Source organism: Streptomyces sp. NPDC007162 (assembly GCF_040634175.1).
GTDB lineage: Bacteria > Actinomycetota > Actinomycetes > Streptomycetales > Streptomycetaceae > Streptomyces.
Map to the genome: position 1 here is coordinate 1 of NZ_JBEYFC010000006.1, position 52,144 is coordinate 52,144.

The 52,144-nt window shown below is 71.2% G+C and carries 51 protein-coding genes and 3 pseudogenes; 32 read left to right on the forward strand and 22 right to left on the reverse strand.

Annotated features, from left to right (window positions below; translation table 11 throughout):
• Positions 1–152 precede the first annotated feature (152 nt).
• Positions 153–527, reverse strand: coding sequence for a hypothetical protein (locus ABZ646_RS01380; RefSeq protein WP_360511733.1), 375 nt, complete (start codon positions 525–527; stop codon positions 153–155).
• 579 nt (positions 528–1,106) lie between these two features.
• Here ABZ646_RS01380 and ABZ646_RS01385 point away from each other — a divergent pair.
• The 13 genes and pseudogenes from ABZ646_RS01385 to ABZ646_RS01445 form a co-directional block, all read left to right on the forward strand.
• A complete protein-coding gene (locus ABZ646_RS01385; RefSeq protein ID WP_360511735.1) occupies positions 1,107–1,451 on the forward strand; it encodes a MerR family transcriptional regulator in 345 nt (114 codons plus the stop codon).
• Positions 1,452–1,762: 311 nt separating this feature from the next.
• A complete protein-coding gene (locus ABZ646_RS01390; RefSeq protein ID WP_360511737.1) occupies positions 1,763–2,602 on the forward strand; it encodes a tryptophan 2,3-dioxygenase family protein in 840 nt (279 codons plus the stop codon).
• The gene (kynU, locus tag ABZ646_RS01395; protein WP_360511739.1) at positions 2,595–3,818 is read left to right on the forward strand and encodes a kynureninase; all 1,224 of its coding nucleotides are present in this window, start codon (positions 2,595–2,597) and stop codon (positions 3,816–3,818) included. Before ABZ646_RS01390 ends, kynU begins: the two co-directional genes overlap by 8 nt.
• A 202-nt stretch (positions 3,819–4,020) precedes the next feature.
• The gene (locus ABZ646_RS01400; RefSeq protein ID WP_360511741.1) at positions 4,021–4,896 is read left to right on the forward strand and encodes an alpha/beta hydrolase; all 876 of its coding nucleotides are present in this window, start codon (positions 4,021–4,023) and stop codon (positions 4,894–4,896) included.
• Between the two features lie 266 nt (positions 4,897–5,162).
• Positions 5,163–6,137, forward strand: a pseudogene (locus ABZ646_RS01405) (alpha/beta hydrolase); the annotation flags it as partial.
• Positions 6,138–6,171: 34 nt separating this feature from the next.
• Positions 6,172–7,461 carry an acyltransferase gene (locus ABZ646_RS01410; protein ID WP_360511821.1) on the forward strand — a complete coding sequence of 430 codons (1,290 nt, stop codon included), beginning with the start codon at positions 6,172–6,174 and terminating at the stop codon, positions 7,459–7,461.
• 10 nt (positions 7,462–7,471) lie between these two features.
• Positions 7,472–8,857, forward strand: coding sequence for a sensor histidine kinase (locus ABZ646_RS01415; protein ID WP_360511743.1), 1,386 nt, complete (start codon positions 7,472–7,474; stop codon positions 8,855–8,857).
• On the forward strand, positions 8,854–9,540 hold the full coding sequence (locus ABZ646_RS01420; RefSeq protein WP_360511745.1) for a response regulator transcription factor: 687 nt from the start codon (positions 8,854–8,856) through the stop codon (positions 9,538–9,540). The genes ABZ646_RS01415 and ABZ646_RS01420 overlap by 4 nt, the downstream gene beginning before the upstream one ends.
• A 103-nt stretch (positions 9,541–9,643) precedes the next feature.
• Positions 9,644–11,017 carry a histidine kinase gene (locus tag ABZ646_RS01425; protein WP_360511747.1) on the forward strand — a complete coding sequence of 458 codons (1,374 nt, stop codon included), beginning with the start codon at positions 9,644–9,646 and terminating at the stop codon, positions 11,015–11,017.
• Positions 11,014–11,679: a response regulator transcription factor gene (locus tag ABZ646_RS01430; protein ID WP_360511749.1), complete on the forward strand. Its 666-nt coding sequence runs from the start codon at positions 11,014–11,016 to the stop codon at positions 11,677–11,679. The genes ABZ646_RS01425 and ABZ646_RS01430 overlap by 4 nt, the downstream gene beginning before the upstream one ends.
• Before the next feature lie 242 nt (positions 11,680–11,921).
• Positions 11,922–12,773 (forward strand): MHYT domain-containing protein, encoded by an 852-nt coding sequence (locus ABZ646_RS01435; protein ID WP_360511751.1) that lies wholly within the window; start codon positions 11,922–11,924, stop codon positions 12,771–12,773.
• A gap of 195 nt (positions 12,774–12,968) precedes the next feature.
• On the forward strand, positions 12,969–14,174 hold the full coding sequence (locus ABZ646_RS01440; RefSeq protein ID WP_360511753.1) for a cytochrome P450: 1,206 nt from the start codon (positions 12,969–12,971) through the stop codon (positions 14,172–14,174).
• A gap of 120 nt (positions 14,175–14,294) precedes the next feature.
• Positions 14,295–14,590, forward strand: a pseudogene (locus ABZ646_RS01445) (Uma2 family endonuclease); the annotation flags it as partial.
• Positions 14,591–14,600: 10 nt separating this feature from the next.
• Here ABZ646_RS01445 and ABZ646_RS01450 read toward each other — a convergent pair.
• Together ABZ646_RS01450 and ABZ646_RS01455 are read right to left on the reverse strand one after the other, a co-directional pair.
• Positions 14,601–16,169, reverse strand: coding sequence for an ABC transporter permease (locus ABZ646_RS01450; protein WP_360511755.1), 1,569 nt, complete (start codon positions 16,167–16,169; stop codon positions 14,601–14,603).
• On the reverse strand, positions 16,166–17,053 hold the full coding sequence (locus tag ABZ646_RS01455; RefSeq protein ID WP_360511757.1) for an ABC transporter ATP-binding protein: 888 nt from the start codon (positions 17,051–17,053) through the stop codon (positions 16,166–16,168). The genes ABZ646_RS01450 and ABZ646_RS01455 overlap by 4 nt, the downstream gene beginning before the upstream one ends.
• A gap of 74 nt (positions 17,054–17,127) precedes the next feature.
• Here ABZ646_RS01455 and ABZ646_RS01460 point away from each other — a divergent pair, with 74 nt between their 5' ends.
• A complete protein-coding gene (locus tag ABZ646_RS01460; protein WP_360511759.1) occupies positions 17,128–17,694 on the forward strand; it encodes a MarR family transcriptional regulator in 567 nt (188 codons plus the stop codon).
• On the opposite strand, the gene ABZ646_RS01465 is transcribed toward ABZ646_RS01460, so the two are convergent.
• The 3 genes from ABZ646_RS01465 to ABZ646_RS01475 all read right to left on the reverse strand — a co-directional run bounded on the left by ABZ646_RS01465 (position 17,679) and on the right by ABZ646_RS01475 (position 21,770).
• A complete protein-coding gene (locus ABZ646_RS01465; RefSeq protein WP_360511761.1) occupies positions 17,679–19,733 on the reverse strand; it encodes an NACHT domain-containing protein in 2,055 nt (684 codons plus the stop codon). The genes ABZ646_RS01460 and ABZ646_RS01465 overlap by 16 nt on opposite strands.
• The gene (locus tag ABZ646_RS01470) at positions 19,726–20,826 is read right to left on the reverse strand and encodes a DUF6801 domain-containing protein (RefSeq protein WP_360511763.1); all 1,101 of its coding nucleotides are present in this window, start codon (positions 20,824–20,826) and stop codon (positions 19,726–19,728) included. The genes ABZ646_RS01465 and ABZ646_RS01470 overlap by 8 nt, the downstream gene beginning before the upstream one ends.
• A gap of 104 nt (positions 20,827–20,930) precedes the next feature.
• A complete protein-coding gene (locus tag ABZ646_RS01475; protein WP_360511765.1) occupies positions 20,931–21,770 on the reverse strand; it encodes a diacylglycerol kinase family protein in 840 nt (279 codons plus the stop codon).
• A gap of 197 nt (positions 21,771–21,967) precedes the next feature.
• On the opposite strand from ABZ646_RS01475, the gene ABZ646_RS01480 reads away from it, so the two are divergent.
• Together ABZ646_RS01480 and ABZ646_RS01485 are read left to right on the forward strand one after the other, a co-directional pair.
• Positions 21,968–23,251: an adenylosuccinate synthase gene (locus ABZ646_RS01480; protein WP_360511767.1), complete on the forward strand. Its 1,284-nt coding sequence runs from the start codon at positions 21,968–21,970 to the stop codon at positions 23,249–23,251.
• A 158-nt stretch (positions 23,252–23,409) separates the two neighbouring features.
• The gene (locus ABZ646_RS01485; RefSeq protein ID WP_360511769.1) at positions 23,410–25,227 is read left to right on the forward strand and encodes a 5'-nucleotidase C-terminal domain-containing protein; all 1,818 of its coding nucleotides are present in this window, start codon (positions 23,410–23,412) and stop codon (positions 25,225–25,227) included.
• Positions 25,228–25,295: 68 nt separating this feature from the next.
• Here ABZ646_RS01485 and ABZ646_RS01490 read toward each other — a convergent pair whose 3' ends face one another.
• From ABZ646_RS01490 to ABZ646_RS01500, 3 genes are read right to left on the reverse strand one after another with little or no spacing between them, the layout of a single operon-like run.
• On the reverse strand, positions 25,296–25,766 hold the full coding sequence (locus ABZ646_RS01490) for a DUF3291 domain-containing protein (protein ID WP_360511771.1): 471 nt from the start codon (positions 25,764–25,766) through the stop codon (positions 25,296–25,298).
• 32 nt (positions 25,767–25,798) lie between these two features.
• Positions 25,799–26,455 carry a helix-turn-helix domain-containing protein gene (locus tag ABZ646_RS01495; RefSeq protein ID WP_360511773.1) on the reverse strand — a complete coding sequence of 219 codons (657 nt, stop codon included), beginning with the start codon at positions 26,453–26,455 and terminating at the stop codon, positions 25,799–25,801.
• 38 nt (positions 26,456–26,493) lie between these two features.
• A complete protein-coding gene (locus ABZ646_RS01500) occupies positions 26,494–26,784 on the reverse strand; it encodes a hypothetical protein (protein ID WP_360232853.1) in 291 nt (96 codons plus the stop codon).
• Between the two features lie 140 nt (positions 26,785–26,924).
• Here ABZ646_RS01500 and ABZ646_RS01505 point away from each other — a divergent pair, with 140 nt between their 5' ends.
• A complete protein-coding gene (locus tag ABZ646_RS01505) occupies positions 26,925–27,326 on the forward strand; it encodes a hypothetical protein (RefSeq protein ID WP_360511775.1) in 402 nt (133 codons plus the stop codon).
• On the opposite strand, the gene ABZ646_RS01510 is transcribed toward ABZ646_RS01505, so the two are convergent.
• Both ABZ646_RS01510 and ABZ646_RS01515 read right to left on the reverse strand, forming a co-directional pair.
• The gene (locus ABZ646_RS01510) at positions 27,323–27,574 is read right to left on the reverse strand and encodes a DUF397 domain-containing protein (protein ID WP_360511777.1); all 252 of its coding nucleotides are present in this window, start codon (positions 27,572–27,574) and stop codon (positions 27,323–27,325) included. The genes ABZ646_RS01505 and ABZ646_RS01510 overlap by 4 nt on opposite strands.
• Entirely contained in the window at positions 27,571–28,407 is an 837-nt protein-coding gene (locus ABZ646_RS01515) for a helix-turn-helix transcriptional regulator (protein ID WP_360234157.1), read from the reverse strand. Before ABZ646_RS01515 ends, ABZ646_RS01510 begins: the two co-directional genes overlap by 4 nt.
• Positions 28,408–28,531: 124 nt before the next feature.
• On the opposite strand from ABZ646_RS01515, the gene ABZ646_RS01520 reads away from it, so the two are divergent.
• From ABZ646_RS01520 to ABZ646_RS01535, 4 genes are all read left to right on the forward strand, one after another.
• On the forward strand, positions 28,532–28,939 hold the full coding sequence (locus ABZ646_RS01520) for a hypothetical protein (protein ID WP_360511779.1): 408 nt from the start codon (positions 28,532–28,534) through the stop codon (positions 28,937–28,939).
• A gap of 138 nt (positions 28,940–29,077) precedes the next feature.
• On the forward strand, positions 29,078–29,425 hold the full coding sequence (locus tag ABZ646_RS01525; RefSeq protein WP_360511781.1) for a hypothetical protein: 348 nt from the start codon (positions 29,078–29,080) through the stop codon (positions 29,423–29,425).
• A 75-nt stretch (positions 29,426–29,500) separates the two neighbouring features.
• Positions 29,501–29,767, forward strand: coding sequence for a hypothetical protein (locus ABZ646_RS01530; protein ID WP_360511783.1), 267 nt, complete (start codon positions 29,501–29,503; stop codon positions 29,765–29,767).
• Positions 29,764–30,219, forward strand: a complete 456-nt coding sequence (locus tag ABZ646_RS01535) for a hypothetical protein (protein ID WP_360511785.1) — start codon at positions 29,764–29,766, stop codon at positions 30,217–30,219. Before ABZ646_RS01530 ends, ABZ646_RS01535 begins: the two co-directional genes overlap by 4 nt.
• A 102-nt stretch (positions 30,220–30,321) precedes the next feature.
• On the opposite strand, the gene ABZ646_RS01540 is transcribed toward ABZ646_RS01535, so the two are convergent.
• The 5 genes from ABZ646_RS01540 to ABZ646_RS01560 form a co-directional block, all read right to left on the reverse strand.
• Positions 30,322–30,576 (reverse strand): hypothetical protein, encoded by a 255-nt coding sequence (locus ABZ646_RS01540; RefSeq protein ID WP_360511787.1) that lies wholly within the window; start codon positions 30,574–30,576, stop codon positions 30,322–30,324.
• Positions 30,577–30,715: 139 nt separating this feature from the next.
• A complete protein-coding gene (locus tag ABZ646_RS01545) occupies positions 30,716–31,366 on the reverse strand; it encodes a hypothetical protein (RefSeq protein WP_132889559.1) in 651 nt (216 codons plus the stop codon).
• Positions 31,367–31,455: 89 nt separating this feature from the next.
• Positions 31,456–33,927 carry a dolichyl-phosphate beta-glucosyltransferase gene (locus tag ABZ646_RS01550; RefSeq protein ID WP_360511789.1) on the reverse strand — a complete coding sequence of 824 codons (2,472 nt, stop codon included), beginning with the start codon at positions 33,925–33,927 and terminating at the stop codon, positions 31,456–31,458.
• A complete protein-coding gene (locus ABZ646_RS01555; protein WP_360511791.1) occupies positions 33,924–34,622 on the reverse strand; it encodes a GntR family transcriptional regulator in 699 nt (232 codons plus the stop codon). Before ABZ646_RS01555 ends, ABZ646_RS01550 begins: the two co-directional genes overlap by 4 nt.
• A 125-nt stretch (positions 34,623–34,747) precedes the next feature.
• Entirely contained in the window at positions 34,748–36,103 is a 1,356-nt protein-coding gene (locus ABZ646_RS01560; RefSeq protein ID WP_360511793.1) for an aspartate aminotransferase family protein, read from the reverse strand.
• A gap of 210 nt (positions 36,104–36,313) precedes the next feature.
• Here ABZ646_RS01560 and ABZ646_RS01565 point away from each other — a divergent pair, with 210 nt between their 5' ends.
• Positions 36,314–38,101, forward strand: coding sequence for a serine/threonine-protein kinase (locus ABZ646_RS01565; RefSeq protein ID WP_360511795.1), 1,788 nt, complete (start codon positions 36,314–36,316; stop codon positions 38,099–38,101).
• A gap of 151 nt (positions 38,102–38,252) precedes the next feature.
• Here the strand turns inward: ABZ646_RS01565 and ABZ646_RS01570 are convergent, their stop codons facing one another.
• Positions 38,253–39,407 carry a Gfo/Idh/MocA family oxidoreductase gene (locus tag ABZ646_RS01570; protein WP_360511823.1) on the reverse strand — a complete coding sequence of 385 codons (1,155 nt, stop codon included), beginning with the start codon at positions 39,405–39,407 and terminating at the stop codon, positions 38,253–38,255.
• 120 nt (positions 39,408–39,527) lie between these two features.
• Here ABZ646_RS01570 and ABZ646_RS01575 point away from each other — a divergent pair, with 120 nt between their 5' ends.
• A complete protein-coding gene (locus tag ABZ646_RS01575; RefSeq protein ID WP_360511797.1) occupies positions 39,528–40,532 on the forward strand; it encodes a LacI family DNA-binding transcriptional regulator in 1,005 nt (334 codons plus the stop codon).
• Positions 40,533–40,690: 158 nt separating this feature from the next.
• Here the strand turns inward: ABZ646_RS01575 and ABZ646_RS01580 are convergent, their stop codons facing one another.
• Positions 40,691–41,443 (reverse strand): SLATT domain-containing protein, encoded by a 753-nt coding sequence (locus ABZ646_RS01580; RefSeq protein ID WP_360511799.1) that lies wholly within the window; start codon positions 41,441–41,443, stop codon positions 40,691–40,693.
• A gap of 296 nt (positions 41,444–41,739) precedes the next feature.
• On the opposite strand from ABZ646_RS01580, the gene ABZ646_RS01585 reads away from it, so the two are divergent.
• The 3 genes from ABZ646_RS01585 (at position 41,740) to ABZ646_RS01595 (ending at position 43,446) form a co-directional block, all read left to right on the forward strand.
• Positions 41,740–42,084 (forward strand): YbaB/EbfC family nucleoid-associated protein, encoded by a 345-nt coding sequence (locus ABZ646_RS01585; RefSeq protein ID WP_360511801.1) that lies wholly within the window; start codon positions 41,740–41,742, stop codon positions 42,082–42,084.
• Between the two features lie 107 nt (positions 42,085–42,191).
• A complete protein-coding gene (gene recR, locus ABZ646_RS01590) occupies positions 42,192–42,791 on the forward strand; it encodes a recombination mediator RecR (protein ID WP_350780962.1) in 600 nt (199 codons plus the stop codon).
• Positions 42,784–43,446 carry a DUF5063 domain-containing protein gene (locus tag ABZ646_RS01595; protein WP_360511803.1) on the forward strand — a complete coding sequence of 221 codons (663 nt, stop codon included), beginning with the start codon at positions 42,784–42,786 and terminating at the stop codon, positions 43,444–43,446. The genes recR and ABZ646_RS01595 overlap by 8 nt, the downstream gene beginning before the upstream one ends.
• Here the strand turns inward: ABZ646_RS01595 and ABZ646_RS01600 are convergent.
• The 3 genes from ABZ646_RS01600 to ABZ646_RS01610 are packed head-to-tail and all read right to left on the reverse strand — an operon-like array spanning position 43,439 to position 45,778.
• On the reverse strand, positions 43,439–44,074 hold the full coding sequence (locus ABZ646_RS01600; protein WP_360511805.1) for a response regulator: 636 nt from the start codon (positions 44,072–44,074) through the stop codon (positions 43,439–43,441). The two genes, ABZ646_RS01595 and ABZ646_RS01600, sit on opposite strands and share 8 nt — an antisense overlap.
• On the reverse strand, positions 44,071–45,150 hold the full coding sequence (locus ABZ646_RS01605; RefSeq protein WP_360511807.1) for a hypothetical protein: 1,080 nt from the start codon (positions 45,148–45,150) through the stop codon (positions 44,071–44,073). Before ABZ646_RS01605 ends, ABZ646_RS01600 begins: the two co-directional genes overlap by 4 nt.
• A gap of 1 nt (position 45,151) precedes the next feature.
• Complete coding sequence (locus ABZ646_RS01610; RefSeq protein ID WP_360511809.1) at positions 45,152–45,778, reverse strand: hypothetical protein; 627 nt, start codon at positions 45,776–45,778, stop codon at positions 45,152–45,154.
• A 168-nt stretch (positions 45,779–45,946) separates the two neighbouring features.
• Between ABZ646_RS01610 and ABZ646_RS01615 the strand changes: the two are divergent.
• The 3 genes and pseudogenes from ABZ646_RS01615 to ABZ646_RS01625 all read left to right on the forward strand — a co-directional run bounded on the left by ABZ646_RS01615 (position 45,947) and on the right by ABZ646_RS01625 (position 48,304).
• A pseudogene (locus ABZ646_RS01615) lies at positions 45,947–46,407 on the forward strand (VOC family protein).
• Between the two features lie 317 nt (positions 46,408–46,724).
• Positions 46,725–47,675, forward strand: coding sequence for a hypothetical protein (locus ABZ646_RS01620; RefSeq protein WP_360511811.1), 951 nt, complete (start codon positions 46,725–46,727; stop codon positions 47,673–47,675).
• 50 nt (positions 47,676–47,725) lie between these two features.
• Positions 47,726–48,304: a Uma2 family endonuclease gene (locus tag ABZ646_RS01625; RefSeq protein ID WP_360511813.1), complete on the forward strand. Its 579-nt coding sequence runs from the start codon at positions 47,726–47,728 to the stop codon at positions 48,302–48,304.
• A gap of 18 nt (positions 48,305–48,322) precedes the next feature.
• Here the strand turns inward: ABZ646_RS01625 and ABZ646_RS01630 are convergent, their stop codons facing one another.
• Positions 48,323–49,045, reverse strand: a complete 723-nt coding sequence (locus ABZ646_RS01630; RefSeq protein WP_360511815.1) for a sulfite exporter TauE/SafE family protein — start codon at positions 49,043–49,045, stop codon at positions 48,323–48,325.
• Between the two features lie 108 nt (positions 49,046–49,153).
• On the opposite strand from ABZ646_RS01630, the gene ABZ646_RS01635 reads away from it, so the two are divergent.
• The 3 genes from ABZ646_RS01635 (at position 49,154) to ABZ646_RS01645 (ending at position 51,863) form a co-directional block, all read left to right on the forward strand.
• Positions 49,154–49,327, forward strand: a complete 174-nt coding sequence (locus ABZ646_RS01635) for a hypothetical protein (RefSeq protein WP_360511816.1) — start codon at positions 49,154–49,156, stop codon at positions 49,325–49,327.
• A gap of 197 nt (positions 49,328–49,524) precedes the next feature.
• Positions 49,525–50,796, forward strand: coding sequence for an aspartate kinase (locus ABZ646_RS01640; protein WP_360511825.1), 1,272 nt, complete (start codon positions 49,525–49,527; stop codon positions 50,794–50,796).
• Complete coding sequence (locus tag ABZ646_RS01645; protein WP_360511819.1) at positions 50,793–51,863, forward strand: aspartate-semialdehyde dehydrogenase; 1,071 nt, start codon at positions 50,793–50,795, stop codon at positions 51,861–51,863. Before ABZ646_RS01640 ends, ABZ646_RS01645 begins: the two co-directional genes overlap by 4 nt.
• Positions 51,864–52,144 lie beyond the last annotated feature (281 nt).

Genomic DNA, 52,144 nt, shown 5'->3' on the forward strand with positions numbered 1-52,144 from the left:
TGTTTAAATTTGTTGTGCTTTCCTTTGGGGGGGGGGGGCCCCCCGCCAAGCGGGCGGGGGGGGGGCCCTGCCGACGCGCGTCGGCAGGGCCCCCACCGCTGTGCCGCCGTCCGCTCGGAAACCGCCGGGGGCAACGGGGCGGAGACGGCGTCTCACCGGTCGAAGTGGACGAGATCTCCCACGGTCCATGCGCTGACGTCCTCGATCGCGACCCGGTACATGCCGCCCGTCTCCGGGATCCCGAGGCTGCCCTGCAGGATCCGGGCGAGGTGAAAGTGCAGATGCGTGGGCGCCTCGCCGCGACCGGGCCGGTTCCCTCGCGGACCGCGGGTGAAGACGTCCGAGAACGGGCCGAGACGGTCCGAGTCCTTCAGGACCTCCGCGACCCGCTCCCTCCACACGGCCTCGGGAGCCAGCCGGCCGGTGATGACGGCACCGCCGACCACCACGGTCAGCGACATCTGATTGCTCCGCTCGGACTCCACCGCGGCCGAGATGGCGACAAGCAACTCATCAGGGTTCGACATGACAGCAGAGCTTATTCGGCTCACCCGTATCAGGGACCGCCCGCGGGACCGCAGGCTTCTTCCTCCATCACAAGGGTGAAATCTACTTCTGCGTGAGTAGATTTTCGCTCCCGATGTGGGTACGCTACTTCTCGTAGACACGGTCGAAAGAGACCCCGCCAGACATGAACTGGCGGTAGCTGGAAGCGAAGTACGCAGGTCAGTGCGGCTCTCGAGCCTCGGAGCCACAGTGTTCCCAGAACGGTGACGGAGCTGGGAGCCGCACTGGGCGGCTCGTGCGTAGAGGAGCTGCCGGCAGCAGTACCGGTTCATTCAGTGGTTGGTACGAGAGGAACGGAGGAGCAGACGCCATCAGGATCGCCCGGCCCGAGAAGCGCTCGGTCCGGGTACCGCAAGACCCCGGATTGGATGGTGGTCCCCGGTCACGCAGCTGCGATCCCCCGCTCCGCCCTGCCGGGCCGGGTAGCGGAAACAGAAGGTCGGCACAGCAGTAGGGCCGACAGATGGTGTTGAATTTCCTTCGGGGCCCTGGTGCCGTACGGCACCAGGGCCCCTCGACGCGTTGCACAGCGAGGTGACATGACATCGGACATCCCCCTGAATGATCGTCTGGACGACGACGACTACCCTGCGTACACCATGGGCCGGGCAGCCGAGATGCTCGGCACCACTCCGGCCTTCCTCCGAGCCATCGGTGAGGCTCGCCTGATCACTCCGCTCCGCTCGGAGGGGGGACATCGCCGGTACTCCCGCTACCAACTGCGGATCGCGGCCCGCGCCCGCGAGCTCGTCGACAAGGGGACTCCGATCGAGGCCGCGTGCCGCATCGTCATCCTCGAGGACCAGCTCGAGGAAGCGCAGCGCATCAACGCCGAGCACCGCCGTACCGCCAGCGAGTCGGCGGGCAGTTCCGGCTCCGGATGACCACACGGGCGCGGTCGTATCCGGACCGCCGGAGTACCGAGCGAGCCCGACAGCCGTTCGTACGGCAGCGGGGCGCAGTCCGCCGGAAGGGCCGTGTACTTGCCTTCTTTTGGGGTGCGAGAACAACCGCGTCTCCCCGACCGCGGCGCAGACGCTCGGCTGGGTCATCCGTTCGGCGGTGTGGCCGGTCCCGCAGGGGGCGGGCCTTGCCGTGTGCGGGGTAGGTTGCGCAAGATGCGGGTGGGGACCGGGGCCCCCGTGTCGGCATCGGCAGGGGCGGACCGCTACCCGGAGTACAACAGGAGACAGCGATGTCCCAAGAGGCTCACGAGACGAACGAGCCCGAGACCCCGCATCTCGACTTCGCCGGCACGACGCCGTACGAGGACTACGTCAAGGCGGACGTGCTCACCCACCTCCAGCACACCCTCTCCGACGACCCCGGAGAGATGGTCTTCCTGGTCACGACCCAGGTCATGGAGCTGTGGTTCACAGTCATCGTCCACGAGTGGGAGACCGCCGCGGCGGCCCTGCGCGGCGACGACATCCCCACCGCGATCGCCGCGCTGAAGCGTTCCACCCGTGAGCTGGAGGCGCTGAACGCCTCCTGGAAGCCGCTCGGCCAGCTCACCCCCGCCCAGTTCAACTCCTACCGCTCCGCCCTCGGCGAGGGCTCCGGCTTCCAGTCGGCGATGTACCGGCGGATGGAGTTCCTGCTCGGCGAGAAGTCCGCGTCCATGCTCGTCCCGCACCGCGGCGCGCCCCGCGTCCACGCGGAGCTGGAGAAGGCCCTGCACGAGCCGAGCCTGTACGACGAGGCGGTACGGCTGCTCGCGCGCCGCGGCCACGCCGTCCCGGACGCGGTGCTGCACCGTGACGTCTCCGGGCGCTACGAGTCCGACGACGCCGTGGAGGCGGCCTGGACCGCCGTCTACTCCGGCCCCGAGGACGCCGAACTCGCCCGTCTCGGCGAGGCGTTGACCGACGTCGCCGAACTCGTCTGGCGCTGGCGCAACGACCACCTGGTCGCCACCCGCCGCGCCATGGGCGCCAAGCCCGGCACCGGCGGTTCGGCCGGTGTCGCCTGGCTGGAGAAGCGCGCCCGCAAGAACGTGTTCCCGGAGCTGTGGACGGCGAGGTCCCATGTCTGAGCTCGTGCTGAGGGCACAGAAGCTGGACGGCGAGGACGAGCTGGCCGGGGTGCGCGAGCGCTTCGTCCTCGCCCCGGTGTCCGGTGATCCTGCGTCCGGTCACGCGGCCGACGCCGCGGGCGTCTACCTCGACGGCAACTCCCTGGGCGCCCTGCCCGCGCACGTCCCCGGCCGGGTCGAGGACGTCGTACGACGGCAGTGGGGCGAACTGCGCATCCGGTCCTGGGAGGAGAGCGGCTGGTGGACGGCGCCGGAGCGGATCGGCGACCGGATCGCCCCGCTGGTGGGCGCCGAAGCCGGGCAGATCGTGGTCGGCGACTCGACAAGTGTCAACGTCTTCAAGGCACTCGTGGGCGCGGTACGGCTCGCGGCGGAGGGCCGTGACGAGATCCTCGTCGACGCGACCACCTTCCCCACCGACGGGTACATCGCCGAGTCCGCCGCCCGCCTGACGGGTCGCGTGCTGCGTCCGGTGGCCCCGGCCGGGGTGCGCGACGCCCTCGGTGACCGCACCGCCGCCGTCCTCCTCAACCACGTCGACTACCGCACGGGCCGGCTGCACGACCTCCCCGCCCTCACCGCCGCGATCCACGCGGCCGGTGCCGTGGCCGTCTGGGACCTGTGCCACAGCGCGGGCGCGCTGCCGGTCGGCCTCGACGAGCACGGGGTGGACCTGGCCGTGGGCTGCACCTACAAGTACCTGAACGGCGGCCCGGGTGCACCGGCGTACCTGTACGTGCGGCGGGAGCTGCAGGACCGCTTCGACTCCCCGCTGCCCGGCTGGAACTCGCACGCCGAGCCGTTCGGCATGAGCCCGTCCTACACGCCCGCGCCGGGCGCGCTGCGCGGGCGCGTCGGCACCCCGGACATCCTCTCCATGCTGGCCCTGGAGGCGGCGCTGGAGGTCTGGGAAGGGGTCCCGGTCGACGCCGTACGGGCCAAGTCCCTCGCCCTGACGGACTTCTTCCTGGAGTGCGTCGAGGCGTACCTGCCGGCGGGCCGTGTCGAGTGCCTGACCCCGGTGGCGCACGAGGAGCGCGGCAGCCAGATCGCGCTGCGCTGCGCCGACGCCGGGGACGTGATGGGACGGCTGATCGCGCGGGGCGTGGTCGGGGACTTCCGGCACCCCGACGTCCTCCGCTTCGGGTTCACCCCGCTGTACGTCGGCTTCGCGGACGTGGAGCGGGCGGTGCGGGTGCTGGGGGAGGTCGTGTAGCGGCCCGGGCTCGGCCCGAGCGGGTCGACATGGGGATACGACGACCCGTGTCGAGGGCACCGGGACGGTACAGATCCGTTTAATCCTCACCGTGCGTGACATCCACGTGTCCGCGCACGTCATCGGCCTGGTACCGTCCCGGCCAACGGCCGATCTCCCTCCCCGGTCCGCCAACATCGATACGCCGCTGAGAGGTTGGAGCATGCCGGACGACGCCGCAGCAGAACGGGCCGCAGCCGAGGAGGAGTCGGCCTTCTCGCACCCGCACGTCGAGCCCGACGCCACGGCGGCCTACGGCGACCACCCCGACCAGGTGATCGACTTCTACGCCCCGCGCGCCGGCGGGCCGTCGGTGCCCCTGATCGTGGTCCTGCACGGCGGCGCCTGGCGCGCACCGTACGACCGCCTCCACATCACGCCGTTCGCCGACTACCTGGCCCGGCGCGGTTTCGCCGTGGCCAACGTCGAGTACCGGCGCGGCGCGACGCTGCCCGCACAGGGCGGTACGGCACCGGTGGCCGGGCGCTGGCCGGACACCTTCGACGACGTGGCCGCGGCCCTGGACGCGCTGCCCGCCCTGGCCCGCGAGGCGCTGCCGCAGGCGGACCTGCGCCGTACGGTCCTCACCGGCCACTCGGCGGGCGGTCACCTCGCCCTGTGGGCGGCGGCGCGGCACGTGCTGCCCGCCGACGCCCCGTGGCGCACCTCCGCCCCCGCCCTGCTCCGCGGGGTCGTGGCGCTGGCCCCGATCGCCGACTTCGCGATGGCGGAGAAGCTGGACGTCTGCGGGAACGCCGCGCTGCAACTGCTCGGTGGGGAAGCGAAGTTCGCCGACCGTCAGGGGTACGCGGACCCGGCCCTGCTCCTTCCCACCGGTATCGCGACCACCCTGGTCCAGGGCCGTACCGACACGGTCGTCCCCCAGGCGGTCGCCGAGTCCTACGCGGACGCGGCGGCCAGGGCGGGCGAGGTGGTGGGGCTGACGCTGCTGGAGGAGGTCGGCCACTTCCCGCTGATCGACCCGGCGGCGGACGCCTGCGCGGTGGTAGCGGAGGAGATCGCCCAACTGGCCTACTGAGCACGGGCCGGGGCCCCTTCGGGGGTCTCCCCGGAGATACCCGTAGTACCTGAGAGCTACCCCGGAGAAGAGCTCCCGAGCGGGACGCGAACGACACACCCCGCTCCGTAACTTCCCGATCAGACCAGCCCGACACCCGGGCGAACTGAACGGGGAGGCCCGCAATGCGGAACACGGCGCGTCGGACGCGGGCGAGCGAAACCCCCCGCCCAGGCGACACCCTCCTCGCCCCTCCGGCAACGGCAACCGCGCCCCCCTCCAGAACCCGCCGCACGCTCCTTGCCGCCCTCCTCACCACCGCCGTGGTCCTTCCCCTCTCCGCGGCCGTCACCCCCCACATCCCCGCCCCGTCCCCCGCCCCGCTCCCCATCCCCCTCACCCCGGCCTCCCTCGCCACCGCCTACGCGGCCAACCGCGCCGACGCGGCCGAAGCCGCCCGCATGGCCGCCGCCCACGGCGACACCTCCCGCGCCGCCGCCGACCGGGCCCTCGCCTCCCCGCCCCGTCACCTCCTCCACTTCGACGCCCGCGGCACCGGCCAGGCCACCGAGGTCCTCGGCGACCTGACGCGGGCCACCCGTATCGCCGTCCTGGTCCCCGGCTCCGACACCACCCTCGACACCTACGCCCGCTTCCACACCGCCGCCGACTCCCTGTACCGGCGCCTCAGCCACGAGCAGCCGCGCACCCGCACCGCCGTCGTCGCCTGGCTCGGCTACCGCACCCCCGCCACGATCAGCACCACGGTCCTCACCTCCGGCAGGGCCGACCAAGCGGCCCCGCACCTGCGCGAGTTCGTCCGCGAACTGCGCACCCTCACCGCCCGCCCCCACTGCCGCGCCCGCCCGAAGCCGCCGGCCGTCTCCCTCCTCTGCCACTCCTACGGCACGGTCGTCTGCGCCCGTGCCGCCCCCACCCTCTCCGGTCTCGGCGTCACCGACATCGCCCTGGTCGGCAGCCCGGGCACCGGCACCGACTCGGCCGCGGCCCTGCACACGTCGGCCCGCGTCTGGGCGGCCCGAGGCGCCGACGACTGGATCGCCGACGTGCCGCACCTGCGCGCCGGCCTCTTCGGCACGGACGTCGGCTTCGGCACCGACCCCGTGTCCCCGGCCTTCGGCGCCCGCGTCTTCGCGGCAGGACCCGGCGGCCACAGCGACTACTTCACCCCGGGCTCGGCCTCCCTGGCCAACCTCGCCCGGATCGTCCTCGGCGAGACAACGGAGGTCACCCGTGCGTAAGCCACCGACACCCGACGCCCAGCACCCCCACCCCCTGCACGCGGTACGCCATGCCCCGCACCTTCCGCACGCCGTACGGCGGCTCGCCCACCGCGTGGACGCGGCCACCCCACCCGACCGGGACCGTGCCGTGGACGCCCTGCGCGCCTTCGCGGTGCTCGGTGTGGTGCTCGGCCACTGGCTGGTCACCGCGCTGGTGGCGGACGGCGGCAGGCTGAGCACCAGCAGCCCCCTCCAGCACCTGCCCGTACTGGCCCCGGTCTCCTGGGCGTTCCAGACCCTCGCCGTGTTCTTCCTGGTCGGCGGCCACGTGGCCACCCGCAGTCACGCCACCGCCCAGGCCGACGGGATCCCCTACCACCGCTGGCTGCGCTCCCGCCTCGCCCGCCTCTGCAAACCGGTCGCCGCCCTCCTCGCCCTGTGGACGGTCACGACCACCGCCCTCCTGCTGTCCGGCACCGACTTCGCCACCGTGCACACCCTCGTCAAACTCGCCCTGTCCCCGCTCTGGTTCCTCGTGGTGTTCGCGGCCCTGACGGCGGCGACCCCCCTCGTCGCCCGGCTCAGCCCGCTGTGGCCGCTGGCCGTCGTACTCCATGTGGACCTGCTCCGTTTCGGTTTCGGCGCACCGGCCGGGATCGGCTGGGTGAACCTGGCCGCGGGCTGGCTGGTGCCGTACACCCTGGGTGCCGCCTGGACCCGCGGCGAACTGGACCGGCCGCGCGCCGGCTGGGTGCTGCTCATAGGCGGTACGGCGGCGACGGCCGGGCTGGTCGGCTTCGCCGGCTACCCGGCGGCGATGGTCGGCGTCCCCGGCGCCGCCGTCTCCAACCTCGACCCGCCCACCCTCGCCGCCGTCACCTTCGGCCTGGCGCAGTGCGGCCTCGCCCTGCTCCTGCGCGAGCGGCTGCGCCGTACGATGCGCCGTCCGCTCGCCTGGGCGGCGGTGGCCTTCGTGAACCTCTCCGCGATGACGATCTTCCTCTGGCACCAGACGGCCCTGATGGCGACCACGGCCACCGGTCTGCTGCTGGGCCGGCTCCCCGGCCTGCACACACCTCCCGACCATGTCGGCTGGGTCGGTGACCGCCTGCTGTGGCTCCCGGCGTTCGCCCTGGCGCTCGCCGTCTGCTGGGCGGCGTTCCACACGTACGAGCGCCCCGGTCCCGGACACCGCCCCCGCTCCCGCACGCGTCTCGTCCGGCCACGTGTCGCCCGCGCCGGCGCCCGCGTCGCCCGGACCGACGGCGTCGTCCCCTCGCGCGTCGTGCGGACCCACCGCTCGTCCGATCGGGCGACACCGACAGGAGCCCGCCGTGTCTAGGCTGGCCGCTGTGACGGAAACGGGGACCCGGCAGGCGGAGCGGCTCGACCGCGTGCCGCGCTGGCTGCGGACACTCCACGACGACCTGTGGACCCTTCGTGCAGACCCGCTGCCCGCCCCCGGGCGGCAGGGCCGGCTGCCGCACGGTGTGCTGTGCGTGGCGGCGGTCGGCATCACGATCGGCGGCGTCGCACAGCTCCAGCACAACGGGCATCTGGGTGCAGGTCTCGCCTCCCTGCTCGGGTTCGCTCCGGGCGCCGCCGTGCTGCTCGCGATGTGGCGGCCCCTCCCGGCCTGGTGGCTGTCGACGGGCGCCATGCTGGTGGCCGCCGTCACGCTGCACGGGCGGCTGGGCACCACACCGGCGGTCCTGTTCACCTGGCCCTGGACCGTGGCCGGGATGATCGCGCAGCTGCTGGTCCTGCTGCTGCTCACGCTGCGGGTCCGCGCCCGGGTGGCCGCCGAGGCACTGGCCCTGACCGTCCTGGTCACCTGGCTCCTCGACGGCGTCTGGGGCGCGCCGCCCCACCAGTCCACGTCGGTGGTCACCGTCGTCCTGGCCGCGGTCGTGGTCGCGCTCGGCACCGCGCTGCGCGGCCGCCGGGTGGCGCGCGCGGAGCTCAACCGCCAGACCACGCTCACCGCCGAGGAACGGGCCCGGCGCACCCTCCTGGAGGAGCGCAGCCGGATCGCGCGCGAGCTGCACGACGTGGTCGCCCACCACATGTCGGTGATCTCCATCCAGGCCCAGGTCGCCCCCCACCTGGTGGAGAACCCTCCGGACGAGCTCAGGGAGAACCTCGAAGGCATCCGGCACAACGCGCTGGAGGCGCTCACCGAACTGCGCAGGGTGCTGGGCGTGCTGCGCTCGGAGAGCCCCGACGCGGACGCGCCCGACGACGGCGGCGCCGGGCCGCACAGCCCGCAGCCGACCCTGGACCGGCTGGAGGCGCTGGTCGAGAACACCCGGGCGGCCGGTCTGACCGTCACCACCCGGATCAACGGCGAGCGCCGTCCGATGCAGTCGGGCGTGGAGCTGTCGGCGTACCGGATCGTGCAGGAGGCGCTGAGCAACGTGCTGCGGCACGCGCCGGGAGCCACCGCCCATGTCGAGATCGAGTACATCCCCTACGGTCTGCTGGTGTCCGTCGCGAACTCCCGTCCGGCCCGGCCCGGGCCGCCGTCGCCCGGCGCCGGGCACGGACTGCTCGGTATGCGCGAGCGGGCGGCGATGCTCGGCGGGTCACTGACCGCGGGCCCCGGGGCGGACGGCGGCTACCGGGTCTTCGCCGAGCTCCCGGCCACCGCTCCGGACGCCGGCCTGGTGGCCGGCCGTACCCGGGACCCCGGCACCGGCACGCCCCGTGCCCTCCACCCGAAGGACGACCGCGCATGACGAACAGCAGTGGCAGTCCCATCCGCGTGGTCATCGCCGACGACCAGCAGATGGTCCGGCAGGGCTTCACCGTGCTGCTGAACGCCCAGCCCGGTATCGAGGTGGTCGGGCAGGCGGTGGACGGGCTGGACGCGGTGACCAAGGTCGGCGAACTCACCCCGGACGTGGTCCTGATGGACATCCGGATGCCCGAACTCGGCGGGATCGAGGCGACCCGCCGCATCGTCGGCGAACGCCCGCACATCAAGGTGCTGGTGCTCACCACCTTCGACCTCGACGAGTACGTGTACGAGGCGCTGCGGGCGGGTGCGTCCGGGTTCCTGCTCAAGGACGCGTCCGCAGCCAAACTGGCCGAGGCGGTGCAGGTGGTGGCGGCCGGGGACGCGCTGATCGCGCCCGTCATCACCCGGCGGCTGATCGCCCGGTTCTCCCAACTGGACGGGGGCGGGGTGCGGGCTCCGCTGAAGGCCCGCGTCGGCGACCTGACCGAACGGGAGACGGAGGTGCTGGCGCTGATCGCGCAGGGCCTGTCGAACGCGGAGATCGCCGAGCGCCTGGTGGTCGCCGAGCAGACCGTGAAGACGCACGTGGGCCGGATCCTGGTGAAGCTGGGCCTGCGGGACCGCACACAGGCGGCGGTGTTCGCGTACGAGTCGGGCCTGGTGCGCCCGGCGGGGTACTGACAGGACCGCCCGTGGCTGAGCCCCGTAGTACCTGAGAGGGACCCCGCAGGACCCTTCTCACTGGTGACGACGGTGACCCTCGCCGCCGCCTACCGTCGTGTCCGTGACCGAGACGACCCACACGCACGCCGCGCCACCGCCGCAGCCGCCGGACGGCGCGTTCGAGCCGTACAAGCCGCGCAGCCCGGAGTTCCGGGCGGCGATGGACGCCCTGCGAGGGCTGCGGCAGGACCTCCTCCAGGACGCCTTCGCCTACCGTCCGCTGCCCCGGGCGAGCACGGACGGCCCGCTCGTCCGCCGCCTGCCGGCCAGGCTGCGGGAGTACGCGGCCTGGACGCCGCACGCCCTGATCGGGGCGGCCGGCCTGCTCGCCATGTCCATCGCCTCGAACAGCACCGTCAGAGGCGCGACGGTCAACCTGGTCCTCGGCCTGCTCGCCCTGGTCCCGGTCCTGCTGACCATGGTGCGGCCCGTCGGCGCGTTCTGGCTGTCGATGGCGGCGACCCCCGTCGCGGCCGTCATGGGGGGCGACGACTGGGAAAGCCCGTGGCCCTGGCTGGACGGCAGCTTCGCCTGTCACCTGTTCGTGCTCACCGTGGTGGCGATACGCACCAGGCCGCGCACGGCGGCGTGGATGTGGATGCTGACGGCGTTGTACGGCGCGATGGCGCAGACGGTCCAAGGCGGCCGTTACTACGGGTCGGACACCATGGGGCTGCTGTTCCTGTCCGCGCTGTCCCTGCTGGGCGTCACCGTCTGGCACATCCGCAGCGCGGCCCGGCAGGAGATGACCGTCCAGCGGACGGTGACCGCGCACGAGCGGTCCCGGCGCACCCTTCTGGAGGAGCGCACGACGATCGCCCGTGAACTGCACGACGTGGTCGCCCATCACATGTCCGTCGTCGCCATCCAGGCCGAGGCGGCCCCCTACCGCGTCGAGAACCCGCCGCCGGAACTGGAGAAGGCGTTCGTCACGATCCGGGAGAACGCGGTGGCGGCGCTCACCGAACTGCGCCGGGTGCTGGGCGTGGTCCGGGCCGAGGACTACGAGGCGCCGGACGCCCCGCAGCCGACCCTCGCCGACCTGGACGGGCTGCTGGCCAATGTGCGGGAGGCGGGTCTGGATGTCGAGAAGGCGATGACCGGCGCGGTGCGAGAACTGCCGCAGGGCGTGGAGCTGTCGGCGTACCGGATCGTGCAGGAGGCGCTGAGCAACACCCTGCGCCACGCGCCGGGGGCGGCCGCCCGGGTCGAGGTCGCCTATGTGCTCGGCGGCCTGGGCCTGCGCGTGGTCAACGACCCCCCGCCGCGGACCGCCCTGCTCAAGCCGTCCCCCGGCGCCGGTCACGGCATCACGGGCATGCGGGAACGCGTCTCGATGCTGAACGGCGAGATGACGGCGGCCGGCACGGCCGAAGGAGGTTACGAGGTGACGGTGTTCCTGCCCGTCGCGGCCGCCCCGGAAGGTGACGCATGACCATCCGGGTACTGATCGCCGACGACCAGATGATGGTGCGCGAGGGCTTCTCGGTCCTGCTCAACGCGATGCCGGACATCGAGGTCGCCGGTGAGGCGGTCAACGGCCGGGAGGCGGTGGACCGGGTCCGTGAACTCTCCCCCGACGTGGTGCTGATGGACATCCGGATGCCCGAGCTGAACGGTATCGAGGCGACCCGGGAGATCGTGGCCGCCGACAGCACCGCGAAGGTGCTGGTCCTGACCACCTTCGACCTGGACGAGTACGTCTACCAGGCGCTGCGCGCGGGAGCCTCCGGTTTTCTCCTCAAGGACGCCTCCGCACGCCAGTTGGCCGAAGGGGTGCGGGTGGTGGCGGCGGGCGAGGCCCTGCTGGCCCCTTCGGTCACCAGGCGTCTGATCACGGAGTTCTCCCGGCTCTCCGGCACCCCGCGCCTGATGTCCACGGCCCACGCGGCCTACGGCGATCTCACCGACCGGGAGACGGAGGTGCTGGTCCTGATCGCGCAGGGGCTGTCCAACGCGGAGATGGCCGAGCGTCTGGTGGTGGCCGAGTCCACGATCAAGACCCATGTCAGCCGCGTCCTGGTGAAGCTGGGCCTCAGGGACCGCACACAGGCGGCGGTGTTCGCGTACGAGGCGCGGCTGGTGACGCCGAAGTAGCGGGTCGACGGGGTCGGCGCACGTGCCAAGAGCACAGGCGTTGTTGCGATTCGATCGCGGGCGGTACAGGTGTGGACACGGTGCGCTGAAGTTGTGTTTGAATGGTGAAGGGATTCGGCCAGGTGGCCGGTTCCAGTCATCCCCGTCCCCTCATGCCTTCTCCTGACCGACTCCCGTTTCCCCGGCGGGAGTCGTCGCCGTCCCCTTCTCCGTCCCTGTTTCGCGTGAAGAAAGTTGCCGCGATGACCGCAGACGTGTCCGAGTTCCACTACGGCCTGGTCACCCCGATAGCCGCCTATCTCATGGCCTGCCTGGGCGCCGTGCTGGCTCTGCGCTGCACGACCCGCTCGATCGGCCGCGGGCCCGGGGAGAAACGATTCGGCTGGCTCGCCCTGGGCGCGGTGTCCCTCGGATGCGGCATCTGGACCATGCACTTCATCGCCATGATCGGCTTCAGCGTGGACGGCGCCCTGGTCAGCTACGACACCGGCCGGACGGTGCTGAGCCTCGTCGTCTGCATCGCGGTGGTCGCCGTCGGCGTCTTCCTCGTCGGCTACCGGGGTTCGGGCCCTGTCACCCTGGGCACCGCGGGCGTCCTCGCCGGACTCGGGGTGGCCGCGATGCACTACCTCGGCATGACGGCGATGAACACCGGCGGCACCGTCCACTACGACACCACGGTCGTCGTCCTCTCCGTGGTGATCGCCGTGGTCGCCGCGACCGCGGCGCTCTGGGCGGCGGTGTCGATCAGCGCGGTGTGGGCGACCGTCGGCGCGAGCCTGGTGATGGGCGCGGCCGTCTCGACCATGCACTACACCGGCATGTCCGCGGTGAGCGTCCACGTGGCCCAGGCGCAGGCGGGCGGCCACTCCTCGACGAGCCTGCTCGCCTTCCTCCTGGTCATGCTGGCCGGCCCGGTGGCGGCCCTGATCCTGGCCGCGGCGATCGTCATGTTCGACCCGGAGGTGGTGGGCGGGCAACGCGACCGGACCGCCCCGGCCACCCGGACCCCTGCCTTCCCCGTGCCCCAGCAGCAGCCCTGGCCTCCGACCGACCGTCCGCAACCCCTGGCGGACCGGCGCTACACGCCCTGATGGCAGCGGCGCCGGGGCCCTTCCCGTGCGCCGTCGCCGAGAAAGCCGTGCGGAACACGTCCCGCGAGGCCTCCGCCTCGTCGGTGACCAGCGGGACGTTCTCCGGACCCGGCGACGGAGCTGTCGTGAACCGGCCCTCCGCGTCCCCTGAGACACCCCTGGTCAGAAGAGGTACCGGCGGTCTAACGTCCGTGCATGGCAGCCTTCGACCCCTGGGATCCGGACTTCCTGGCCGACCCGTACCCGTCCTACGCCGAGCTCCGCGCCCGGGGCCGGGTGCAGTTCTTCGAGCCCACGAACCAGTGGCTGGTCCCGCACCACGCCGACGTCTCGGGGCTGCTGCGGGACCGGCGGCTGGGACGGACGTACCAGCACCGGTTCACGCACGAGGAGTTCGGGCGGACCGCACCCCCGCCGGAGCACGAGCCGTTCCACACGCTCAACGACCACGGCATGCTCGACCTCGAACCGCCGGACCACACCCGCATCCGCCGCCTGGTGTCGAAGGCGTTCACCCCGCGCACGGTCGAGCGGCTCAGGCCGTACGTGGCGCGGCTCGCCGGTGAGCTCGTCGACGGGCTGGTGGAGAAGGGCGGCGGCGACCTGCTCACCGATGTCGCCGAGCCTCTCCCCGTCGCCGTGATCGCCGAGATGCTGGGCATCCCGGAGGCGGACCGCGGCCCGTTGCGGCCCTGGTCGGCGGACATCTGCGGGATGTACGAGCTGAACCCGCCGCAGGAGACGGCGGCGAAGGCGGTGCGGGCGTCGGCCGAGTTCTCCGCGTACCTGCGGGAGCTGATCGCCGAGCGGCGCAGGCGGCCCGGCGACGACCTGATCTCCGGACTCATCGAGGCGCACGACGAGGACGACCGGCTCACCGAGCAGGAGATGATCTCCACCGCGGTCCTGCTCCTCAACGCCGGCCACGAGGCGACCGTCAACGCCACCGTCAACGGCTGGTACGCCCTCTTCCGCAACCCCGCCCAACTCGCCGCCCTCCGCGCCGACCACTCCCTGGTCCCCACCGCGATCGAGGAGCTGATGCGCTACGACACCCCCCTCCAGCTCTTCGAACGCTGGGTGCTGGACGAGATCGAGGTCGACGGGACGACGATCCCGCGCGGCGCCGAGATCGCCATGCTCTTCGGCTCCGCGAACCACGACCCGGCGGTGTTCCAGGCCCCCGACCGCCTCGACCTCACCCGCCGCGACAACCCCCACATCTCCTTCAGCGCCGGCATCCACTACTGCATCGGCGCCCCCCTCGCCCGTATCGAACTGGCCGCCTCCATGACGGCGCTGCTGGAACGGGCCCCGACGCTGACCCTGGCGGCGGAGCCGGAGCGGAAGCCGAACTTCGTGATCAGGGGGTTGGAGGGGCTGCGCGTGGAAGTGAGGTGATCACCCGCCGATTCCGGGTGAGGGGCGCGGACGTGTTCGAGCGGATCGCGGAATTCGCCGAACACGTGGACGACACCGTCGGGTTCGAGTTCATCGACGGACGGATCGGGGTTGGTCTTCCGCTGCAAGCAGGCGCGGCCCGACCTCACCCTCAACCCGACGGGGCAAGGACTGAAGGGCGAGGCGTATCGCACGGGCCGCGCCAAGCCCGACGCCGTGCTCGCACCGACGGGACACTTCAACGGGCAGGGTGACTGGGCCGATCCCGCCGGCGTGTTGATGGCAGTCGAGATCACCTCTTACGACTCGGACACCCACAATCGGACCGTGTGGTGAAGCTCGGCGGCAAGGTCGCGCTCCCCGACCCCGTCGGCATCGAACTCGACACCGAGGGTCTCAAGGACTACATCGACTGAACGACCGCCGTCAGCTGATCACGTCCCGTCGCCGCAACCCCACGAGCCCCGTCGCCGTCAGCACCGCGGCCAGCGCCAGCAGCGTCAGTACCGGTCCCCACTTCATCGCGCCGCCCGGCAGCTTCGGTAGGTGGCCGAAGGGGGAGAGGTCGAGGACGAGGTGCGGGGCGTTCAGGGCCGGCCCCACCCAGCCGATCAGGAGCACCGCCACCGCGACACCCCAGGCCGCCGGGGCCAGCCGGGGTGCGAGGCCGTACAGCAGCACCGCCAGGCCGCCGATCACCCATACCGCCGGGAGCTGCACCAGGCAGGCGCCCAGGACCGGGCCCACCTCCTTGCCGTAGCCGACGGCGAAGCCAAGGCCCGCCAGGAGCATGATCAGGGCCGCGCCGCCGAAGGCGAGGACGAGATGGCCGGCCGCCCAACGCAGGCGGCTGACCGGGCAGGCGAGCAGGGGTTCGGCACGGCCCGAGGTCTCCTCGCCGTGCAGCCGGAGCACCGACGCCACCACGTACAGCGCGGCGACCAGGCCCAGCATGCCGACCATGGCGGCGAGGAACGCGTCGGTCAGCCCGCTGTGCCCGCCCATCCGCTCGAAGATCTCGCGGGCGTTCCGGTTCTCCCCGACCAGGTCGGCCGCGCCCTCCGTCAGACCGCCGTAGACCACGCCGGCCAGGAAGAAGCCGAGCGACCAGCCGACCACGGCGCCCCGCTGCAGCCGCCAGGCGAGGGCGGCGGCGGAGCCGAGGCGGCCGCCGGCCGGCCCCGGGCGGGCGGGGAAGAAGCTCGTGCCCAGGTCACGGCGTCCGGCCAGAACGTAGGCCGCGGCGGCCTGGAGCAGTACCGCCGCCGCGAACAGCAGCAGCACCCACCAGCGTTCGGCCGCGAAGGGGCGCAGGTTCTCCAGCCAGCCCAGCGGGGACAGCCACGTCCACACCGAGGAGCCGTCCGTCCCGGCCGAGTCGCCCGCGGCGCGCAGGACGAAGGCCGCGCCCAGGACCGCCGACGTCAGCCCCCGCGCCAGCCGGGCGCTCTCCGTCAGCTGTGCCACGACCGCCGCGGTGGTCGCGAAGACCATGCCGACGGCGCCGAGACCGAGCCCGAGGGCCAGGGCACCGGCCACGCCCTGTTCCGCCAGGCCCGCCGTGATCAGCAGTGCGAGGACGGCGTTGGCGGCCGCCGCCGCCAGCAGGGCCGCGGTCAGGGACGCCCGGCGGCCCACCGCACCCGACGCCAGCAGTTCGGCGCGCCCGGTCTCCTCCTCGTCGCGGGTGTGCCGCACGACGACGAGCAGGCTGGTGACGGCTGTGAGCAGCCCGGCGTAGACACCCACCCGCCAGGCGGTCAGCGCGCCGAGCGAGGTGTCGTGGAGCGGTCCGATCAGGGCCCGGAACGACGCGTTGGTCCCCACCTGCCGTACCAGGTCTGCGCGTTCGGCGTCGGTGGCGTAGAGGCCGTTCAGGGTGCTGGGCATGGAGAGGACCATCAGGGCGTTCGCCGCGAGCCACACCGGCGTGGTCGCCCGGTCGCGGCGCACTGCGAGGCGCAGCAGGGTGCCGGTGCCGGTGAGGGTGCTCATGCCTGTTCCTGGTAGTGGCGGAGGAAGAGTTCCTCGAGGGTGGGGGGAGTGGAGGTCAGGGACCGTACGCCGGACTCGCCGAGCGAGCGCAGTACGGCCGTGAGGTGGTCGGCGTCGACCTGGAGCCGGACCCGGTGGCCCTGGACGTCGAGGTCGTGGACGCCGGGCAGGTGCGCCAGGCCGTTGGGAGGACCTGCCAGTTCGGCGGTCACGCTGGTGCGGGTGAGGTGGCGCAGGTCGGCCAGGGAGCCGGACTCGACGGTGCGGCCGGCGCGGATGATGCTGACGCGGTCGCAGAGTTCCTCGACCTCGCTGAGGATGTGGGACGACAGCAGCACGGTCCTGCCCCGGTCCCGTTCCTCCGCCACGCAGCGCTGGAAGACCTCCTCCATCAGGGGGTCGAGTCCGGACGTCGGTTCGTCGAGGATCAGCAGGTCCACGTCGGAGGCGAAGGCGGCGACCAGGGCGACCTTCTGGCGGTTGCCCTTCGAGTACGTGCGCCCCTTCTTCGTCGGGTCCAGCTCGAACCGGTCGACGAGCTCGCTGCGGCGGCCCGGGTCCAGACCCCCGCGCAGGCGGCCGTACAGGTCGATGACCTCGCCTCCCGAGAGGTTGCGCCACAGGGTGACGTCGCCGGGGACGTAGGCGATCCGGCGGTGCACCTCCACGGCGTCCTTCCAGGGGTCGCGGCCCAGGATCTGCGCGGCGCCCGAGTCGGCGCGCAGCAGGCCGAGCAGGACCCGGATCGCGGTCGACTTCCCGGCGCCGTTCGGGCCGAGGAAGCCGTGCACCTCACCGGCCTCGACGGTCAGGTCGAGGCCGGCGAGGGCGGGGGTGCGGCCGAAGGACTTGTGGAGCCCCGCGACCCTGATGGCCTTCGTCATGCTTCAGAACGTACGCTTGCTTCAGAAATTTGTGAAGTTAAGGAAGCGCGGAAACCGACGCTAGAGTGGTGACCATGACTACGGATGCGGCAGGCCGTGCCGGGGGAGGCGACCAGGGGCGCGCCGGGGGACGTGACCGGGAGGCCGTCTCGACGTTCGTGGAGAGCTTCGCGGCGCAGCTCGTCGAAGCCGGGATGCAGCGCATGCCGGCCCGCATCTTCGCGGCCCTGCTGTCCTCCGACTCCGGCACCATGACCTCGGCGGAACTCGGCGAACAGCTCCAGGTCAGCCCGGCCGCGGTGTCCGGCGGGGTGCGCTACCTGGCGCAGCAGCACATGGTCGCGCGGGAGCGGGAACCGGGCTCGCGGCGGGAGCGGTACCGGGTGCACAGCAACCAGTGGTACGAGGCCCTCACCAACCGGGACGCCGTGATCAAGCGGTGGGAGGGCGCGCTCAGGGAGGGTGTGGACAGCCTCGGCGCGGGCACCCCCGCGGGGCGGCGGCTGGCCGAGACGCTCGCGTTCTTCGAGTTCGTGGACGGGGAGATCGCGCAGATGATGGAGCGCTGGCGGGCGCGCCGGGACGAACTGTTCGGCGGAACCGGGGCGCCCGGCCGGACGACCGGTCAGGGCCGGGGCTGAATCCCGGGATCCTCGGTCAGCAGGTCCTGCAGCCGCGCGTGCCGGAACTGGTACACCGCCCCCGCCCGCCGCAACGCCCGGCGCTCGCAGGCGTCCTCCAGGAACGTGACCAGCCGCCAGGGCAGCCGTCCCGTCAGAGGCAGCCAGATCCGCGCCAGCGCGATCCACTGCCCCCACGCGGTCAGACACAGCCCGTACCCGAGGCCGCCCCCGAACGCCCCCTCGATGCCGAAGACGAGACCCAGCTGGAGGCTGCGCAGCGGGGTCTCGGTGAAGCTGCCGCCGAACCAGGCGAGGAAACCGAACACGAGCGCCCAGACGGCGATGTGGGCGTGGACGTTCCTGCGGTTCATCCGCAGCAGGTCCACGCAGCTCGCCGACCTGTCCACGTCGGCGGGTGCCTCCAGCCAGTCCGTGACCGCCAGCACCAGACCGGTCCCGAGCCCGAAGATGAGCGGCAACTGGGCCGCGGACACCAGTCCGCCGCCGAGCCCGTCGTCGAGCCCCAGCCACGGCACCACGGACCGGTCCACGGCGACGATCGCGACCGCGCCCGCCAGCGCGACCAGGGAACCGACGGCGATCCTGCTCGACAGCCCGTCCCGCAGCCGCCGCCCGGCGTCCCGGCGGAGCGTGATCTCGATCGGGGACGGTTTCAGGGCGTCGTTGCCGCTGGCCCGGTGGTAGATGAAGCCGCACGCCGCGCCCAGCAGCAGCCCGTGCAGGGTGCCGACGACCAGCCCGCGCCGGACGGCGAACCCGAGTCCGTGCGAGGAGCCGATCAGGTCGACCGGGATGTTCCCGACCGCGGTGACGAAGGCGAAGGACACCCCGGCGAGGAACGCGATCACCGCGGTGCGCTGTCGGAGCGGCAGCGTCGTGCCGAGTTCCCACCAGGCCAGGTCGGGCGTCGGCGTCTCCCGTTGTCTCAGGTCGTGGGCGAGGTAGGCGAGCCAGCGCCGGGCGCGCCGGGCGTGCGACGGACGCGGGTACACCGACGGGAGGAACGCGGTGAGCAGGTGCCGTTCGACGCGGTCCGAGGTCGGGAACTCCGCGCTGTCCAGCAACGTCTCCGGGCCGCTCGCGCCGCGCTCGCCGTGGACGGCGGCGGCCAGGGCGACCATCAGCGGGGTGGACAGCGCCTTGCGCAGCGGGCCGTCGGGGTGGTCCCGCATGTCGGCCAGCACCGGGTCCCAGTCGGCGGCGGCGCTCTGCGGGCCGCTGAACCGCAGGTACCGCACCGAGTCGTCCGGGGGGAGGTCCGCCAGCACCACGACGGCGGCGCCCTGCAAGCCCGTGGTGTCCTCGACGGCCTCCTTGTACTCGTCGTAGCGGCTGGTGAGGACGTACGGCAGCCAGGTGGCCGAGAGCTTCTTGCGCGCGTCGTCGCGCAGACCTTCCGGGATCTCGTCGAAGCCGTCCAGGACGGGCAGGATCAGCCGCTCGCTCACCAGTCTCTCGGCGAGTGTCATCCCCCCGTCGGGGTGGGCGGCGGCCAGCCAGGGCCGGTCGCGGCTCAACTGGTCGCTCAGCCAGCGGGTCAGCGCCACCTCGGCCGGGTTCCACGACCCGAGGCTGAAGATCTCCGAGACCGGTGCGCCGGCGGAGCGCTGCTCCAGCCACCGCAGGACGAACTGGGTGCCCAGCACGCTCTTTCCCGAGCCGGCTCTGCCCAGCACCACCAGCCGGCCCGTCGGGATCCGCTCGTAGACCTGGGCGATCTCGTCCAGGTTCCCGGTCAGGTCCTGCTCGGAGCCCTCGCCCCAGACGAGTTCCGGGTGGTCCGTGGCCAGCTCCTCGTCGCCCGGGGGTGTCCAGCGCACCTGCATCCGCCGGCGGTCCCCGATGCCGAGCTGCGCCTGCTCGTCCCGGCGGCGCAGCAGGATGCTCGCGGCCAGTTCGTCCTGCGGGAGCCTGCCGGTGCCGAGGTTCACCACGCCGATGGACCTGGCGACGACCTGGGTCCCGCTGCCGTGCTGGTGCGCGTTGACGACGTCGGGTCCGCGCTGCTCGCCGCCGCCCGTCGCGCGCTCAGCCATCGTCGCCCCGGCGCCGCCGGAACCACATCGCGCTGCCGAACGCGGCCCCGGCCACGACCAGCACCGCGACCGCCGCGCGCAGCGGGGCGGGGACGGCCGTACGGTCCTGTGCGCGGGTGCGGTCCGCGGAGTCGGTCTCGGGGCGGGCGAAGGTCGGCGCACCGCCGGGGGCGGCCGACGCGGACGGCGAGACCGCTGCCGACGCCGACGCCGACGCAGTACCGCTCGGGGTGCCGGATCCTCCGGGCCCGGGACTACGGGAGCCCCTGCCCCGCGGAGAACCCTGAGCCCCGTCGTCCCCGGCCCCCGCCCCTGTGCCGGAACCTGGACCCGAACCCGTCCCGGACCCGGAGCCCGCTCCGGACCCCGAACCCGCCCCCGACCCGGACCCACCTCCCGTCCCCGTCCCACCACCTGTCACTGACCCACCCGACCCCGCCCCGCCCCCCGACCCCGGCCCCGCCCCCGTCGGTGCGGGCGACGCCTCCGCCGGCAGTATCCGGAACGACGACAGCACCCTGTCCTGGTCCTGGTCCACATCGCACGACGCGTTCACCGTGCCCGCCACCGTCTCGCTGCCGTCCGCCTTCCGCGGCGTCACACGCATCTCGATGTCACCTGCCACGATCCTCGCGGTGCCCGCCCGCGTGAAGGTGAGCGACGGCGCGGTCCCGTGCGCCGGGACGGTCATCGCCCCCGACGCCGGGATCTGGGTCACGGGCACGTCCATCGGCACGGTGACGTCCACGTCCCCCTGCGGCGCGGCCACGACGGCGTGCACCTTCGCCGTGCCTGCGAGGCTCGTCGCCCCGATCGTCCGCAGTCCCCCCGGGACGAGCCCGCCGACCGTGGCCGACGCGTCCACCGGCAGCCGTGGAGTGGGCCGGCCGACCACGTGGGTGTCGGAGACGTCCCACGCGACCGACCCCGTCATGGCCTGTCCGCCGAGCAGCCCGAAGTCACAGGTGTACCGGAAGGCACGGGGAGCGGCCGCCGCCCGCGCGGCTCCCGGCGCGACTCCCGGGGCGACGACGAGGACGGCACCGGCGACCCATACGGCGGCCGTACGTCCGGCCCGTAATGCACCTGGCATATACGCACCGTACGTACCCGGCTGCACTACGTCAGCCCGGCCGGTGGAACCTTCACCACGCTTCCACGAACCGTCGCGGACGAACCGTCGCGGACCGCGAGCGCCTACGCCGGCACCGTCAGTCCCCAGGCCCCCTCTATCACCCGCCACGTCCGGCGCCGTACCGGCCCCGCCACCCCCGCGTCGGCCCGGTACCGGAAGTCCGCGCCCGCCACCGTGACCGTCCGGCCCGACGCGCGTAGCGGAGTCGCCTCGGCGCCCACCGACAGCGGCCGCACCTCCACCTCGGCCACCCCGCGCGCGCCCGGGGTCACGGACACGCCCTCCAACGGCTGGTCCAGATCCACCACCGTCCGCCCGTCGACCTCCACCCGCAGCCGCGCGGGCCCCGGCCGGGGCACGACCGGGGCCGGGCGGGTGGACAGCGACCGTACGAGGGTCTGGTACGGCCGCAGCCACGGCCGTATCGCGGTCTCCGGCTCCGGCTCCGGCACCTGCGGCTCGGCCGCCACCGGCGGGATGCGCAGCGCGCCCAGCACCACCCCGTCGCTGTCGTCGACCAGGAGGTCCATCCGGCGCTCCACGCCGTCCAGCACCGCCCGCGCCGCCGCCACGGCACCGGCGGGCACCCCGAGGGTGTGGGCCACGCTCTGCGCGCCCCCGACCGGGACCACGGAGAGCACACATCCGGCCAGCTCCCGGCGGCGGTGCAGCAGGGTCACCGCGCGGACCAGGGCGCCGTCGTCGCCGATGACCACCGGCCGCCGCGAGCCCCGGCGGGACAGCACCCGGGCGAATTCCTCGGGCCCGTCCGGCATGCACACCTTCGCGGCCGCACCCGCGCTGAGCACGTCTTTCGCGATCCGGACGGATTCGTTGTCCGTTTCCCTCGCCGCCGGATCGATGATCACCAGCAGCTGATCGGACGTCGCGAAAGTCGCCACCTCGGTCCTGCCTCGCTTCCTCGGGTAGCATCACTGTGCAAGAGCCCCTTGCGCTATTGCGCCAGGGGCTTCGTCTATTCCGGGGCATCCGGTCCGACGGTTGTGCGGCCAACGACGGTCGCGGTGGTACGCGGCGCTGAACATTACGCGCACGCCCCTGACCTTGGACATGCCCCGCCCGGAAGGGGTGTACGCGCGTGCCCGCACTTGTGCTGCTCGGTGCTCAGTGGGGTGACGAAGGCAAGGGAAAGGCGACGGACCTGCTAGGCGGCTCCGTCGACTACGTGGTGCGATACCAGGGCGGCAACAACGCCGGCCACACGGTCGTCGTGGGCGACCAGAAGTATGCGCTCCACCTCCTCCCTTCCGGAATCCTCTCGCCCACATGTGTTCCGGTCATCGGCAACGGTGTCGTCGTCGACCCGTCGGTCCTGCTCTCCGAGCTGAGCGGTCTGAACGAGCGTGGCGTCGACACGTCCAAGCTCCTGCTCAGCGGTAACGCGCACATCATCACGCCGTACCACGTGACCGTCGACAAGGTGACGGAACGCTTCCTCGGGAAGAGGAAGATCGGGACGACCGGGCGCGGTATCGGGCCGACCTACGCGGACAAGATCAACCGCGTGGGCATCAGGGTCCAGGACCTGTACGACGAGTCGATCCTGACCCAGAAGGTCGAGGCGGCCCTCGACGTCAAGAACCAGCTGCTCACCAAGCTGTACAACCGGCGTGCGATCGGCGTCGAGCAGGTCGTCGAGGAGCTGCTGGGCTACGCGGAGAAGCTCGCTCCGTACGTCGCCGACACGGTCCTCGTCCTCAACCAGGCGCTGGAGGACGACAAGGTGGTCCTCTTCGAGGGCGGCCAGGGCACGCTCCTCGACATCGACCACGGCACGTACCCCTTCGTGACCTCGTCCAACCCGACCGCCGGCGGTGCCTGCACCGGCTCCGGCGTCGGCCCGACGAAGATCAGCCGGGTCATCGGCATCCTGAAGGCGTACACGACCCGGGTCGGCGCGGGCCCGTTCCCGACGGAGCTGTTCGACGAGGACGGCGACGCGCTGCGCCGGATCGGCGGCGAGCGCGGTGTGACCACCGGCCGGGACCGTCGCTGCGGCTGGTTCGACGCGGTCATCGCCCGCTACGCGACCCGCGTGAACGGCCTGACCGACTTCTTCCTCACCAAGCTCGACGTGCTCACCGGCTGGGAGCAGATCCCGGTCTGCGTCGCGTACGAGATCGACGGCAAGCGCGTCGAGGAACTCCCGTACTCCCAGACCGACTTCCACCACGCGAAGCCGGTCTACGAGACCCTGCCCGGCTGGTCCGAGGACATCACCAAGGCCAAGTCCTTCGCGGACCTGCCGAAGAACGCCCAGAACTACGTCAAGGCGCTGGAGGAGATGTCCGGCGCCCCGATCTCCGCGATCGGCGTGGGCCCGGGCCGCAACGAGACGATCGAGATCAACTCGTTCCTGTAGGACGCGAGTGCACAGGTGTCTTGGGCCGGTCTTGGGAATCCTTGACTGGCCCTTGGGCTGCTCGTGGTTACGCCGGTAACAGGCGAACGCCAGCATCTACGCGGGTAGTTCCGCCGCGCCGCCCGACCGACCGTGCCTTTCGAGCCCAGGAGACCTGAATGCCCGCCCATCCCCTGAACCGCCGTGAGTTCGTGCAGAAGTCGGCCGTGACAGGCGCCGCGGTCGCGGTCGCCGGGACGCTCGGCACCGGCACCGCCCAGGCTGCCCCGCACAAGCCCGAGTGCAAGCCCCTCACCTGGAGCTTCTCCATCCTGGGCACCACGGACCTGCACAGCCACGTCTTCAACTGGGACTACTACACCAATGCGGCGCCCGTGGACTCCAAGGGCAACACCTACGGCATCGCCCGGATCGCCACCCTGGTGAAGAACATCCGCAAGGAGCTGGGCGCGGACCGGGTCCTGCTCGTCGACGCCGGTGACATCATCCAGGGCACGTCCCTCGCCTCCTACTTCGCGAGCGTCGACCCGATCACCGGCAAGGACGGCAAGCGCGGCCCCAAGCACCCCATGGCGATCGCCATGAACGAGATGCGCTACGACGCGGCCGCCCTCGGCAACCACGAGTTCAACTACGGCATCGAGGTCGTCCGCACCTTCGAGAAGCAGTGCGACTTCCCGCTGCTCGGTGCCAACGCCCTGGACGCCAAGACGCTGAAGCCTGCCTTCCAGCCCTACACCGTCAAGCGCGTCAAGGTCCCGCACGGCCCGGACATCAAGGTCGGCATCCTCGGCCTGACCAACCCGGGCATCGCCCTGTGGGACAAGGACAACGTCTCCGGGAAGATGGCCTTCACGGGCCTGGTCGAGCAGGCGAAGAAGTACGTGCCGCGGCTGCGTGCCCTCGGCTGTGACGTCGTCTTCCTCACCGACCACTCCGGCCTGGACGGCTCGACCTCGTGGGGCGACGAACTCCCCTACGTGGAGAACGCGTCGAACCTGGTCGCCGAGCAGGTCCCCGGCATCGACGCGATCCTCGTCGGCCACACCCACGTCGACGTGCCGACCTACACGGTGAAGAACGCGGAGACGGGCGAGGACGTCCTCCTCTCCGAGCCGTACTGCTACGGCTACCGGCTCTCCCGCTTCGACTTCGAGCTGGAGCACGTGCACGGCTCCTGGAAGATCACCAAGAAGACCGCCACCACGCTGAACAGCAACACCGTCACCGAGGACCCGCGGATCACCGAACTCCTCACCGCGGACCACCAGCTGGTCGTCAAGTACGTCAACACCGCGATCGGCACCTGCACCGCCGCGATGTCGACGGCGGAGGCCTGCTGGAAGGACGTCCCCGCCATCGACTTCATCCAGCAGGTCCAGATGGACGCGGTGAAGGCGGGCCTGTCGGCGGCGGACGCCGCGCTCCCGCTGATCTCGGTGGCCGCGTGCTTCAGCCGTACGGCCACCATCCCGGCAGGTGACGTGACGATCCGCGACGTCGCGGGCCTCTACGTCTACGAGAACACCCTGTACGGCAAGAAGCTCACCGGCGCCCAGCTCAAGGACTACCTGGAGTACGCGGCGAAGTACTACCACCAGGTCCCGGCCGGCACGGCGGTGGACACCGCCACCCTCACCAACGCCAACAGCTTCTGGGACTACATGTACGACATGGCGACCGGCGTCGACTACGAGATCGACATCGCGGCGGCCGAGGGCTCGCGCATCAAGAACCTGACCTACAACGGCACCGCGGTCGCCGACGACCAGGTCTTCGTCGTCGCCGTCAACAACTACCGCGCCAACGGCGGCTCCGGCTACCCGCACATCGCGTCCGCCGAGATCGCCTACAGCTCCACCAACCAGGTCCGCGACCTGATGGTCGCCTACGCCACGGCCAAGGGCACCATCGACCCGTCGACCTTCGCGGCCACCAACTGGAAGCTGACCCAGAACGGCACGCCGGTCTTCTGATCCTGACGTTTCGTCATCACTCCGCTCTCGCCCGGCCGGATGCCCTTTCCGGCGGGCGAGTCGGCGTTTCAGACGATCTCGGCCGCGGTCGGTGCGGGGTGGGGGTCGCGCAGGGTGAACGCGGACGGCCCGGGGCCGTGTTCGCGTACCAGCGTGACCCGCTCCAGCGCCTCGGCGAGGCTCGGGCGGTGACCGGCCGGGACCCACCACAGGGCCAGGTGCGGCTCGATCGCGCGGTGGAACCACTCGCGGCGGCGGCTCAGTACGCGCAGGTGGCCGGAGCGGTAGGTGAAGTCCCGCAGGGCTTCGACCGACTCCCAGACCGAACAGTTGATCAGGAGGAGTTCGTCGTTCTGGTCGGGGCGGATGCCCGTGGCGTCCGCCCCCTCCTCGTCGACCAGGCGCCACACGAATCCGGGGCTGCGGTCGGCGAGTCCGTTGATCTCCGGCTGCAGGGCGACGAAGTCGGCCAACTCGGGTTCGTCCAGCGGGGCGACGATGCGGCCGACGTTGACTTGCGCGAGATGAAAGCCAGTCATGGGTCCAGCATGGCCGGACCCGACTTCTATAGTCAATGACTTTTGTTTTTAGAGAGGGACACACAGCACCCGCCGGGGCACGGGTCCATCGCCGGCGACCACTCCTCGGACGCCAGACCTTCCAGGAGTGCGAGGTTCATGCCGCAGACCAGGGCGGGGAACTCCCCGGCCAGCGCGTGGAAGGGGCAGTTGTGCAGCCGCAGCGTCTCCCCGTCCCAGAAGGGCTCGTAGCCACGGGTCCGCAGCACCTCGACCAGGTCACCGGCGTCGGCGTCCGGGTCCGCCGCGCCCGCGGCCCGCGCCGCGGTCTGCAACTCCCGGTCCAGGCCCGCGTGTTCCACCACCTCGGCAAGCAGCCGGCCGGCCGCGTCGTAGGACCGGGGCGGGACGGACACGGAGTGCTCGCCCTCGGCACGCCGGTACACCTTCGCCGGCCGCCCGGCCCCTGGGCCGGTGCGCCCGGAGAGCCGCTGGAACGACACGTCCAGCAACCCCGCCTCGACCAGCTTGTCCAGGTGGAAGGCGGCCAGCGACCGGGTCACCCCGACGGCTTCCGCGGCCGCGTCGCGCCCGACCGCACCCGGTGCGGCGGCGACGTGCCGGTAGAGCCGACGGCGCACGGGATCACCCAGCACGCCCAGCACCGCGAACGCGGAATCTGCGGGATCTGCGGAATCTTCAGCGGTCACACGCAGACTCTATGACCAGTGGGATCATTCGAAACAGCTCAGCCGAGCGGGCGGTGGGACAGGCGGCCGCGGAACTGTTGGTGTGCCAGGCCGAGTACGGTCGCCTGGACCAGCGCGCCGACCGGTACCGCGGCCCACACCAGTGGGCCGGGGAGCATCAGGAGGAGCAGGGAGGTCGGGGTGGTGACCAGGAAGGCCCAGACCAGCGCCATGCTGCCGTCGAACGCCGCCGCGTCCACGCAGGCCCACACCGTGACCCCGGCGACGAGCAGCAGGTAGCCGAGGGCGACGGGGGTCCGTAGCGCCGAGATGAGGGTACGGCCGTTCATGGGGTGCCTCCTGGAGATCGTCTCGCTGTCCGAGCCCCACGGTGCCCTTCAGCTGTCGACGGCCGCCTGAGCGACGGTACTCAACCGCTCCTCGCGGTCGTACTCAGGCGGGAACACGCGGGCGGCGCGACATTGGGGGCATGAGATTTCCGCCGCCCTCGTACCAGCAGCCGTACCCGCCGTCGTACGGTCCCGGGTTCCCGCCGCCGGCCCCTTCGTCGGGTGGGCCCGCAAGGGTGGGCTTCGCCGTGACGGCCGGGCTGCTCCTCGCGGCCGCGGTCGCGGTCACCGGGCTGTTGTTCTTCGGCATGATCTTCGCCAGTGACAGCTGTGGCACCTCGGCCGGGACAGTGCGGTTCTGCGACGACTCCGGTGTCTGGATGCTCGTGGCGATGTTCGGGCCGACGGTCACGCTGGCCGCCGCGGTGGTCACGGTCGTACTTGGGGTGGTGTGGGCGCGGCGACCGTGGACGTCCCTGGCCCTGGGCGTGCTCGTCTACGCGACCGGGCCCGCCCTCGCGCTGTTCACGGTCTTCGGCTAGCGCCCCGCCTCCGCCTCCAGGAAGGAGGCCCAGGCGGCGGGGGAGAGGGTGAGGTGCGGGCCGTCGGGGGCCGTCTTGGAGTCGCGGATGTGGATGGTGTGGGGGCAGGGGGCTATTTCGAGGCAGTTCCCGCCGCCGCCGTCGCTGTAGGAGGACTTGCGCCAGGTGTAGGCGGTCTCGACGCAGTCGCCGCCCCCGCCGTCGCTGTAGCTGGACTTGAACCATCGCAGGGTTTTGGTGCGGGTCATCGCTTCTCTCCTGCCAACCGTTCGATGAGGCTCACTGAGTCGTCGGTACTCAGGGCCTGTGCGCGGATCTTCGCATAGCGGTGGGCGAGTTGGGAGACCTCCTCCGGTTCGCTGACCAGGATGCCCTGGTCCTCGATCTCCATGTAGACGACGTGTTCGTGCTCCGCGGTCACCACCATCTTCATGGGCCCACGATCACCGGCGTACGTCCCCCGCAGCCCCCGCTCCATCGGCAGTACGTGCAGGCACACATTGTCGCGCTGCGCGTCCTCGGAGAGGGAGAGCAGTTGTCCCCGGAGTACGTCCCAGGAGCCGAACGGCCTCCTCAGCACGCTCTCTTCGAGGATCAGCTCGATCATCGGGGCCGGCTCGCGCTTGAACAGCGCCCGGCGGGCCAGCCGGGCCTCGACCAGCTCCTCCCGTTTCTGCTCGGAGACCGGCGGGAAGCTGCCCCCGATCAGCGCCCGTGCGTAGTCCTCGGTCTGGAACAAGCCGTCGACCACGAGAGTCCCGTACGACGAGATCGTGACCGCCCCGGCCTCCAGCTCCGAGAAGCCCCGGAACCGGGCGGGGTACTTCTCCAGCAGCATCCACTTGCGGGCCTTCTCGAAGACCCCCATCCCGTTGCCGATGGCCTCCTCCAGCGCCACCAGCATCTTGTCGCTGGCGGGCTGCGCGCACGTCTCCATCGCGCTGACCGCGGAGGCCGTGTAGCCCGTCCGTTTCCCCAGCTCCTCCTGGGTCAGCCCTTGTTGCTCACGCAGGGCCTTCGCCAGGGCGGCCACCATCTGTGCCGTACCGCCCGCTTCCTCTTTGTTCTCGGCCCGCGCCATTGCGGTCACCCCCGAACTCAACCGAACTCAACCGGTCACAACCGACGCACCCCGATTTCCGACCGTATTCGGTGGTCGACTCAGAGTCATGGAAAAGCTAGCCCCGGCTGCCGAAACTGATCCCATGAACACGGAAAGTGACCCCTCAAAGCTGGGCTGGATTCCGGCACACGGCGTGCAACTCCGTAAAGCCGGTGTTCAGTTCGACGCCGTGCGGGTGGACGACGGGGCGTGGGGGCGGCGGCTCGCCGATCGGCTCGCGGAGTTGACCGGGGGTGATCCCGGGCCCGTCATCGAGGTCGCGAGCAGGCGGCGGTGCGTGTACTTCCTGGTGCCGGCCGGGAGCACGGGCCACCTGCCGTGGCCTGCGGAAGTGACCCGGCTGACTGCCGTCCCGGACCGGGTGTCGTACATCCCGATCCCCGCGCTGGACGGCATGACCTGGCCGTTGTCCTGGCGGTACCGGCCGACCTGTCCCGACCGTTTCGTGCACACGCGACTGCTGCGTTCCGCGCTTCACTCCCCGGAGTGAAATCCGTCAACGTGGCGCCGGGAAAAAGGGATTGTGGCTTGCGTTCGGCTCTTTGCGTGGCCCTAGAGTCACGATCAACAGATTGCCCCCGCGGTGCGCCAACACCCGGGGGCTCGACACCAGGAGTGAGCCCTCCCGATGCGCGTTCATCGTATGGCGCCCGTGCGCGCCTTCGCAGCTCTTGCCCGCACCCGTTTCGGGGACCGTCGTCTGTCCTGGGGTGCGGTAGGCGTACTGGCGTACCTCTTGGGGCTGCCCGACGGGTCCTGGATCACCGAACGCATCCTCGCCGAGCGGCGCCGGGAGGGGTGCATGTCGGTCGTCGCGGCCCTGCGTGAGCTGGAGGAACGGGGTTATCTGCGCCGGGTGGTGACGCGGGACCCGGTGACCCGGCAGTACTCGACGGCCTGCGAGGTATTCGACGGGCCGTACGAATCGGCGACACGCACGGGTGAAATGCAAAAAGTTCGCCTCGTGGCGGCCTAGAAAGCAGAGAAGGGAACGTCGTTGACTGTCACACTTGTGCGCCCCGAGGTGGTATACCGACGGTATACTGTGCTCATGGCTGACACCACGATCAAGGTCGACCCCGCTGTCCGTGACCGCCTCCAGGAGCTCGCCCGGGAACGTGGGATGAGCATGCGGGACCTCGTGGCGGAGCTGGCCGGAGCCACGCCCACCAAGGAAGAGCTGCGCAAGCGGTACGAGGAGACCAGGGCGTACGTCGAGGAGCACTTCCTCGGCAGGCCCTACACGGAAGAGGACGAGAAGGCCGGCGAGCAGCTGTGGGCCGCCATCGAGTCGGGGCGGATCGGGGAGGTCCAGTGAGCCAGGAGGAGCGGTACCCGCTGCCGCGCGCCGTCATCTTCGACGACACGGCGGCCCTGGCGCTCGGGGCCGGCAACAGGATGGCCTCCCGGCTGGTCGTCGAGGCGGAGAAGGATGCGGCGTTGCGGGTGTACATCCCCGCGGTGAGCCTCGCCGCGGCGGAGCGGGAGCGGGCCAGGGTCGCCGAGCACGTCGGCGCGCTGCCGTCCGTCACCATCGAAGGGCTCGACTTCGCGGCGGCCACCGCCGTCGGCAAGCGACTGCGTGCCGCGAACGGCGAGGCGGGGAACAGGGAGGACGAGAAGGACGAGCCGGACTGGAGTGGTGCCCATGTGCTGCACCTCGCCCTGCCGACCGTCGAGTGGCCGCGCGGCCGTCCGGTCCTGACCAGGACACCGATGCGGTACCGGGGCACGGGCATCCGCACCATCCGGATCGTCGAACAAGGCTGACCGCGCACCCCAAGGCTCCGGACCGACGCGGTCCGGAGCCCTGTCCACTTCACTCAGAGATGATCACGCGGCTCAAGGCCGGTTCAGTCGGTGCGTGGCGGCCTACCAGCCGTGGCCGCAGTCGGAACCCATGTCGGTGAACTGCGCACCCGGGCTGCCCTCACCGTTGAGGAGGTTGCCGGCGAGCCCGTTGGCGATGCCCACCTCACCGAGGATGTCGAGGTTGAAGTCGTGCGACCGGCAACCGCCGCCGTGGTGCCCGCCCTGGGGCGCGAGGGCGGTGGCCGGGACGGTGCCCATGAAACTGACGCCGCCGATGATGGCGACCGCAACAGCTGCCTTCTGAAGCTTGCGCATGTCTCCTCCTTGGGTTCGCTGGAGCGCGGGACAAAAGATCTGATAAGCGCTCATTTCGGAGGCTAGATCGACATCTCTCGCCGCGCTCCCCGGAGGAGCCATATGGGGTTCCGCCGTACGGGGGCGGGTTCACGGACCGTCAGCTGAAGACGATCATCGATCCCTGGGCCAGGCTGCGGGTCGCCGCCGCATGCAGGCCCAGCCATACGTGCCGTTCGCGGGCGAAGGGGCTGGGGTCGTAGGGGGCCGGGACCGCGGGCTCCTCCAAGTCGGTGGGGACGGCGGGGGGTTGCGGTGCGGCCGGGGGGTTCGCGGGGTCGATGCCGATCGACGGGGCGACGTACTCCAGCTCGCGCAGCAGCGCGTGCGAGGAGCCCAGCGGGCCGCCGCTCGCGAGGAGTTCGTCGCTGGAGAGCGGGCTGGGGAAGTCGACCGGGACGTAGGCGCCGGCGTGGTCGTAGTGCCAGACGAGGTGGGACTGCTGGGCCGTGGACTCGAACATCTCCAGGAGCTGCTCGTAGTCGCCGCCGAGGTCGTCCACGGGGGACACGGGCAGGCCGCAGACCTGGAGCAGGTACGCGCGGCGCAGGAAGTGGAGCGCGTCGTAGTCGAAGCCGGCCACGGGTGCCACCTCACCGGACAGGCCCGGCATGTACTGGTACACCGGCACCGGTGGCAGTCCGGCCTCGGCGAGCACCTTGTTGTATTGCGCGAGTTCCTCGGCGAACGGATTGTCGGGCGTGTGGCACAACACGTCCACGAGCGGTACCAGCCAGAGGTCACAGGCCAAAGAGGGCTCCTCGTATCAGCGCGTTCACAAGCGGTGTGCGGCTAGGTGGTCAGCTAGGTGGTCAGGAAGAGTAGTCGGTGCGGGGTCGGTCAGCGCCCCTCGTGCAGGTCCCATACCCACACCCCGCCCGTCCACTTACCGGGTTTTCCGGTCAGTGCCGTCACGGCCTGCCGGAGTTTGTCGTCGTTGGGCTGCGGGGCGACCACCAGGACGCCCGCCTTCCAGTACGCGAAGTCCGTCTTCGCCTGCGCCCGCCAGTTCCTGCCGATCACCGGCACCTTCCCGGTGTAGCGGACGTCCCGCAGCATGTCGGAGGTGTAGCGCGGGACGGCGCCGTAGATGCCGATGCGATCATCCCCGTAGGGGCCGTTGAAGTATCCGCCGGGCATCTTGAAACCGAGGCCGGCGGTGGTCTGCCAGTGCAGCGCCTCCGCGGCGCCAGGATCGGGCAGCGGGAGCGGTACGAGGGACTCGCCCGTGCCCACGTACGACCTCCACGCCCCGCTCGTGAAGAACGCCGGGACCGGCTCCCGCGGGACCGCCTTCAGGGGCGCCGGGACGATCGGGAGCAGGGCGAGGGCGACCGAGAGCAGGCCGGCGTAGAGGGTGCCGATCCGCTGGGTGGACAGCACCTTCTCCAGGAAGATAGCCAGCAGGACGCCCAGCGCGGGCGCGCAGATCATCGCGACCCGGCCCTCGATCACCGACTCGAACAGCGGGAACTTCCGCACCAGCGCCCACGGACCCGGGTACACCGTGTCCGTCAGCGGGATCCGGATCTTCGGGCCGAGCGACAGCACCGCCGCGGCCAGCGAGGTGAACGCCAGCGCCTTGACCAGCGGCCGTTCCCACAGTCGTACGACGATCGCGAAGACGAGCAGGACCAGCGGCCAGCCGTAGAAGGCGTTCTGCTCGGTCGGGTTCAGGGAGAGCTCGTTGGCACGGGCCGCGTCGCCGAAGAGCAGCGAGCGCTCGGCGAAGGCCAGCAGGGAGAGCGGGCTGTTTCCGGCGTTGTCGCCGTGCAGCACGCTGTGGTAGCTCTGCGGCCCGGTGAACTGCCAGTACAGGGGGAAGGCCACCAGCGGGAGGCAGACCGCCCCGGCCACCAGCAGCCCCTTGCCGAGCGGGCGCCAGGCCTCCTTCGCCACGTCGGGACGTACCGCGGCGTACGCGACGGCGAACAGCACCATCCCCAGCGCGGCCAGCAGCAGCGGCTCCTCGCCCAGGAACACCTGGTAGGCCGTCAGCACGCCGAGCACGATCCCGTCCCGCCGGACCCGTGCGCCGGTCGCCAGCCGCAGGGCGCGGTCGACGATCAGCGGGATCATGAACAGGATCACGAAGTTCGGGTGCGCGTTGGCGTGGCTGACCATCGGTGGCGCGAAGGCCGCGAGGGCCGCACCGACGAAGGCCGCGCCCCGGTGCCGTACCACCCGCTTCACGATCAGCCAGTACCAGGCGACGGCGGTCGCGGCGAGGCCCAGCGCCATGCAGACGGAGAGCGAGACGGCCGGTCCGGCGAGCAGGGTGAGCGGGGCGAACGGGACGGACATGCCCAGCATGACCGTGTTGGCCATCAGGTTCACGCCGTCGGGGAAGTTCTGGAGGTCGGAGAAGAGCGGGTTGCGCAGGTGCGCGAGGTTGTCCGCGGTCACCGCGAAGAACCACTCCCACTGGTTCTGGTCCTGGATGGAGTCGACGAGGTAGCGGTGGCCGGGATCGAAGAAGCGGTGCGAGTACAACGCCACGGACAGGACGAGGAAGAGGGCCGCGACCAGCAGGTCGGCGGGGCGCAGCCGGCGCAGCCGCAGCAGGACCAGGTCGCCGAGGACCCTCGGGTAGGCCAGCGCACCCACCTTCGAGCCCGGCTGGTGGCTCCAGCGGACCGGGACCTCGGCGATGGGGTGGTCGGCCCGGTGCAGGTGCTGGAGGACCTCGACGTCGATGCCCCAGCCGTCGAGGCGGGACGCGGCGAACGACTCACGGGCCAGGTCGCCGTCGAACAGCTTGAAACCGCACTGCGTGTCCCGCAGGCCGGGCACGGCGGTCGCACGTATCAGCAGGTTCCCGGCCCGGCCGAGCAGCTCCCGCAGCCGGTGCTGGCGGTCGGCTATCTCCGCTCCGGGCACCGCACGCGAGCCGATCGCCGCCGCGTTGCCCTCGCTGAGCGCCTTGTCCAGCCGCTCCAGCTCCTCGATCGGGGCGGCCAGGTCGGCGTCGGTGACCAGCACCCGGGCGCCCGTCGTCGCGGCGACGCCGAGGCGCAGCGCGTTGCCCTTGCCGCGGTTGCGGTCGGCGGTGACCAGCCGGACGTGCGGGTGCGCCAGGGCGGCGACCTCGCGAGTGCCGTCGGTCGAACCGTCGTCGGAGACGATCACTTCCCAGCAGCCGAAACGGCTCTCGTTGTCCGCGAGATAACGGGTGACGGCGTCGAGGGTGGGACCGAGCCGCTCCTCCTCGTTGTACGCGGGTATGACGACGGAGAGGCCCAACCGCTCCGCATCGGCCCGCTCCGCGTCCGTCCGCTGCTCCGCGTCCGCCCGTTCCGTGGGCTCGGTCATCCGTTCTCCGACAGTCGCTCGATCAGGGCGAGGGAGTGGGTGTTGTACGCGGCGACGATCCCCCGGGTGGTCTCCGCGTCACGGCGGACCACCGCGTCCACCAACTCCGTGTGCCCGGCCCACAGATACCCGCGTAGATCGGGCAGCCGCCGCAGCTGCTGGACCGCGCACACCCAGGACTGGACACGCAGCCGGTGCAGGAAGTCGCCGAGGTAGGGGTTGCCGAACAGGGCGGAAAGCTCCCGCCAGAACCGCAGGTCGTAGCCGATGAGGACGATGAGGTCACCGGCGGTCGCGGCGCGGTGCGCCTCCTCGCCGCGGCGGCGGACCGCGGCCAGGGCGGCGGTGACGCGCGGGTTCTGGGTGTCGTCGAAGGCGGGGTGGTGGCCGTCGGCCAACGCCTGGAACATGCCGTCGATGACCATGCAGCGTGCCTCGATCATGCCCCGGTAGTCGGCCAGGGTGTACTCGGGGACGCGGAAGCCGCGGTGCTGGTCGGCTTCGAGGATGCCCTGCGCGGACAGGTCGACCAGGGCCTCACGGACCGGCGTGGCGGAGACCCCGTACTGTTCGGCGATCTCCTTGACCGTGAACTCGCGGCCCGGCTGGAGTCGCCCGGCGAGCACCTCGTCACGGAGCGCGTCCGCGATCTGCTGGCGCAGGGTACTGCGCGTCACAGCGCCGTTGCCGGGCATCGTCGGGTGCCTCTCCTCACGCGTTCGGGTGACGTGCTCGCTTACATGTACATCTACGAGCACGCCACCTTACGCGTTCGGGTTGCCTCCGTACGTCTTCTCTGTGGGGAAGGCCGCCCGTGACCTCACACGGTGTACTCGTCGGCCACGCTCAGGGCGGCGTCCAGTGCGGCGAACCCCTCCTTCAGCTCCGCCTCGGTGACGTTGCACGGTGGCACGACATGCGTCCGGTTCATGTTCACGAACGGCCACAGGCCGCGCTCCCTGGCGGCCGCCGTGAACGCCGCCATCGGCGCGTTCGCCTCGCCCGCCGCGTTGTACGGCACCAGCGGCTCCCGGGTCTCCCGGCTCCGCACCAGTTCGAGCGCCCAGAACATGCCGGTGCCGCGTACCTCGCCGACGCTCGGGTGCCGTTCGGCGAGCGCGGCGAGCGCGGGTCCGACGACCTCCGCGCCGAGCCGCCGGGCGTTCTCGACGACCCCCTCCTCCGCCATCACGCCGATGGTGGCGACGGCCGCGGCACACGCCAGCGGATGCCCGGAGTACGTCAGCCCGCCCGGGTAGGGCCGCTTCCCGAAGGTCTCGGCGATCCGGTCGCTGATCGCCACACCCCCGAGCGGCACGTACCCGCTGTTCACCCCCTTGGCGAAGGTCATCAGGTCCGGTACGACCCCGAACAGGTCGGCGGCGAACCACTCACCGGTCCGCCCGAACCCGGCCATCACCTCGTCCAGGACGAAGACGATCCCGTACTTGTCGCAGATCTCCCGGACCCCCGCGAGGTATCCCGGCGGCGGCACCATGATCCCGGCGGTCCCGGGGATCGTCTCCAGGACGATCGCGGCGACGGTCGCCGGCCCCTCGAAGGCGATCGTCGTCTCCAGGTGCTCCAGCGCCCGGGCGGCCTCCTGCTCCTCGGTCTCCGCGTAGAAACGGGAGCGGTAGAGGAAGGGCGCCCAGAAGTGCACGACCCCGGCGGCGGCGCCGTCGGAGGCCCAGCGGCGCGGGTCGCCGGTGAGGTTGATCGCCTGCTGCGTGCCCCCGTGGTACGAGCGGTACGCGGACAGCACCTTGGGGCGGCCCGTGTGCAGCCGGGCCATCCGCATCGCGTGCTCGATCGCGTCGGCGCCGCCGTTGGTGAAGAAGATCCGGTCCAGGTCGCCCGGCGTCCGCTCGGCGATCAGCCGGGCCGCCTCCGAACGCGCCTCGACGGCGAAGGCGGGCGCGAAGGTCGTCATCGTCGCGGCCTGCTCCTGGACGGCGGCGACGACCTTCGGGTGCTGGTAGCCGACGTTGGTGAAAACGAGCCCGCTGGTGAAGTCCAGGTACCGCCTGCCGTCGTAGTCCCAGAAGTACGACCCTTCGGCACCGGCCACGGCCAGCGGGTCGATGAGGTCCTGCGCGGACCACGAGTGGAAGACGTGCGCACGGTCGGCCGCCTTCACGGCGGCTCCGGCCTGGGGATTGGGCTGAGGGGTCATGGCGGGGAGCGTAGGAGCGCCGGGAGGGGGCGCGATATCGGCGACATGTTCCGTGCTCCGACGGATTCCGCGACACGTTGTCCACAACCGGTGGATGTGCCCGGCCGTCCGGTACCTGTTACGGAACCGTAGACAGGGCGGGGCTCGGCGGCCCGCACGGCCGGAATATTCTCGGCTCGATCACACCTGTGGAGGAGGGGCGGATCTGCCATGGAGAAGCTGGGGCCGGGGGATCCGCAGCACATCGGGAACTACCGGCTGCTCGCGCGGCTGGGCGCGGGCGGCATGGGGCACGTGTATCTCGCCCGGTCGGAGCGGGGCCGTACGGTCGCCGTGAAGCTGGTGCGGGCGGAGCTTGCCGCGCAGGAGGAGTTCCGGGCGCGCTTCCGGCAGGAGGTGCGCAACGCCCAGCGGGTCGGCGGGTTCTGGACCGCGCCCGTGCTGGACGCCGACACCGAGGCCGAGGTGCCCTGGGTGGCCACCGGTTATGTGGCCGGGCCGAGCCTCCAGCGGGTCGTCGAGCACGACCACGGGCCGCTGCCGGAGCGGTCGGTGCGCATCCTCGCGGCCGGGCTGGCGCACGCGCTGGCCAACATCCACGCGGCCGGGATCGTCCACCGCGACCTCAAGCCGTCCAACGTGATGCTCACGATCGAGGGCCCCCGGGTCATCGACTTCGGCATCGCGCGGGCGCTGGAGACCTCGCCGGGGGAGGGGCTCACCCGGACCGGCTCGCTGGTCGGCTCGCCGGGTTTCATGGCACCCGAGCAGGTGCGCGGCGACCGGATCACCCCGGCGTGCGACGTCTTCTGCCTCGGCTCGGTGCTGGCGTACGCGGCGACCGGCCGGCTGCCCTTCGGCTCCACCGGGGGCGGTGAACACGCCGTACTGTTCCGTATCGCCCAGGAGGACCCCGACCTCTCCGGTCTCCCCGAGGGCATCGCCGACGTGGTCCGCGACTGCCTGCGCAAGGACCCGGCGTCCCGCCCGTCCCTGGACGCGATCCTGGCCCGGACGGGAGCGGTCGACACGGTCGAACAGGGCCGGTCGAGGGACCCTTGGCTGCCCGGTTCCCTGGTGGCCCAACTGGGTCGCCACGCCGTGGAGTTGCTGGAGGTGGAGGACCCGACGGTCCACGGGGCCCTGCGGGCGGCACCTGTTCAGGAGACGCAGGGGGAGGCCGGCCAAGGGGCGCGGGGCGGTGGTGGATCCGCGGCTGCCGCCGCGGGGGCGCGCCCGGCCCCCACGTACCCGCAGTCACCCCACCACAGCACACCCCCCGAACACACCGCGGCCCACCCCGCGTACGGCTACCCGCAACCGCACCCCCAGACCACCCCGTACAACCCCTACACCACCGTGGTCACCCCGGGCCCGGACCCCATCCCTCCGGTCTACACCCCGCCACCCCCGCCCCCGCCCTACGACCCCACCCCCACCGACGAGCCTCGCCGCACCCGCTCCACCGCCCTCCTCGTCACCATCGCCCTGATCGTGATGCTGGCCGCGGGCGGCTCCGTCTACGCGCTCCTGAACAACGGCGGCAGCGGCGACGACGCCAAGGCGCCCGACAAACCCACCCCGACCACCTCGGCCGCCGCCCCGACCACCTCCGAGGAGCCGACTCCCACCTCGTCGCCCTCCGCGTCGACCAGCCCGGTGGTGCCCACCGCCTTCCTGGGCACCTGGACCACCGCCATAGACAACTCCACCGGCCACAACACCCGCGAACTGACCATCCGGCAGGGCGCGGTGGGCGACACGGTGCTCACCCTGGTCGCCGCCGGACCCGGCTACCACTGCGAGTTCACGGCGAAGCTCGCCGACCGCCCCGGTGCCGGCGGTCCGCTGGACATAGGGCCGTCCAAGGTCACGTCGGGCAAGCCCCTCTCGTCCTGCACCGCGGGAGACCCCACCGAGGTGACCCTGCTGCCGGACGGCAGGCTGAAGCGGGCGGCGAAGGGCGGCGGCGAGAGCCTGACCTACAGCAAGGGGTGAACCTGCGTCGGCCGCGGGCTCCCTACGGGCCGCCCGCTCCCGGTCGAGGTCAGTGACGAGGACGACCTCGGCGCCGGAGACCCAGCGGTGCAGCGTGTTCACGTGGTCGGCGCCCATGTTCCCGGCGCCGACGAGCCGATCCGGGTCCGGCTCATCCGACGTTCTCCCAGGTGCCCCGCGCGGCCGAGCGGCTCATCGCGTCGAGGGCGGTCGCGCTGTGCACGGCGTCGTCCAGGGTCGCGCCGTACGGGATGCCCTCGGTGACCGAGCGCAGGAAGTTGCGGGCCTCGACGACCTTGAGGTCGTCGTAGCCCATGGCGTTGGCCGCGCCGGGCTGGAAGGCGGCGTACTCGCCGTGGCCGGGGCCGACGAAGACGGTGCTGACGGGCTGGTCCTGGTAGGAGGTGCCGTGGCTGACGCCCAGCTCGCCCATCCGCCGGTAGTCCCAGAAGACGGCGCCCTTGGTGCCGTGCACCTCGAAGCCGTAGTTGTTCTGCTCGCCGACCGAGACCCGGGAGGCCTCCAGGACCCCGCGGGCGCCGGAGGCGAAGCGCAGCAGGCAGCCGACGTAGTCCTCGTTCTCGACCGGGCCGAGTTCGCCGCCGGTGGCCAGGGTGTGGCCGGCGGTGGCGCCGGTGGGCCGGGCGCGCTCGGGGATGAAGACGGCGGTGTCGGCGGCGAGCGCGGTGATGTCCCCCAGCAGGTGGCGCGCCAGGTCGACGCCGTGTGAGGCCAGGTCGCCGAGGACGCCTCCGCCGCCGCGGGCCCGCTCGTAGCGCCAGGTCAGGGCGCCCTCGGGATGGGCCGCGTAGTCGCTGAAGAGACGGATGCGGACATGGGTGACGGCGCCCAGCTCGCCGGAGGCGATCAGCTCACGGGCGTACGAGACGGCGGGCGCGTTGCGGTAGTTGAAGCCGACGGTGCTCTGGACACCGGCCTCGCGGACCGCGTCCCGTACGGCGGTGGCGTCCTCGGCGGTCAGGCCGACCGGCTTCTCGATCCAGATGTGCTTGCCGGCCTCCGCCATGGCGGTGCCGATCTCGCGGTGCAGGAAGTTGGGCGCGGTGATGCTGACGGCGTGGATGCGCGGGTCGGCGGCGACCTCGCGCCAGTCCCGGGTGGTCGAGGCGAACCCGAACTGGGCGGCCGCCTCCTCGGCCCGGCCCGGTACCTCCTCGGCGACGGCGATCAGCTCGGGCCGTACGGGCAGCTGCGGGAAGTGGTGGGGAATCCGCTGGTAGGCCTGGGCGTGCACCCGTCCCATCCAGCCGAATCCGACGACGGCGACGCCGAGCGTGCTCACGATGGCTGCCCTTCTTTGGACCGTTCCAGAGGTTGCCCGCTCACGATGCGGGCGCCCTTCTGCTGATGTCAAGACATTCGGCCGTCTTTACAATGCGCGGGTGAGTATGGAACGGTCCATGTCATGAGCGCCCCGACCATCCGTGACGTCGCCGCGCGCGCCGGCGTGTCGAAGTCGCTGGTCTCCCTGGTGCTGCGCGGTGCGGACGGGGTCCGCGCGGACAAGCGCCGGGCGGTGCTGGCCGCGGTGGAGGAACTCGGCTACCGGCCCAACGCGGCGGCCCGCAGCCTCAGCGAGCGGCGCACCCGCACGGTCGGCGTCCTCCTCAACGACATGCGCAACCCCTGGTTCGTGGAACTCCTCGACGGCCTGAACCGGCGGCTGTACGACGCCGGGCTGCGGATGCTCCTGGCCGACGGGCACCTGAACCGGCGCCTCGGCGAGGACCTCACCCACACCTTCACCGAACTGCACGTGGACGGCCTGATCGCGGTCGGCACGCTGCACGACCCCGGGGTGCTGCGCACGGCGGCCGACCGTGTCCCGACGGTGGTGGCCGGGGCCAGGGAGCCGGTGCTCCCGTCCGTCGACATCGTCGCGAACGACGACGAGCTGGGCGCCCGCCTCGCCACCGAGCACCTCATCGGCCTGGGGCACCGGCACATCGCCCACATCGCCGGTCAGGGGGCGGTCGGCGAACTGCGCCGGCGCAGCTTCGAGACGACCATGCGCGCGCACGGGCTGGCAGGCTCGGCGACGGTGGAACAGGGGGACCTGACGGAGGAGGGCGGCTATCGGGCGACGGTTCGGCTGCTGAGCCGGGTCCCGCGTCCGACGGCGGTCTTCGCGGTGAACGACATGACGTGCGTGGGCGCGCTGTCGGCGGCCGAGGAGACGGGGCTGACCGTGCCCCGGGACCTGTCGCTGGTCGGCTACGACAACACGTACCTCTCCCGGCTGCGCCACCTGTGGCTCACGACGGTGGACAACGCGAGCGAGGAGGTGGGGCGGCGGGCCGCCGAACGGCTCCTGGGGAGGATCGCGGAGCCGGGGCGGGGGGCGGAGGTGGACCTGGTGACGCCGTTTCTGGAGGTGCGGGGGAGTACGGGGGCGCCGTGGGGTGGGTGAGCGCCGGGTCTCTTCTGCGGCGCCGTCGTGGCTGGTCGCGCAGTTCCCCGCGCCCCTAAAGGGGCACGCCAGCCTGAGCGCCCCTTTAGGGGCGCGGGGAACTGCGCGAGCGACCCCCACTCACCCGCGGCCGACCGGCGACGTACGCCCCGCCCCCCTCACCTGGGCTCCGGGGGTCGTTGCCGGGGCATGTTCGGCCGGGCCCCGTTCGTCCCCGGCGGCAGCGGGAAGCGGCCGTGCAGCTGCCCCGCCTCCCCGCGCGGCCCGGCCGCCACCGCCGCCTGGATCGCCAGCGGCGCCGACCCGGTCCGGAACTCCACCATCCAGTCGGCCGTCTCCGTACGGACCAGCTCGGTCACGTCCTCCGAGAACCTCCGCAGCACCGCCAGGCACCGCTCCGCCGCCTCGCTCGCCGTCCCCTCCGCCGGCCCCAGCACCTCCCGCACACTCTCCGACGCCCAGTCGAACTGGAGCACCTGGAGCCGCCGCTGCACGGCCTGAGCGGTGGCCATGTCCCTTATCCAGCCGGACGTCACCCCGAAGAACCGGTCGACGCCCACGCACGCCACCGCCGTCAGCAGCGCGAGATACCCCCAGGGTGCGACCCCGCCGACCACCCCGGTCAGGTCGAGCAGCGGCAGCGCCGCCCCCAGCACCGCCCCCACGGCCGCCCCGCCGCGCAGCGCCCGCGCCCCCCGCCGCTTCCACACCCGGTCCGCCAGGTACCACGCGGCCGTCTCCAGCGCCCCGCGCTCCACCCACCGGTACAGCTCGTCGAGCCGCTCGGCCGGCTCGCCCCAGTCCCCGAGCGGAAACGCCCGCCCGGCCAGATCGCCCGGCCGCAGTCCGGCCGCACCCTCGCCCCGCCCGTCCTGACGCGGTCCCTCGGGCTGCATCTCCGGCTGACCCACCAGGCACTCCCTAACTGATCCCCACCGGTCACGTTCCGTGACGCGGGCCATGGCATTGAACACGACGCCGGCCACCGCACGGGACCTGACAATGGATGCTGACGACGGGAATCCTTCCTACCGCCCAATGGGTGGCGAAGGCTTGGCTTTCGCGTCTTTTCCGCCCAGAAGTGGCCCTTGGTCAGGTATAGGCCTCCGGCGATTCTCACTCGAAAGAGTGGCGGGGCGATGGCTGCGTCGACCACGTAGGCTCATGCACAACGGGACAACCGAGAATCGACACCCAGGAGCTGATCGTGATCCCCGGTGGTGGCCAGCCCAACATGCAGCAGCTGCTCCAGCAGGCCCAGAAGATGCAGCAGGACCTGGCACGGGCCCAGGAGGAGCTGGCGAGCACGGAGGTCGACGGACAGGCGGGCGGCGGCCTGGTACGGGCCACCGTGACCGGTTCCGGCGAGCTGCGCGCGCTGAAGATCGACCCGAAGGCGGTGGACCCGGACGACACCGAGACCCTCGCCGACCTGATCGTCGCGGCCGTGCAGGCGGCCAACGAGAACGCGCAGACCCTCCAGCAGCAGAAGCTGGGCCCGCTGGCCCAGGGTCTGGGCGGCGGCAGCGGCATCCCCGGCCTGCCGTTCTGAACTGGCCGTTCTGATGTTCGTCGCCCACGCGACACCGGTACCGCCTTCCTAGGACAGGCGGCAGCCAACTACGGTACGTACCGAAAGACTCCAGGAAGGGCAGTCCGTTGTACGAAGGCGTGGTCCAGGACCTCATCGACGAGCTGGGGCGGCTGCCCGGCGTCGGTCCGAAGAGCGCGCAGCGGATCGCCTTCCACATCCTCCAGGCGGAGCCCACGGACGTACGGCGTCTCGCGCAGGCCCTGCTGGAGGTGAAGGCGAAGGTCCGCTTCTGTGCGGCCTGCGGCAACGTGGCACAGGAGGAACTGTGCAACATCTGCCGCGACGCCCGCCGCGACCCCACGGTGATCTGTGTGGTGGAGGAGCCCAAGGACGTCGTCGCGATCGAGCGGACCCGGGAGTTCCGGGGCCGTTACCACGTGCTCGGCGGGGCGATCAGCCCGATCGAGGGCGTCGGCCCCGACGACCTGCGCATCAGGGAACTCCTCGCCCGGCTGGCCGACGGCACGGTCACCGAGCTGATCCTGGCCACGGACCCGAACCTGGAGGGCGAGGCCACGGCCACCTACCTCGCCCGCATGATCAAACCCATGGGCCTGAAGGTCACCCGCCTGGCCAGCGGCCTCCCGGTGGGTGGCGACCTGGAATACGCGGACGAGGTCACCCTCGGCCGCGCCTTCGAGGGGAGACGACTCCTAGATGTCTGACGCCACGCTGCACGACACGACGCTGAACCCGGACGACTTCTCGGTCCAGATCGCGGACCAGGTGGAGAGCTTCCTGGTGGCCGTCACGGAGGTGGCGAAGGGCGACGAGCCGGATTCGGCGGTCCCCTTCCTCCTCCTGGAGGTCTCCCAGCTCCTGCTGGCCGGCGGGCGCCTCGGCGCGCACGAGGACATCGTCCCCGACGAGCGCTACGAGCCGGACCTGGGCCCCGAGCCGGACGTCGACCAGATCCGCGAGAACTTCGCGCGCCTCCTGGACCCGATCGACGTCTACTCCGAGGTCTTCGACCCGTACGAGCCCCGCAAGGCCCCCGTACCGGCCCGGATCTCGGACGACCTCGCCGACATCATCGCCGACCTCCGCCACGGCATGGCCCACTACCGCGCGGGCCGCACCACGGAGGCCCTGTGGTGGTGGCAGTTCTCCTACTTCTCCAACTGGGGCCCCACCGCCTCCGCGGTCCTGCGCGCCCTCCAGTCCGTCCTCATCCACGTCCGCCTGAACCAGCCCCTGGAAGAACTGGACGGCCTGGACACCGACCAGGCCACCCTCGGCGACGAAACCCTGGAGTTCGAGGCGGGCCAGGTCATGCAGCAGGAGATCGGCGGAACGCTGGGCCTCGGGCCGGTCAAGTAGCGGTTCTCGGGAACCGGCCCACCCCGCCCAGCAGGGCGAACAGCTCGCTGGTGGTCTGTGTGACGCCGTCGCCCCCGGCGGCGGCCACCTGGTCCCGGCGGGCCGTCGCACCGGAGCCGCCGTAGACGAACACCGGGATCGTGTCACCCGCCTCGCGGATCCTCCGGATCAGCGTGAGCCCGGCGTCGGGGTCGAAGCCGCCGGCCTCGGCGCGGCCCATGTCGGTGATCACCGCGTCGAAGGGCCGGGAGGCCCTGCGCAGGGTCCGCAGCCCCTCGTCCGTGGACTCGGTCTGCACGACCTCCACGCCCATGGCCTGTAACTGGCCGGCCTGGTAGGCGTTGTTGGCGGGTGTGTCATCGACCCACAGGATTCTGCGCAGGACGTGCTGTGACTGCGGCGACGGTTCGGTCCGAGCCGTGACCTGCCGCTGGAGTTCCGCGGTGGTCTCGACGACCTGGTCCGTGAACTGCTGCACCGTGAGTTCGTTGTTGCCGACCTTGAGGCTGAAGCCCCGTTTGCTGACGATGTCCCGGATCTCCGGAAGCAGCTTCCACACCACCAACGCGGCGAACACCGGCCAGGCCAGCCCGGTCAGGGCTCGAATCAACTCCGTCGCGTCCTTCATGCAAGGCTCCCTGGGTCTCTCAGCCTGGGCCTCGTGCTCCGACTCGCCGGTGTGTCCGGCTGGACCGGACCGACGGGCCCGACCGGACCGACGGGCCCGACCGGACCGACCGGCCCGACGGGTCCGATCGGCCCGTCAGGTCCCCCGCCCCCCACCGTCATCCCCAGAGTCAGCGGCACCAGGGCCACGGCGGGCAGTCCGACGCCGTCCGCGAGCAGCAGGTCCCGCATCCGGTCCAGGCCGAAACGCCGCACGCCCATCGCCACCGTGCCGATCACGTCCAGGTCCGCCACGTCGATCGGGGCCGCGGCCTTGAACCAGGTCAGGGTGTTGGCCATGGCAAGGTCCACCGTCCTGGCGTAAGCGCGGGACAGTTCGGTGAGTGTTCCGGCGTACGACCTGGCGGCCGACTCGTCCTCAGGGGAAAGCATGTCCAGCGCCAAGCCCCAGAACGTCCGCACCGGGACGGCCATCGACCCCATGGGGACGACGCCGTCCCGGTGCGGTGACCGAGCCGCGAATGACCTGAGCTGCCTGGCCTGCCTGCTGCCGGGTGTGGTCAACGCCGCGCAGGCCAGCAGGAGGTAGGTCTGCTGCTGGACGTGGTCGAGGATCGGGTCCGGTTCGCGCGCCGCGCGCCGGCTCTCGGGTTCAGGGTAGGCGCGCACGGGGGTCGAGGGTCCGGGTTCGTCGTGTGGCCGCCCGTCGGTGCGCAGGAGCCGGGGTGTCCAGGCGTCACGCTCGTCGCGCACCGTGTCCGGTGCCAGGGAGGCACGGAGGTAGGAGCCGTACATGAGGCCTGCCTGGTCGAGCAGCGAGGCGGAGGTGAGCAGTAGCTTCACGCCACCGACCTGGTCGACCAGCAGTCGCCACTGTCCCGCGAGTCGGTAGGCGGAGGCGGCCTCGATCAGGGCGGCCTCGAAGTCGTCGCGTCTTTCAGCCGTGTTCTGCAGTACGAAGCGCCCGTACGATTCGTGAAATTCGGCCGCGGTGCTTACCTGGCCGGCGTCGAGTTGCAGCGGATCGAGCGGATCGAGCGGATCGAGCGGGGGCGGACCGGGCGGTGGAGAAGTCATCTCAGAGCATCTCCCTGACATTGCTCAGCGCTTCGGGCGCCACGAAACCAGGGTTGGAGTGGGTCCAGGCCGACCGGAACATAAGGCGCCTGCGGTCCCATTCCCACTTCTCGCACCGGTGGATCTGGTTCGCCGGTACGAGGATCTTCGCGGCCACCTCACCCTCGGTCTGGTACGGCGAGTACCTGCGGTAGGTGTTCAGGTCGCGGACCTCTTCGGCGACGCCCTCCACCGCCACGGCGGACCGGGGGGCCAGGATGACCCAGCAGTAGTAGAGATACGCGACCGACTCACGTCCGAAGCGGGTGCCGAACCACAGGGCGGTGTGCCGGGCGGTGTGCACGAAGTTGGTCTTCGCCGCCGTGGACCGCTCCACCGTTCCGCACGAGAGGGAGATGAACGGGGTCTCCTCGCAGAACGGCTTTCCCGTGGCGGGGTCGATGCTCTCGAAATGGTTCACATGCAGATTGAGGTTCTGCGCGGTCAGTTTCGAGGCGATCTCGTTGCTGGGCAGCGGATTGGTCTTCTCCCACCAACGGCAGGTGATCCCGATTCTGCTGTCGATCAGTCCCCTGGCGACAGCGTCGCCCGGGAGCGACATCCCCTTCACGCACCACTGCACGATCATTGCCAGCCCCCGATGCCACGCCCGTGCCGGACCCAACAGACTAGGGGCAACGTGTCGTGCACGAAGCGCAGTTGATGACAACACCTTCGTGACATGTAGGACAGCCTGCGTTCTAAGCGGTTCCTATGGTCGGCGGTGACATGTCCCGGCACCACTGAGGAGACCGCGATGCCCGAGCGGAACGACGTCGTACCGGACGGTTGCACCACCGTCGCGCCCTGGGTCGTCACCGATGACACCGGGGCGTTCCTGGACTTCGTCAGCAAGGCGTTCGGAGGGGAAGAGCTGGGGCGGGTCCCCACCGAGGCCGGTTCGATCGGGCACGCGAGATCCGGATCGGCGACACCGTCGTACTGGCCTTCGACCGGAGCGCGGACTGGACCGTCATGCCCAGCCTGCTACGGGTGTTCGTCGCCGACGCGGACGCTACGTTCACGCGTGCCGTCAAGGACCCCTTCGGCAACATCTGGTAGGTGGTCGCCCACGTCGAGGACGTCCCCGAGGCCGAGATGTGGAAACGGCTGCGGGATCCGGTGTACGCCGAGGCCATGCGCGTCGCCCAGGAGACCTTCGACGCCGAATCGAGCGGCCGGGGCCGCAGCAGCCCACCCGTGCAGCCGGGCGGCTGATCCTTCGCTCTGACCCGCCATGCGCAGTTCGGCCCGGGGCTCAAGCCCCGGGCTTCGAGCTCTTCCATGGGGTTTGGGCTGGTTTGATCCGACCCAACCAACCGGCTCTGTGGGTGAGTTGAAGCTGCCTACCTCGAAAGAGTGACGTTCCGTGATCGGCTTGCGTCGGAGTGTGAAGGCGCCCTAGGTTCGCGGCACATAGATCGGCCCCGGTCGGTGCGGGAACACCGGCTCCGGGGCCTGGCCCTACGGATCGAAAGAGCTCGATCGTGGCTTACGCCCAGCCTAGCCCTGACCTGCCGTCCCCGTCGCACCCCATGGCCAAAACGGGGTACGGCAAGCGCTCCACGGGTGACGAAGACCCGCACGCCGACCCGGACTTCGCACACCTGAGCCCCCGCGACCGTGAGATCGCCGTCTTCATCGACCATCTCCACGAGGGTCACGCGATGGGCTACAAGGCGATCGCCGCCGAGCACCCCCGTTTTGGCCAGCTGGCCTGCCGTACCTCGCTGCGCCGCATCACGCTCGCCGGCCACCTGCGGTGGATCAAGGAGCACATCACCGTCGAGGACAACTCGATGCGGTGGGTGACCCGCACGTACTGGTCCCGAACCCGCAGGTCGGCCGAGTGGTGGGCGGAGTTCGCCCGCAAGCTGAACGGCAAGGACGTCACCGAGGACTACCAGCCGGGGTTGGCCCGCGTCGAGGAGGCCCAGGCAGCCCCGGACATCGATGCCGTCGACGTCGAGCCGGAACCCGACACCGCCCGTCAGGTCCTCGCCGAACTGCGCGCGTCAGAACCCCGTATGGCTCTCTCCGACGCCGACTGCCGTTCCCTCGCGTCCCTGGCTGAGGAGTGGCTCTCCCGTGGCGCGAGCCCGGACGACATCACCAAGGCCCTGACCGACGGGCTCCCGGACGCCGTCACCAACCCGGGCGGATTCGCCCGCAAGCGATTGGAGAACAAGATGCCCCCGAAGCAGTCCAAGGCGAAGGTCCGGCAGAAGGCCGTCCGCCGTGCTCGCGTCACCCGCGTGATCATGGCCTGCGGTCTGTGTGATGCCGACGAGCGGACGACCGAGATCGTGAGCGGGTTGTGCCGGGAGTGCCTGGAGAGCGTCGACGAGGACGAGTACACGGACGGCTACGTCCCAGCGACCTTCCTTCCCGGCCCGCGCGCCGGCGGCGACCTTCCCGGTGTCGACGAGGTCATCGACGTGACCGAGCGCGTCGCGGCCCTTCGGCGCGCGGCGGGGCTGCGGTGAGCGTGCAGGAGGTGCCGGTCGGGGCAGTATGGGGTCGAGGAGGCGACGCCATGACCCCCAGGACCGAGCACCAGCCGCAGATGTCCGTCGAGGAGTTCGAGGAACTCGAACGCCATGCCCCGGAGACCGTGTGGCTGGAGTTCGTCAACGGGAAGGTCCAGGTCAAGCCCTTGCCTGACGGCAACCACAGCGAGATCTACATGTGGCTTCTGGAACAGTGCATGCACCTACGCCCTGACCTGCGGCTCCATCCCGAGCGAGGGCTCAAGACCGAGGCTTACCGAAAGGGGCGCGCCCGCGCGGACGGCGTGCTCGTGCCCCAGGGCAGCCTCAAGGGCAAGGGGGAGTGGTCGGAGACCAGCGGCGTGCTGATGGCCGTCGAGATCACCTCGTTCGACACCGACACCAACCAGCGCGACCGTATCGAGAAGCCCGATGGCTACGCCGCGGCCGGCATCCCCGTCTACCTCCTGGTCGACCGTGACGACTGTTCGGTCGTTGTCTTCAACCAACCGGAGGGCGGCCGCTACCGGCACGAGGAGAAGTGGCCGTTCGGAGCGGCTGTGAAACTCCCGGAGCCCGTGAACATCACCCTCGACACCGAGCCCTTGAAGGAGTTCGTGGACTGAGCCCCCCGTGCCGTGGGATCAGAGCGTCCACACCCCCTTCGCCACCGCCGTGACGCCGCCCGTCAGGGCCAGCAGGAGGACCAGGCGCCGGGCGTGGTGCTCGGGCAGGCGGTCGCCCACCGCCCTGCCGGTCAACCCACCCACCGCCATCGCCACACCCACCGCCGTCCACTCCGCCGTGCTCAGGGCGGGCACCCCGTTCGCCGTCACCGAGAACGCGTTGACGACGACGCCGTAGAACTGCGCGTTGGGGACGAACTCCCGTACCGTCCAGCCCGCGTTGAGGGCGTAGAGGGAAACGGGCGGGCCGCCCACGCCCGCTGCCGAGTTCATGAAGCCGCCCACCGCGCCCGCCGCCAGCGCCCCGGCGCGGCCGCGCAGGGCGGGCAGGCGGGCACCCCGTATCACCAGGACGACCGCCGCTGTCACCAGAGATCCCATCGTCAACAGGAGGACCGGGGGCGGGAGTTGGCGGGTCATCCAGGTACCCGCCGGGACCGTGCAGGCCGCCGCCGCGCACAGGGGGACCATCGCCGCCGGACGGACTCGGCGCCAGCCGCCCGCGAGGCCCACCACGCTGATCGCGCCCGCCGCGCAGTTCGCCAGGGCGACCCCCTGGGCCGGGCCGAGCAGGAGGATCAGGGCCGGTACGGCGACCAGGGCGAAGCCCATCCCCGTCAGCCATTGCACGCTCGCACCCAGCAGCACGATCCCGGTCAGGGACATCAACGTCGTCGTCATGGTGTAACTGGCTACACCGACGGTCCGGGAGCGCGCTCCCTCGTTGCGGGCCCCGGGAGACGGAATCGTTGATCTCGCCAGGTCAGCCGACCAGAACAAGGACCTCCCATGAAAGCCCTGCTCGCCTCCCGCCCCGTCCTGTGGTTCCTCTTCCTCTTCAACCTCGTCGTCGCCGCCGTCGCGCCCTTCGTCGTGGACGGCACGCACGGGGTGCTGACCGCTGCCGGGATGGGCGTTGTCTCGCTGGGGGCCGGGGTCGGTCTGCTTGCACGTCGACCCTAGTTCTTGAAAGTTAAGCCACAGGGCCTCTGTGAGCCAGGGCACTTTCCGCGTGGCGGGGCGTGCGCTGGGCAGGTTCCGTTCCGGACGCGAGCGGCCGAACACCCCCGGTGCGATGTCTCACCATGCGGGAGCAGTCCGGTGGAATTCGGACGCTCGTTAAACTGAGCCGACACAAACGAACCGAGCGAGGAGCGCACGTGGGCCTTGTCGTGCAGAAGTACGGAGGCTCCTCCGTTGCCGATGCCGAGGGCATCAAGCGCGTCGCCAAGCGGATCGTGGAAGCGAAGAAGAACGGCAACCAGGTGGTTGTCGTCGTTTCCGCGATGGGCGACACGACGGACGAGTTGATCGATCTCGCCGAGCAGGTATCCCCGATGCCTGCCGGGCGGGAGTTCGACATGCTGCTGACCGCCGGAGAGCGCATCTCCATGGCACTGCTGGCCATGGCGATCAAAAACCTGGGCCACGAGGCCCAGTCGTTCACCGGCAGCCAGGCGGGCGTCATCACCGACTCCGTTCACAACAAAGCCCGGATCATCGACGTCACGCCCGGTCGCATCCGCACCGCGCTCGACGAGGGCAACATCGCCATCGTGGCCGGTTTCCAGGGCGTCAGCGCCGACAAGAAGGACATCACCACGCTGGGTCGCGGCGGCTCCGACACCACGGCCGTGGCGCTCGCCGCCGCGCTCGACGCCGAGGTCTGCGAGATCTACACCGACGTCGACGGTGTGTTCACCGCCGACCCGCGCGTGGTGACGAAGGCGCGGAAGATCGACTGGATCTCCTTCGAGGACATGCTGGAGCTCGCCGCCTCCGGTTCCAAGGTGCTGCTCCACCGCTGTGTGGAGTACGCCCGCCGCTACAACATCCCGATCCACGTGCGGTCCAGCTTCAGCGGACTGCAGGGCACGTGGGTCAGCAGCAAGCCGATTGGGGACAAGAAGGTGGAGCAGGCCATCATCTCCGGTGTCGCGCACGACACCTCCGAGGCCAAGGTCACGGTCGTCGGGGTGCCCGACAAGCCGGGCGAGGCCGCGGCCATCTTCCGGACCATCGCCGACGCGGCGATCAACATCGACATGGTCGTGCAGAACGTGTCCGCCGCGGCCACCGGCCTGACGGACATCTCCTTCACGCTGCCCAAGACCGAGGGCCGCAAGGCCATCGACGCGCTGGAGAAGAACCGTTCGGGAATCGGCTTCGACTCGCTGCGCTACGACGACCAGATCGGCAAGATCTCGCTGGTCGGCGCGGGCATGAAGACCAACCCGGGCGTCACCGCCTCGTTCTTCGAGGCGCTGTCCGACGCCGGGGTGAACATCGAGCTGATCTCGACCTCCGAGATCCGCATCTCGGTCGTCACCCGCGCCGACGACGTGCCGGAGGCCGTGCGCGCCGTGCACTCCGCCTTCGGACTCGACTCGGACACCGACGAGGCCGTGGTCTACGGAGGCACCGGCCGATGACTGCCAAGCCGGCGCTCGCGGTCGTGGGGGCGACCGGAGCCGTCGGCTCGGTCATGCTCCAGATCCTGTCCCAGCGGGCGGACGTCTGGGGCGAGATCCGCCTGATCGCCTCCCCGCGCTCGGCCGGCCGCAAGCTGACCGTGCGCGGGGCGGAGGTCGAGGTGGTCGCCCTGTCCGAGGAGGCCTTCGACGGGATCGACGTCGCCATGTTCGACGTTCCCGACGAGGTGTCCGCGCGCTGGGCGCCGGTCGCCGCGGCCGGGGGCGTGGTCGTGGTGGACAACTCGGGCGCCTTCCGGATGGACCCGGAGGTGCCCCTGGTGGTGCCCGAGGTCAATCCGCACTGCGCCCGCAACCGGCCGCGCGGGATCATCGCCAACCCCAACTGCACCACCCTGTCGATGATCGTCGCCCTGGGTGCGCTGCACGCCGAGTTCGGGCTGCGCGAGCTGGTGGTGTCGTCGTACCAGGCGGTGAGCGGGGCCGGGCGGGCCGGGGTGGAGACGCTGCGGGCGCAGCTGTCGCTGGTCGCCGGCACGGAGCTGGGGACCAAGCCCGGGGACGTGCGACGGGCCGTCGGGGACGACACCGGGCCGTTCCCGGAGCCGGTCGCGCTCAACGTCGTGCCGTGGGCCGGGTCGCTGCGGGAGGACGGCTGGTCGTCGGAGGAGATGAAGGTGCGGGACGAGTCCCGCAAGATCCTCGGGCTGCCGAAGCTGCCGGTCGCGGTCACCTGCGTGCGGGGCCCGGTGGTCACCACGCACTCGCTGACCGTGCACGCCCGCTTCCAGGGCGAGGTCACCGTCGACAAGGCCCGGGAGATCCTCGACACCGCCCCGGGGGTCGTCCTCTTCGACAACCCGGGCGCCGGTGAGTTCCCCACCCCCGCCGACGTGGTCGGCACCGATCCGACCTGGGTCGGCCGGGTGCGGCGGGCGCTCGACGACCCGACCGCGCTCGAACTGTTCGTCTGCGGGGACAACCTCCGCAAGGGAGCCGCGCTGAACACCGCGCAGATCGCCGAGCTCGTGGCGGCGGAACTGACCGGCCGTTCAGGAACGGCGTAATATCCGCGACCGCCGGTGACCACGGAAAACTCCCTTGATGGGAGCGGGCCCACGGTTAGGATTCCCGTAAGAAATGTGGTCCGGAGCATGGTCCGTACCTCTTGAACCGGGGGCCCTCGGCGTTCGAAGATTTTCCTCCCCGTCCTCCGCAACCACGCGGGTGGCGGGGAGCGTCTTTGCGATCGCCCTCTTACCGGGCGCTTACACGGCGGCCTTCGGGACGTACGGACGCATGATCCTGGCGTGGGGACGCCGTGATTGGGGCGTGGGGACGCCCGTTC

Bases quoted from the DNA above. Each gene is read 5' to 3' on its own strand.
- ABZ646_RS01510 (WP_360511777.1), bottom strand. From the start codon at position 27,574: ATGACCCGCACCAAAACCCTGCGATGGTTCAAGTCCAGCTACAGCGAC.
- ABZ646_RS01540 (WP_360511787.1), bottom strand. From the start codon at position 30,576: ATGCGCAAGCTTCAGAAGGCAGCTGTTGCGGTCGCCATCATCGGCGGC.
- ABZ646_RS01385 (WP_360511735.1), top strand. From the start codon at position 1,107: ATGACATCGGACATCCCCCTGAATGATCGTCTGGACGACGACGACTAC.
- ABZ646_RS01450 (WP_360511755.1), bottom strand. From the start codon at position 16,169: ATGAGCACCCTCACCGGCACCGGCACCCTGCTGCGCCTCGCAGTGCGC.
- ABZ646_RS01530 (WP_360511783.1), top strand. From the start codon at position 29,501: ATGGCTGACACCACGATCAAGGTCGACCCCGCTGTCCGTGACCGCCTC.
- ABZ646_RS01515 (WP_360234157.1), bottom strand. From the start codon at position 28,407: ATGGCGCGGGCCGAGAACAAAGAGGAAGCGGGCGGTACGGCACAGATG.
- ABZ646_RS01645 (WP_360511819.1), top strand. From the start codon at position 50,793: ATGACTGCCAAGCCGGCGCTCGCGGTCGTGGGGGCGACCGGAGCCGTC.
- ABZ646_RS01550 (WP_360511789.1), bottom strand. From the start codon at position 33,927: ATGACCGAGCCCACGGAACGGGCGGACGCGGAGCAGCGGACGGACGCG.
- ABZ646_RS01630 (WP_360511815.1), bottom strand. From the start codon at position 49,045: ATGACGACGACGTTGATGTCCCTGACCGGGATCGTGCTGCTGGGTGCG.
- ABZ646_RS01400 (WP_360511741.1), top strand. From the start codon at position 4,021: ATGCCGGACGACGCCGCAGCAGAACGGGCCGCAGCCGAGGAGGAGTCG.
- ABZ646_RS01490 (WP_360511771.1), bottom strand. From the start codon at position 25,766: ATGACTGGCTTTCATCTCGCGCAAGTCAACGTCGGCCGCATCGTCGCC.
- ABZ646_RS01470 (WP_360511763.1), bottom strand. From the start codon at position 20,826: ATGCCAGGTGCATTACGGGCCGGACGTACGGCCGCCGTATGGGTCGCC.
- ABZ646_RS01625 (WP_360511813.1), top strand. From the start codon at position 47,726: ATGACCCCCAGGACCGAGCACCAGCCGCAGATGTCCGTCGAGGAGTTC.
- ABZ646_RS01605 (WP_360511807.1), bottom strand. From the start codon at position 45,150: ATGACTTCTCCACCGCCCGGTCCGCCCCCGCTCGATCCGCTCGATCCG.
- ABZ646_RS01455 (WP_360511757.1), bottom strand. From the start codon at position 17,053: ATGACGAAGGCCATCAGGGTCGCGGGGCTCCACAAGTCCTTCGGCCGC.
- ABZ646_RS01520 (WP_360511779.1), top strand. From the start codon at position 28,532: ATGAACACGGAAAGTGACCCCTCAAAGCTGGGCTGGATTCCGGCACAC.
- ABZ646_RS01430 (WP_360511749.1), top strand. From the start codon at position 11,014: ATGACCATCCGGGTACTGATCGCCGACGACCAGATGATGGTGCGCGAG.
- ABZ646_RS01420 (WP_360511745.1), top strand. From the start codon at position 8,854: ATGACGAACAGCAGTGGCAGTCCCATCCGCGTGGTCATCGCCGACGAC.
- kynU (WP_360511739.1), top strand. From the start codon at position 2,595: ATGTCTGAGCTCGTGCTGAGGGCACAGAAGCTGGACGGCGAGGACGAG.
- ABZ646_RS01595 (WP_360511803.1), top strand. From the start codon at position 42,784: ATGTCTGACGCCACGCTGCACGACACGACGCTGAACCCGGACGACTTC.
- ABZ646_RS01565 (WP_360511795.1), top strand. From the start codon at position 36,314: ATGGAGAAGCTGGGGCCGGGGGATCCGCAGCACATCGGGAACTACCGG.
- ABZ646_RS01600 (WP_360511805.1), bottom strand. From the start codon at position 44,074: ATGAAGGACGCGACGGAGTTGATTCGAGCCCTGACCGGGCTGGCCTGG.
- ABZ646_RS01460 (WP_360511759.1), top strand. From the start codon at position 17,128: ATGACTACGGATGCGGCAGGCCGTGCCGGGGGAGGCGACCAGGGGCGC.
- ABZ646_RS01610 (WP_360511809.1), bottom strand. From the start codon at position 45,778: ATGATCGTGCAGTGGTGCGTGAAGGGGATGTCGCTCCCGGGCGACGCT.
- ABZ646_RS01465 (WP_360511761.1), bottom strand. From the start codon at position 19,733: ATGGCTGAGCGCGCGACGGGCGGCGGCGAGCAGCGCGGACCCGACGTC.
- ABZ646_RS01440 (WP_360511753.1), top strand. From the start codon at position 12,969: ATGGCAGCCTTCGACCCCTGGGATCCGGACTTCCTGGCCGACCCGTAC.
- ABZ646_RS01620 (WP_360511811.1), top strand. From the start codon at position 46,725: ATGGCCAAAACGGGGTACGGCAAGCGCTCCACGGGTGACGAAGACCCG.
- ABZ646_RS01380 (WP_360511733.1), bottom strand. From the start codon at position 527: ATGTCGAACCCTGATGAGTTGCTTGTCGCCATCTCGGCCGCGGTGGAG.
- ABZ646_RS01435 (WP_360511751.1), top strand. From the start codon at position 11,922: ATGACCGCAGACGTGTCCGAGTTCCACTACGGCCTGGTCACCCCGATA.
- ABZ646_RS01485 (WP_360511769.1), top strand. From the start codon at position 23,410: ATGCCCGCCCATCCCCTGAACCGCCGTGAGTTCGTGCAGAAGTCGGCC.
- ABZ646_RS01575 (WP_360511797.1), top strand. From the start codon at position 39,528: ATGAGCGCCCCGACCATCCGTGACGTCGCCGCGCGCGCCGGCGTGTCG.
- ABZ646_RS01500 (WP_360232853.1), bottom strand. From the start codon at position 26,784: ATGAACGGCCGTACCCTCATCTCGGCGCTACGGACCCCCGTCGCCCTC.
- ABZ646_RS01390 (WP_360511737.1), top strand. From the start codon at position 1,763: ATGTCCCAAGAGGCTCACGAGACGAACGAGCCCGAGACCCCGCATCTC.
- ABZ646_RS01635 (WP_360511816.1), top strand. From the start codon at position 49,154: ATGAAAGCCCTGCTCGCCTCCCGCCCCGTCCTGTGGTTCCTCTTCCTC.
- ABZ646_RS01555 (WP_360511791.1), bottom strand. From the start codon at position 34,622: ATGCCCGGCAACGGCGCTGTGACGCGCAGTACCCTGCGCCAGCAGATC.
- ABZ646_RS01560 (WP_360511793.1), bottom strand. From the start codon at position 36,103: ATGACCCCTCAGCCCAATCCCCAGGCCGGAGCCGCCGTGAAGGCGGCC.
- ABZ646_RS01505 (WP_360511775.1), top strand. From the start codon at position 26,925: ATGAGATTTCCGCCGCCCTCGTACCAGCAGCCGTACCCGCCGTCGTAC.
- ABZ646_RS01525 (WP_360511781.1), top strand. From the start codon at position 29,078: ATGCGCGTTCATCGTATGGCGCCCGTGCGCGCCTTCGCAGCTCTTGCC.